Below are 54,841 nucleotides of genomic sequence, written 5' to 3'. Positions count from 1 at the left end.
GGGTGCGTCCCGAGATCATCGGGACGCACCCGCACGCCGGGGTGATGAGCCGGTGGGCTCAGCGGACGCTGACCATCGCCGTCCGCAGGGTCCGCTCACCGTGGCGGTAGCCCTTGCGCAGGACCGTCCCCAGCACGGGCTCGGATCCCTCGGATTCGTCCTGCACGGCCTCGTGGAGGGCCGGGTCGAACGGATCGCCCTCGTTGCCGAAGGACTCGACACCCTGGGATGCCAGTAGCGCGCGGACCTTGTCGGCGAAGACCTTGAGCGGCCCCTCGGCGAGGTCGCCGTGCGCCTCGGCCCGGTCGAGGTCGTCGACGATACCCAGCAGCTCGGTGAGGACCGAGCCCTTGGCGGTGTCGATGATCGATTGGCGGTCACGTTCGACGCGGCGCCGGTAGTTGGCGAACTCCGCCGACACCCGCTGCAGGTCCGCGGTCCGCTCGTCGAGCTGCGCCTGCAGCGCGGCGGCCGGATCGTCCGCGGGAACGTCCCCGGTCGGGGCGCCCCCCGCGTCAGCGGCATCGGCTGCGGTGCCGTCGGCATCGCTGTCGGTCAACGGCGGGGCGTCGTCGACGATCTCGGCCTCGACCGCCTCGGCGGCCTGCTCGGCCTCGTCGTCAGCGCCGGCCCACGCCGCCTTCTCGGAGGCGTCGGTCTGCTCGGGGCGGGTCACTTGGACTCACCCTTCGACTCGTCCTCGTCGACCACCTCGGCATCGACCACGTCGTCGTCGGCCGAGCCCGCACCCGACGCGTCGCCGGCCTCGGCACCCTCGGCCGCGGAGGCCTCGTAGATGGCCTGGCCGACGGCCTGCGCCTCGGTGTTGACCTTCTCGACCGCGGACTTGATGGCGTCGACGTCCGAGCCCTCGAGGGCGGTCTTGGCGTCGGCGATCGCGGCCTGGAGCGACTCCTTCTTGTCGGCCGGGATCTTGTCCTCGTTCTCCGAGACGAACTTCTCCGTCTGGTAGATCGTGGACTCGGCCTGGTTGCGGGCGTCCGCCTCCTCGCGACGCTTGTGGTCCTCGGCGGCGTGCTCCTCGGCGTCCTTGATCATCTGGTCGATCTCCTCCTTGGACAGGCCGGAGCCGTCCTGGATGATGATCGTGTTCTCCTTGCCGGTGCCCTTGTCCTTGGCGGTCACGTGGACGATGCCGTTGGCGTCGATGTCAAAGGTGACCTCGATCTGCGGCACGCCACGCGGCGCGGGGGCGATACCGGCGAGCTCGAACGAACCGAGCAGCTTGTTCTGCGCCGCCATCTCGCGCTCGCCCTGGAAGACCTGGATCTGCACGGACGGCTGGTTGTCGTCGGCGGTCGTGAAGGTCTCCGAACGCTTGGTCGGGATCGTGGTGTTGCGCTCGATGAGCTTGGTCATCACGCCACCCTTGGTCTCGATGCCCAGCGACAGCGGGGTCACGTCGAGCAGCAGGACGTCCTTGACCTCACCGCGGAGCACGCCGGCCTGCAGCGCGGCACCCACGGCCACGACCTCGTCCGGGTTGACGCCCTTGTTGGGCTCCTTGCCGCCGGTGAGCTCCTTGACCAGGTCGGTCACGGCGGGCATACGGGTCGAACCGCCGACCAGCACGACGTGGTCGATGGAGCCGACCGAGATGCCGGCGTCCTTGATCACGGCCTGGAACGGGTTGCGGCAGCGATCGAGCAGGTCCTGCGTGATCTTCTGGAACTCGGCGCGCGAGAGCGTCTCGTCCAGGAAGAGCGGGTTCTTGTCCGCGTCGACGGTGATGTACGGGAGGTTGATCGAGGTGGACTGCCCGCTGGACAGCTCGATCTTGGCCTTCTCGGCCGCCTCGCGCAGGCGCTGCAGGGCCATCTTGTCCTTGGTCAGGTCGATGCCGTTCTGCGCCTTGAACTTGTCGACGAGCCAGTTGACGATCCGCTGGTCCCAGTCGTCGCCACCGAGGTGGTTGTCGCCCGAGGTCGCACGGACCTCCACGACGCCGTCGCCGATGTCGAGCAGGGAGACGTCGAAGGTGCCGCCACCGAGGTCGAAGACCAGGATGGTCTGCTCCTTGTCGCCCTTGTCGAGGCCGTAGGCCAGGGCTGCCGCGGTGGGCTCGTTGACGATGCGCAGGACGTTGAGTCCCGCGATCTGACCGGCGTCCTTGGTGGCCTGACGCTGGGCGTCATTGAAGTAGGCCGGAACGGTGATGACGGCGTCGGTGACGTCCTCACCGAGGTAGGACTCGGCGTCGCGCTTGAGCTTCTGCAGCGTGCGGGCGCTGATCTCCTGCGGGGTGTAGGTCTTGCCGTCGATCGAGTCCGACTTCCAGTCCGTGCCGATGTGGCGCTTGACCGAGCGGATGGTGCGGTCGACGTTGGTGACCGCCTGGTTCTTCGCCGGCTGACCGACGAGGACCTCGCCGTTCTTGGCGAACGCGACGACCGACGGGGTCGTGCGCGCGCCCTCGGCGTTGGCGATGACCGTGGCGTCGCCGCCCTCGAGGACCGCGACGGCCGAGTTGGTGGTGCCGAGGTCGATGCCTACTGCACGTCCCATGATGTTCTCCTTCTACTGACGTGTACGGGTTCTCTCTAAGCGGACCCGGCTCAAGGCTCGGATCGATGGCTCCACCCTGCCTGCCGGTGGCCTGCCGCGTCAACCCGAGTTGAGCCTGGCCCGCTGAGGTTTGTCGCCCCGTATAACCCCCACTCTGTCGAATCCATTCCGGCGGTGGCGCAGCTCACACCATTGATTGAGCCCGCCGGGCTCAACAACGGGAAGAGCGCCCCGGCCGCCGCCTCTCGGCGGTGCGGCTCGGAGCGCTCTTCGTATGGGAAGGGGAAGGTGCGGGAAGGAGAAGGAGGTACGACGACGACGAGGTCCGCCGTCACCCGGATCAGATCAGATGACACCCTGCGCGAGCATGGCGTCGGCGACCTTGCGGAACGCGGCGATGTTCGCCCCGGCCACCAGGTCACCCGGGGCGCCGTACTCCTCGGCGGTCGCCGCCGCGGTGGCGTGGATGGAGGTCATGATGCGGTCGAGCTCGGAGTCCACCCGCTCGAAGTCCCACAGCAGCCGACCGGCGTTCTGCCGCATCTCGAGACCGCTGGTGGCCACGCCGCCGGCGTTGGCGGCCTTGGCGGGCCCGAAGAGGATGCCGGCCCGGTGGATGACCTCCACCGCCTGCTCCGTGCACGGCATGTTGGCGCCCTCGGCGATCACGCGGCACCCGTTCTTGGCGAGCGTGCGCGCCTCCTCGGCGTCGAGCTCGTTCTGGGTGGCACAGGGCAGCGCGATGTCGCACTCCACGTCCCACACGGAACCGGTCTCCAGGTAGGTGCAGTTGCCCCGCTCCCGGGCGTAGGCCGACAGCCGTTCGCGGCGGACCTCCTTGACGTCCAGGAGCAGGTCCAGGTCGAGACCGTCCTCGTCGTGGACGTAGCCCTGACTGTCCGAGCAGGCCACGACGGTCGCGCCGAGCTGGGCCGCCTTCTTGGCCGCGTAGATCGCGACGTTGCCGGAGCCGGAGACGACCACCCGGGAGCCCTCGAGGCTGTACTCGGTGTCGCGGAGCATCTCGCGGACGAAGTAGACGAGCCCGTAGCCGGTCGCCTCGGTGCGCGCCCACGAGCCGCCGTAGCCGACGCCTTTGCCCGTGATGACGCCCGCCTCGTTGCGGCCGGTCACCTTCCGGTACTGGCCGTACAGGTACCCGATCTCGCGCCCGCCCACGCCGATGTCACCGGCCGGGACGTCGAGGTCGGCACCGATGTGGTGCGCGAGCTCGGACATGAAGGACTGGCAGAAGCGCATCACTTCCGCGTCGCTGCGGCCGTGCGGGTCGAAGTCCGAACCGCCCTTGCCGCCGCCCAGGCCGAGACCGGTGAGGGCGTTCTTGAAGACCTGCTCGAACCCGAGGAACTTCAACGTGTCCTCGTCCACGGACTTGTGGAAGCGCAATCCGCCCTTATACGGGCCGAGATCGGAGCTGAACTGCACACGGAAGCCCCGGTTGACCTGGACCGCGCCGGCGTCGTCGACCCACGGCACCCGGAAGGACACCACGCGCTCGGGCTCGATGATCCGCTTGAGGATCCCGCCCTCGACATATTCCGGGTGCTGCTTGACCACGGGTGCGAGCGACTCCAGCACCTCGTGCACGGCCTGCCGGAAGAGGTGCTGTCCGGGATTGCGTCGCACCACGGTGTCAAGGGCGTCGTGAAGTGCGGCGTCAGCGTCGGACATGGGACCTCCGGGTAATAAGTCTTTGGTGATGACGCGTACGTCGTTGCCGAAGAGGCAGCCTAGCGGTAGGGCCCGCGATTCTCCGACTCAGCGTCGTCACATCAATCGACAATCGAATCCCACTAATCACACGTGTCACACTGGACTCACTAATCACATCTCCGTAATCTGAGCCGCGACAACCCGAGCCACTGCCGGTCGACGCGCCGTCGCCCAGCCGTGCATTCCGGAAGGCCATCATGCGTATCACCTCGAAGTTCGCCGCCGTCGCCGCCGCCGCGGCACTGGTGGTCACCGCGACCCCTGCCGGCGCGGCCCCCTCCCCCACACCCGGTAACCCGGCTCCGTCCGCCTCCCGACCCGCCGTCGCACAGCCCCTGCCGGCGTTGGCCGATGCCCTCGGTCCGGAGCTGACCTCACTCGTCGAGGCACTGCGACGTGATCTCGGGCTCACTCCCGAGCAGTTCCTCGCCCAGGCCGGCATCGGGGAACGTCTGGCCGAGGCCCGTCCCCGGTGGGAGCAGCAGTTCCGTCAGTCGTTCGGCGGCGTCTGGCTGGACGAGGAGGGCACCGGCCTGGTCGGCGTGGTGGCCGGCGCCGCCGGAGACGAGCTGCGCGACGAGGCCACCCGGTCTGGGTTCACGGTCAAGGATGTGGCGCTGACCACGATTGAACTCGAGGCGCGCGAGCGTCAGGTCATCAAGATCATCGAGGGCACCCCCGAGGACATGCAGGACCTCGTCACCGACGTCCGCGTCGATCCCACCCGCAACGCGGTCGTCGTCACGACCCGCGGCGGCGAGGCCGCGCAGCTCGGCAACCTCGACGCCCGACTGCGGGACCTCGCCGAGATCGACATGATCGAGGCCCCTGACCCGGCGTTCGACACGGCCCCGTTCGGCAGCGAGGGGGGCACCGGGTCCGACGGCGAGCCGACCGTCGACGGCATCGTGCCGGCCACCACCCGCGCGGACGACCCGGACGGGACCGGCGCGGCGCCCGGTAGCGGCGGCGACTCCGGCTCGCTCGGCAGCCTGGCCCTGCTCAATGACGCCGGCCTCGTCCCCGAGGGCCCCATGCGCACGGTCATCGACCTCCTCGCCGGCCTGACCCCCGGCACCGGGTCGATCATCGACGGGATGATGGCCCAGACCATGGTCGACCCCGGCACCCCCGTGCCCGAGGACCAGCCGCGGGCCATCGAATCGGTCCCCGCTCCGGCGGGGCCCGTCACGGGCGGTACCGGGTACCAGGTGGGCGTCCCGGGAGGAATCCTCGAGTGCTCGACCGGGTTCAACGGTGAACTGGACGGCAAGCCCGTCGTCATCACCGCCGCGCACTGTGCCGGCGCCGACGGCACCCGCGCGGCCCTCGCCGACGGCGAGGAGTTCGGCACCATGACCCGCAGCGAGCGGGAGGGCATCGACACCGCCCTCATCGCGGTCGACGACGACGTGGCGGACCGGTTCCGCACCAACCTGGTGGGAGACGGGCCGGACAGCACCCAGGGGATCATCGGCACCGCGGACCCGGTCGTCGGCCAGAAGGCCTGCAAGACGGGGTTCCGGACCGGCTTCTCCTGCGGCACGATCTCGCAGGTCGGCACGACAATCGACGTGGCGGGCACGCGCACCATCTCGAACGCCTTCACCGTGGACCTGTGCGCCCTGCCCGGCGACAGCGGCGGCGTCGTCTTCTCCGGCGACCGGGCCCTGGGTATCTCGAGCGCGTCCAACGTCGCGGACTCCGTCACCTGCGCCGACGCCGATGCCGTGGCCCGGACGGCCGGGTTCACCCCGCGCCTGTCGGCCGTCCCGATCGCCGACGTCCTCGCCGCACACCCCGGGCTGACGCTCCGGACCAACTGATCCTCCCCTTCCACGCGGGCCCCGCCTGCGAGTGGAGTCTGCTCCGGTAAGGGCAGCCTCAACTCGGCAGACGGGGCCCGCGTGGCTTACCTTTGACCTCGACACAGTCGACGGGCGCCCACAGGGTCCTATGAGTGCTCGTGCGTCGAGAAGTGCGACGAAAGGCCGCGAACCATGTCAGGCGTGACCATCACACTCGGGACGATCGGCGTCCTGCTCAGTCTGTTCTGCTGGGCATCCTTCATAGGCGGCGTCACCCGCATGGTGCGCAGCCTGTTCCTGGGACAGAAGGACGGATTCGACCGGCTGCGGCCGATCCTGCCCCGATTGAAGAACGTCATCGTCGAGGTGGGCGCCCACACCCGGATGGCCCGCAAACGTTCGGTGGGCTTCTTCCACTGGTTCGTCATGGTGGGCTTCCTGCTCGGCTCGATCGTCTGGTTCGAGGCCTACATCCAGACGTTCAACCCCCGCGGCGGCTGGCCCTGGCTGTCCGACCAGGTCTGGTGGCACGCGATTGACGAGTTCCTGGGCCTGGGCACCGTCATCGGCATCACTGTCCTGATCATCATCCGCCAGGTCAACCAGCGGAAGGGCCTCAACCGCTTCGAGGGCTCCGACCGTAAGGCCGCGTACTTCGTCGAGATCGTCGTGCTCCTCGAGGGCCTCGGCATGGTCTTCGTCAAGGCCGGCAAGCTCGCCCTGCAGGCCGAGGAGGGCCACCACTTCCACTGGGCCACCGACTGGGTCTCCGGTCCGCTCTCGACCCTCCTGCCCGCCAACGAGCTCATGGTCTCGATCTTCGCGCTGATCAAGCTGCTCTCGGGCATGGTCTGGCTGTACGTGGTGGGCCGCAACATCACCTGGGGCGTCGCCTGGCACCGCTTCGCGGCGTTCTTCAACATCTACTTCAAGCGTGAGGCCGACGGCCGCACCGCGCTCGGCCCGCTCAAGCCGATGACCATGGACGGCGTCCCGCTGACCATGGAGAAGGTCGAGGAGCTCACCGAGGCCGACGAGGACTTCGAGCCCAAGCTCGGCGCGGGCGCCATCGAGGACTTCTCGTGGAAGGGCTGGCTGGACTTCTCCACCTGCACCGAGTGCGGCCGCTGCCAGGAGCAGTGCCCCGCCTGGAACACCGGCAAGCCGCTGAGCCCCAAGCTCATGATCATGTCCCTGCGCGACCACGGTGCCGCGAAGGCGCCGTACCTGCTCGCCGGTGGGCAGACCACGATGGGCGAGGAGACCGGACTGGTCGACGCCGAGGGCAACCCCGACGAGGCCAAGCTCGCCAAGATCCCGGAGGCGGCCCGCCTCGAGGCCCAGCGCCCCCTCGTCGGTCACACCACAGCGGACCTCTCCGACGACCCGATGGCCGCCGGCATCATCGACCCCGAGGCCCTGTGGTCCTGCACCACGTGTGGCGCCTGCGTCGAGCAGTGCCCGGTGGACATCGAGCACGTCGACCACTTCATCGATATGCGCCGCTACCAGGTCCTCATCGAGTCCGAGTTCCCGACCGAGCTCGCGGGCCTGTTCAAGAACCTCGAGAACAAGGGCAACCCCTGGGGCCAGAACAACTCCGGTCGCGACGAGTGGATGAACTCCCTCGACTTCGAGATCCCCGTGATCGGCAAGGACATCGAGGACTTCGCCGACACCGAGTACCTGTTCTGGGTGGGCTGTGCCGGCGCCTTCGAGGACCGCGCCAAGAAGACCACCCAGGCCGTGGCCTCGCTGCTGCACACCGCCGGTGTGAAGTTCGCGGTGCTGGGCCAGGGCGAGACCTGTACCGGCGACTCGGCCCGCCGCGCGGGCAACGAGTTTCTGTTCCAGATGCTCGCCCAGCAGAACATCGAGGTCATGAACGACGCGTTCGACGGCGTGCCCGCCGCGCAGCGCAAGGTCGTCGTGACGTGTGCCCACTGCCTCAACGCGCTGAAGAACGAGTACGGCGACTTCGGCGGCGACTACCAGGTGGTCCACCACACGCAGCTGCTCAACCGTCTGGTGCGCGAGAAGCGCCTCGTGCCGGTGGCCCCGATCGACGGTGGCGTCACCTACCACGACCCGTGTTACCTCGGCCGCCACAACCAGGTCTACGAGGCCCCGCGTGAGCTCATGGACGGCTCGGGCGTGACCCTCACGGAGATGCCCCGTCACGGCCAGCGGTCCATGTGCTGTGGCGCCGGTGGCGCGCGCATGTGGATGGAGGAGACGGTCGGCAAGCGGATCAACATCGACCGTGTCGACGAGGCCCTGTCGACCAAGGCCACGAAGATCGCCACGGGCTGCCCGTTCTGTCGCGTGATGCTCTCGGACGGGGCCACCGCCCAGACCGACGGCACCGAGCAGGAGGGCCAGGTCGAGGTCGTGGACGTCGCCCAGCTGCTCCTGGAGTCCGTCTCCCGTGACGGCGGCCTGCCCGAGCCTCGCGAGGCCGCGTGGCTGGAGCAGCCCACGCGTGAGAAGACGAAGGCGGAGAAGGAGGCCGAGCAGGCCGAGCGCGACGCCGCCGAGGCGGAGTCCGCCACGGCCGCCGCCCCCGCTGCCCCGGCCGAGGCCGCGCCGGACAACGCCGTCGTCGACGAGGGCGAGGGCGCGGAGGTCGCCGCCGCCGGCACCGGTGGCGCGGCCAGCGCGGCCGAGGCCGGCCCGTCGGCCGCCGATTCGACGGGCGCACCCAAGTCGGGTGGCCTCAAGCTCGGTGGCGGCGGCAAGGCCCCCGGCGGCCCCAAGGCCCCCGGCGCTCCGAAGGCCCCCGGCGCCGCCGGGAGCGGCGAGTCCGCCACCGAGGCCCAGTCCGCGGTGAAGGACGCCGAGCGCACGGAGGAGACCCGCGAGGCCGCGCAGGGTTCCGCTCCGGCCACCACCGGCGCTCCCAAGCCGAGCGCCGGTGCGCCGAAGTCCGGCGGGCTCACCCTGGGTGGCGGGGCCAAGGCTCCGGGCGGCACGAAGGCCCCGGGCGGCGCGAAGGCCCCGGGCACGGCCAAGGCAGCGGCGTCCGAGCCGTCCGCGGGCGAGTCCGCCGCCGCGCAGACCGAGACCGCCGATGCCGGGTCCGCCACGGACACCGCACCGGCCGCGCCCGCGAAGCCGGCCGTCGGCCTGGGCCTCAAGGGTGGAGCTAAGGCGCCCGGCGCACCCAAGGCACCCGGTGCTCCGAAGGCACCCGGCGCTCCGAAGGCCGAGCCCGCCGCCCCGGCGACCGAGGCCCCGGCGAAAGCCGAGCCCGCCGACACTGCCGACACCGCCGAGTCCGCGACCGGTTCCGCCGACCAGGCTGAGTCGACGTCGACCGAGTCCACCCAGGCTGAGTCGACGCCGACCGATGCCCCGGCGAAGCCCGCGTCGGGTGGGGCGATCCCCCGCTCGAAGAAGTCCGGAGGTTACGGCCTCTCTCTGGGCTGACGCCCACCGGACGCCACCGCGGCCCGTGATCAGATCTCCTGATCACGGGCCGCGGCGCATGTGGACGTTCCCCGGGGGGAGGGCGTACGCGCGTCCGCTCGCGACGCCGCCCTCAACCGCTCCCGCGCCTGGCGCCCAGGGCGCTCCCGCAGATGTACTGCACGAAGGTCGCCGCTCCTGAACATGGCGTCTGGCCTGCCCTTCGGCGGGTGCGAGACGCCATGCCCGCGGGCGGCTGGAGCTCCAGCCGGCGAACGCGTAGAAACGTGCCACCGCCGGGCGACGTTCATGACATTTCCTGCGGGGCCACGGTGCTCTCCTTCGGCGCCGGGCATGGTGCCGCCATGCCCCACCGGACATACGCCCTCCGCGACGCGGGCCACAGCGACCCGAGTGGCACAATCGCAAGGTATGACGCCTGAGACCACGGGACGAACGCTCCACCAGCTGCGCACGCTCGACCAGTCCTCCAAGCTCAAGGACGTCCTCTACGAGATCCGCGGGCCGGTACTGGCCAGAGCCCATCAGCTCGAGGCCGAGGGTCACCGCATCCTCAAGCTGAACATCGGCAACCCCGCGCCGTTCGGGTTCGAGGCGCCGGACGTGATCATGCGGGACATGATCGCCGCGCTCCCCCACGCGCAGGGCTACTCGGAGTCCAAGGGCATCCTGTCGGCCCGCCGGGCGATCTTCACGCGCTACGAGCTGGTCCCGGACTTCCCTCGTCTCAGCGTCGACGACATCTACCTCGGCAACGGCGTGTCCGAGCTGATCACGATGACCATGCAGGCGCTGCTCGACGACGGCGACGAGGTCCTCATCCCGGCGCCCGACTATCCGCTGTGGACCGCCATGACCTCGCTCGCGGGCGGCAGGCCCGTCCACTACCTCGCTGACGAGGACGACGACTGGAACCCGTCGCTCGAGGACATCGCCTCCAAGATCACCCCGCGCACCAAGGCCATCGTGGTCATCAACCCCAACAACCCCACCGGCGCGGTCTACTCGCGTGAGGTCCTGCAGGGGATCGTCGACCTCGCCCGCGAACACAGCCTGCTCATCCTGGCGGACGAGATCTACGACCGGATCGTCTACGACGAGGCCGAGCACACCTCCATCGCCACCCTCGCCCACGACCTGCTCGTGCTGACCTTCAACGGACTGTCCAAGACCTACCGCGTGGCGGGCTACCGGGCGGGATGGCTGGCGATCACGGGCCCCAAGGCGCACGCGGCCGGCTTCCTCGAGGGGTTGGAGCTCCTCGCGTCCACCCGACTGTGCCCGAACGTCCCGGCGCAGCACGCCATCCAGGTGGCGCTCGGCGGCTATCAGTCGATCAACGAACTCATCGAGCCCGGCGGCCGGCTGCACGAGCAGCGGGGCATCGCGTGGGAGAAGCTCAACACGATCCCGGGCGTGAGCTGCGTCAAGCCCATGGGCGCGCTGTACGCCTTCCCCAAACTGGACCCGAACGTCCACGAGATCCACGACGACCGGCTGTTCGCCCTCGACCTGCTCGAGCAGGAGCGGATCCTCATCACCCAGGGCACGGGTTTCAACTGGCCGGACCCCGACCACTTCCGGGTGGTCACCCTGCCCGCCTCCCGCGACCTGGGCGTGGCGATCGAGCGGATCGGCAATTTCCTGGCCTCGTACCGGCAGTAGCCCGGGTGCCGCGTCGGCCGGTGTCAGGTCGGCCGGGGGTCAGGTCGACGGGTGTCCGGAGCGCATCGACGGGACGACCCCCGGCCCGGCGGGGGCCGTCCCCGTGCGGCGGGTGGCGCCCTCCACCGGCACCCCGCGTCCGAGTGCGCGGTAGGTCCAGCCGGCGGCGCGCCAGCGGTCGGCGGGCATGCAGTTGCGACCGTCCAGCAGGACCCGGCCGCGCGCCACCCCGGTGACCGCGGCCGGGTCCAGCTCGACGAACTCGGGCCACTCGGTGGCCACCAGCACCACGTCGGCGCCCTCACAGGCGGCCAGCGCCGACTCGGCGTACGTCAGCGTGGGGAACAACGCCCGGGCGTTGTCCAGGGCCTGCGGGTCGTACACCACGGTGCTCGCGCCCTTGAGCGAGAGCATCCCCGCCACGTTCAGCGCCGGCGAGTCCCGCACGTCGTCGGAGTTCGGCTTGAACGCCGCCCCCAGCACCGCGACGGTCTTGCCGATGACCGTCCCGCCGCACGCCTCGACGGTCAGGCCCACCATCCGCTCGCGTCGGCGCATGTTGATCGAGTCGACCTCCCGCAGGAACGTCATCGCCTCGTCCGCACCCAACTCGCCGGCGCGGGACATGAAGGCCCGGATGTCCTTGGGCAGACAGCCACCCCCGAACCCCAGGCCGGCATTGAGGAAGCGCCGCCCGATCCGCTTGTCCATGCCGATCGCATCGGCCAACACCGTCACATCGGCGCCGGCGGCCTCACACACCTCCGACACCGCGTTGATGAAGCTGATCTTGGTCGCGAGGAACGCGTTCGCGCTGACCTTGACCAGCTCGGCCGTGGCCAGATCCGTCACGATCACCGGGCACGGATCCGCCTTGAGGATCGGCGCGTACGCCTCGGACACCAGCTCCCGCGCCGGCCCCTGTGCACCCTCACCGCCGGCCAGGCCGATCACGATCCGATCCGGTGTCAACGTGTCGGCCACGGCGAAGCCCTCGCGCAGGAACTCCGGGTTCCACACCACCTCGACCCGCACCCCGTCCGGGGCGCGGGAATCGGCGATCTGTTGCAACCGCGCGGCCGTTCCCACCGGCACCGTCGACTTGCCCACCACCGCCGCGTCCGCGGACAGCAGCGGCGTCAGCCGCGCCACCACGTCCTCCACGTACGAGGTGTCGGCGGCGAACTCGCCCTTGCGCTGCGGGGTCCCGACCCCGATGAAGTGCAGGTCGGCGAACGCCGCGGCCTCGGCGTAGTCGGTGGTGAACCGCAGCCGCCCCGACTCCACGTGCCGCAGCAGGATCTCCGGCAGACCCGGCTCGTAGAACGGCACCTCGCCCCGACGCAAGCGTTCGATCTTGGCCTCGTCGACGTCCACCCCCAGCACCTCGTGGCCCAGCTCGGCCATGCAGGCGGCGTGGGTGGCGCCGAGGTACCCGGTCCCGAACACGGTCATACGCATGGCGCTGTTCTACCCCGTCGACGCGGCGCGGCGGGAACGGACTGGTGAACGAGGGGCGAGTAACAGTCGCCGGGCTGCCGTCGTCCGCCGGGTCACCGGAAGTTCAGGTACGCCTTGGAGGCGGTGGGGCCGCGCTGGCCCTGGTACTTCGAGCCCACGGAGGCACTGCCGTACGGGGTCTCGGCGGGACTGGAGAGCCGGAACAGGCACAGCTGGCCGATCTTCATCCCGGGCCACAGCGTGATGGGCAGGTTCGCCACGTTCGACAGCTCGAGGGTGATGTGGCCGTCGAACCCGGGGTCGATGAAGCCGGCGGTGGAGTGCGTGAGCAGCCCGAGTCGACCGAGCGACGACTTGCCCTCGAGCCGGCCGGCCAGGTCGTCGGGCAGGCGGAGTCGCTCGAGGGTGGCCCCCAGGACGAACTCGCCGGGGTGCAGGACGAACGGGTCCCCCTCGGCGGGCTCGACCAGTTCGGTGAGCTCGTCCTGCTGCTGCGCGGGGTCGATGTGGGTGTAGCGCGAGTTGTTGAAGACCCGGAACATCCGGTCGAGCCGGACGTCGATGCTCGACGGCTGGATCAGCGCGGGGTCGAGGGGGTCGATGCCCAGCCGCCCGTCGGCGAGCTCGGTACGGAGGTCACGGTCGGAGAGCAGCACGGTCCTGAGGGTACCGCGCGCCCCCGGCGAGCAACCGGAGCTGGGTCCCCAGCTCGGCGACGTCTGTGCAGGCCTCGGCGAACGGCAGCCGTTCGCGCCGCGCGCGGCCCTCGCGGTCCGTCAGCTCGAGGTCGACGCCGGCGCGGTCGATGCCGATCAGGAGGGGGCGCTCGGCGGGCAGGCACCGGCAGACACGCAGGGCCAGCCGCGGCACCACCTGGCAGCGCGGATCGTTGAGGTGGTCGAGCCAGTGCCCCTCGAGGTCGGTGAAGGGGTCGGGCCCGGAGGTGGCGAGGTCGTCGAGGGCGATGTCGGTGACGCCGGAGTCATCGGTGAGCAGGATCCGCTCCGTCCGGAGCCGGACGAGCGCCGACTCGGATCCGACCCCGAGCAGGGCCGAGTCGGGCAGGTCTCGCGCGATGCGGGTGGCGGCGTGGCGTTGGGCGCGCGCGTCGATCTGTTCGACCAGTCCGTCGACGACGACGAGGCGGCGACACCGGCCCCGGGCTGCCCCGCCGAGGATCTCGTCGAGCACCTCGAGACGGGCGTGCACTCCCCCGGACGGGATCGCCGCGGCGTCGGCCGTCGGGATGACGAGGCTGAGGTCGGCCGTTCCGGAAGTCCGGTGCGCGAGCGCGACCGCGGGAGTGGCGTTCACGCGGGAGCCGGCGGTGGGAGCGGGGAGACTCAGCGTGGCCCTCGCGCAGCGCCGCAGTGCCGAGCTCGCCCGTTCGGCCGGCTCGGGAACGGGTCCCACCAGTGATCGCATGCCTTCGCCCTCTCGTCATCGCGGTCCCGGCCTTTTCCGTTCCGGCGCCTCAGGGGTAGTGGCGCCGGAACGGAAAACACCGGAGCGGGGACGTGACTACCCGCAGCGAATAACTTAGGTAAGGCTTACCTGTAAAGACAAGGGCTTTCAGCGAATTCTTGTGAAGTGATTCACCGCGTCAGCGCGGAGAGTTGGGCGAGAACGTCGTCGGAATCGGCGCAGACCTGCGCGAACGGGAGTCTGACGAGGTCGCGGAACCCGCCACCGGTCGATCCGATGCGTAGGTCGACCCCGTACCGGTCGATCGCGACGATCCGCGGATCCGTGCCCGCGATCTGCCGCCCGGCACGCAACGCGAGACGGGAGGCGAGCCCGGTGTCGGCGGCGAGGCGGTGCAGCCAGACCTGCTCGTCGACGCCGATCGGGTCGACCGCCGCGGCGGCAAGGGACGCCCGGGGAACCACGTGGACGCCGTCCGCGGTGAGGTAGGTGATCTCCAGTGGCTGCAACTCGCTCAGGCGGAGCGACCCGCCCTCCGAGTTCGGGCCCGTCCCGCCCCCGTCGGCGGTGACCAACCTGCGCCGACGCGCCGGGGACGAGGCCGTCACGATCCCGGAGAGGGTGACAACTCCCCGGGCGACAGCGCAGTCGTCGTCGTCGCCCCCGGCAGCCCGCCCCCCACCACCGGCCCCTCCGCGTCCCGCACCACACGACGCGGGTCGGCCGTCGAGAGCGAACGACGGGCGCGGCTCGGAACCCCGGCACCGACCGGTACACACCGTGTCGACGATCTCGACGGTGGCGGTGGCCCCGGCGGCCGCGACCCGGTCGACGTCACCGGCCTCACGCGACATGCCCCCCACGTCGACCACCAGGACGATCACCCCGTCGTCCCGGACGCGCGCCGAGCGCAGCGGCCGCCTGAGCATGCCGGCCTCGATGGCCCCGGCCGCACCGCGGGCGAGCACCGTCCGTACCCGCTCGGCGATCGGCCGCTCCATGGCCTCGTGCACGTCCACCACGCACCTCCTGCAGGGCTGAGCCCGCGGACCGGCCATCCGGTCGCACAAATCGGACTGTCCTCCAGTTCAGCGCATGGCACGCCCCTTTCGTTCCCGAACCGACCCTCGAAACCACGTGAGACCTGCCACATCCCGGCGCCCTCCCGGCCCGGCGACCCCCCGGAAGCGCCTGGCGGATATGCACCGACCCCCGCTGACGTGGTGAAATAGGCGCATGGACGAGATCAGGGACGAGCCCTCGAGGTACTTCTGGCGCTGGACCCAGTGGTCGTGGGTGTGTGTCGGCGTCGCCGTACTCATCGTGCTGATGGGGATCACCGGCGGCGGATCGGTCACGCCGTGGATCATCGGCGCGATCGCGGTGGCGGTGATCGGGGGCGTGGCGTTCGGATTCGTCCCCCGCGCGTCGCTCAACCAGCCCAAGCGGCCGATGACCACGGGCGCGAAGCGCAAGTCCGCCCGGAAGTGACCCCACCGCGCCTGCGGCCACCGGGGCTCGTGCTAATCTGAAGCCGCCTCCAGCAGGCACTGCCGATGTAGTTCAATGGTAGAACTTCTGCTTCCCAAGCAGACAGCGCGGGTTCGATTCCCGTCATCGGCTCCCTCGCCCGAACCGGGCCATTCTGCGGGGCACCTCCACCAGCGAGGTGCCCCGCAGTTCGTTGTTCCGGCCCCGTCCGCACCGGCCGTCCGCACCGGCCGCCCGCTCCTGCCATCCCGCCCGGATGAGCACCCGACGCCCCCGGCGCCACCTCCCCCGCTTGTACATCGTGCACTAACGCAAACGTGAAGTTCGTCACATCTACCGATGTGCGGCCCGCCCGATCTCCGTAGTGTCCGAGATCACACAGGTCGCCGACGAGGAGTAGATGTGCAGCCCGGATACCTCCCCAGAACACTCGCGGAACGCTTCGGCGACGCCCCCAGCATCCGTGACGACGCGACCCGAATGTCCTTCCGCGAACTCGACCGGGCGGTGACCTCGGTGGCCGCGCAGTTCAGCGAACACGGCGTCACCAGCGGGGACGTGATCGCGGTGATGCTCCCCAACCGGAGCGAGCTGGTGATCTCCATCTTCGCGGCGTGGTACCTCGGCGCAGCGGCCACCCCGATCAACCCGAACTTCACGCACGACGAGGCCGATCACCAGATCAACGACGCCGACGCCGTGCTCGTCGTGAACTCCACCGCCGACTCCCCCTCCGGCGGGCGACCGGCGATTAGCGTCGATGACCTAAGGACGTCGGGGAACGGTGCGCAGCTCGACCCCGTCGACCTGGCGGACGACGACCTCGCCCTGGTGATCTACACCAGCGGATCCACCGGGCGTCCCAAGGGCGTCATGCTCACCCACGCCAACGCCACGGCGATGTCCCGGACCATGGCCGACACCATGCGGATGACCGCCGAGGACCACTGCCTGCTGGTCCTGCCGCTGTTCCACGTGAACGCGTTGATGGTCAGCCTCCTGGCTCCCCTCCAGGTCGGCGCGCAACTGACGATCATGGGCGGCTTCGACGCCCAGAAGTTCTACGACACCGTCGAGAACCTCCGGCCCACCTACTTCTCCGCCGTACCCACCATCTACGCACTGCTGCTCACCAGGGCGGAGGGCCGGCAACCGGACATGTCCTCGCTCCGGTTCGCCGTCTGCGGCGCTGCTCCGGCCACGCGGGAACTCCTCGCGGCGGCCGAGGAGTTCTTCGACGTGCCCATCCTGGAGGGCTACGGCCTGACCGAGGCCACCTGCGCCTCGGCGGTCAATCCGATCGACGGCCCGCGCAAGCCCGGGACCGTGGGGCCGGCACTGCCCGGCCAACGTATCCGGATCGTCGACGACCTCCTCCGCGACGTACCCACCGGACAGACCGGGGAGGTACTGATCACCGGGGCCGTCGTGATGGCGGGCTACCTCAACATGCCGGAGGCCACCGCTCAGACGATCGTCGACGGGTGGGTGCGCACCGGTGACGTGGGCCGGCTCGACGAGGACGGCTACCTCAGCATCGTCGACCGGCTCAAGGACATGATCATCCGCGGCGGGGAGAACCTGTACCCCAAGGAGATCGAGAACGCCATCGGCAGCCTGCCGGGTGCACTCGAGGTCACCGTGGTCGGCCGCCGGGATGACGTGCTCGGTGAGGTCCCCGTGGCCTTCGTCGTCCCGTACCCGGACGTGGAACTGACACCCGACGCCGTGATCGCGCACTGCCGTGACCGCCTCACCCGGGTGAAGGTGCCGGTCGAGGTGACGATCACCGCGGCACTGCCCAAGAACCCGGTCGGCAAGATCGACAAACCGCGCCTGCGCACCTCGCTCGTCGCCTGACCCCTCAACCCTCGTTCCCTGAACCCTCGTTCCCTCAACCCTCGTTCCCTCAACCCGACCCGAGAAGGAGTCCCCCATGGGGTTTCTACAAGCCGATGTCCCGGACGTCGATCCGGCCAAGTTCGAGTCCATCCCCACGATGGAACGGATGAAGTTGCTCGCTCACCACTGGGTGGAGTTCGGATTCGGTGCGCCGAAGATCATGCACTCTGTACCTCGTCAAGGGGCTGGTCTTCTTCCTCGGCGGCTGGCTCATCATCGGGCTCACCACGCCCGGACTCCCGCTGACCGACCTCGGTGCGTGGTGGGGCGAGGTGATCGTCTACCAGAAGGCGATGATCTGGGTGATCCTCTGGTCCGCCACCGGGTTCAACGAATCGTGGGGCCCGTTGGCGTTCAAGTTCAAGCCCAACACGGCAGGGTACCGCTACTGGATGCGAACCGGGACGCTGCGGCTCCCGCCCTGGCCGGACAAGATCCCCTTCACCAAGGGAGACGAGCGTAAGGCCATCGACGTCGCGCTGTACTTCGCGATGCTCGCCACCCTCGCGCTGGGCCTGGTCCTGCCCGGTCAGCAGACCGCCGCCGCCTACAGCGAGGCCGGACTCGTGCCGCTGTGGCCGTTCGTCACGTTCGTCGCGATCCAGCTGGTGATGGGTCTGCGGGACAGGGTCACGTTCCTGGCGTCGCGTCCCGAGCAGTACTCCGTCATCATGCTCGGTTTCGGTGTTCTCACCACCTTCGGCGCCGGCCACGTGGACATGATCATCGTCGCCAAGATCGCGATGTTCGCGGTCTGGTGGGGCGCGTTCATCTCCAAGCTCGGCGTCCACTTCACGCCCACCGTGCAGACGATGCTCACCAACGGCCCGCTGATCAAGTCCAAGGCGCTGCGCCGGTCGCTCTACCGCAACGCGCCCGAGGACCTCATGCCCACCAAGGTGGCGTTCTTCGCCGCGCACGTCATGGGCACGATCGTCGAGTTCGTCGTCCCGCTCGTCCTGCTCTTCACCACCAACTGGACGGTCGCGGTCCTGGCCGCCGCGTTCATGATGTGCTTCCACGTGTTCATCTACTCGATGTTCGCGCTGGCCATGCCGCAGGAATGGAACCTCTTCTACGTGTTCGCGACGCCGGTGGTCTTCCTCGGCTTCTTCGCCGGCGACGGGTACGCCCTGTGGGACGCCAGCAGCGTATGGGTCGTGGTGATCGCCGCGGTGCTCACCCTGACCGGCCCGATAGTCGGCAACTTCCGACCCGACAAGATCTCGTTCCTCATCGGAATGCGTCAGTACGCCGGCAACTGGGCCTCCTCCACGATGGCGTTCCGCAACAACGGGTGCGAGGCCAAGCTGGACAACCCGGCCTTCGTGACGTCCATGACGTCCCCGCACAACCAGCTGTCGGCACTGTTCGGCCCCGAGGGCGCCGAGATCTTCCTGCAGAAGACCACCGCGTTCCGGATGATGAACACCCAGGGCCGCGGCCACATGTCGATCATGCCGTCGGTCCTGGACAGCATGGAGAACTACCGGTTCCGCGAGGGCGAGGTGCTGTGCACCTTCTTCTCCGGGTGGCAGTTCGGAGACGGGCACCTGTTCGACGAGCGGACGATCTCGGCGGTGCAGAAGCGGTGCAACTTCGAGCCGGGCGAGTTCATCAGCGTCTGGACCGAGTCCCAGCCACTGCACAAGAAGACCATCGAGTACCGCGTGATCGACGCGGCGCTCGGGGTCCTCGAGCGTGGCCACTACGACGTCCGGGACGTGGTCACGGAGCAGCCATGGCTTCCGAACGGGCCCATCCCGTTCACCGTGACCTGGCGCCACCCGGAGTACCTGCCGGCCGATCAGCGGGCGTCCGCGAGCGTTCCCGCCTCCCCCGGCGCCGAGGGCCCGCTCACGGACACGTCCCCCGCGGGCGGTCGCGACGAGTCCACGGTCGGGATGAGCTGAGTTCATGCCCACAGCGATCATCGTCGGTAGCGGGCCCAACGGCCTGGCAGCCGCGTTGACACTGGCCGCCGATGGAGTCGATGTCACCGTTCTGGAGGCATCCGACTCCATCGGCGGCGGCACCAGGTCCGGCGAGATGACCTCGCCGGGCCTGCTGCACGACCAGTGTTCGGGATTCCACCCCCTCGCCGTCGACACCGCCTTCAGCCGCCGGTTCGACCTCGAGGCCCACGGCCTACGGTGGGCGCTCCCCGAGGTCCAGTACTCGCACCCGCTGGACGGTGGCAGGGGTGCGGCGGTCTGGAAGTCGGTGGACCACACGGCCTCCCGACTCGGCGACGACGGGGAGTCCTACCGACGGATGTTCGGAGCCCTCACCGCACGCTTCCCACAGATCGCCGAGGAGTTCCTCCAGCCCCTCCTGCACGTCCCGGACCATCCCCTCGTCCTCGCCCGCTTCGGGGCCTACGCCGCCATGCCTGCCAGCGTGTTGGCCCGCCGGTGGCACACCGACGAGGCGCGGGCCCTGTTCGGAGGCGTCGCCGCACACGCCTTCCGCCCGCTCGGCTCGGTAATGTCCTCGGCGATCGGCGTCGCCCTGGGTACGGCCGCACACCGGTTCGGCTGGCCGGTGGCCGTGGGGGGTTCGGCGACGATCGCCACCACGATGGCGTCGATGTTGACCTCGTACGGCGGCCGGATCGACACCGGGGTCACCGTCCGCGACCACCGCGAGCTGGGGAACCCGGACATCGTCATGCTCGACACCTCTCCTGCCGCCGCTGCCGGGATCCTCGCCGGCGTCATACCCCGCAGGGTCGACCGCGCCTTCCGCCGCTTCCGACACGGGCCCGCGGCGTTCCAGGTCGCCTTCGCGGTCGAGGGCGGCATCCCGTGGTCCCACGAGCCGTCCCGGTCGGCCGGCACGGTCCACGTGGGGGGCACCTTCGCGGAGATCGCCGCAGCCGAGCGGCAGGTCGTCCGAGGGGAGATGCCGCAGCGGCCCTTCGTCCTGGTCGGCCAGCAGTCCGTCGCCGACCCCGCCCGCGCGAGGAACGGGCTCCATCCCGTCGACGCCTACGCCCACGTACCCACGGGGTGGACGGGCGATGCCACCCAGACGATCATCGACCAGATCGAGCGATTCGCCCCCGGGTTCCGCGATCGCGTCCACGAGATCCACACGCGCTCGACCCGTGAACTCGAGGATCACAACGCCAACTACGTCGGCGGGGATATCTTGACGGGTGCCAACGACCCCCGCCAGTTGGTCTTCCGGCCGCGGGTCGCCCTCGACCCCTATTCGACCGGCGTGCCCGGCGTCTACATCTGCTCGGCGGCCGCCCCGCCCGGGGCGGGCGCCCACGGAATGGCTGGGTGGAACGCCGCGCGTTCCGCCCTGTCGTACCTGTCCGGACGGTGATCACGCAGGAAGGACACGGCGGGACCTGAGCCACCAGACGGACCCGACCCCGCCCGCACACATGCTCAGCACAACACCGCAGGATCCCGAGCGCCTCCGCGAACTGACCCGCCGCATAGGTCTGAGGCTCAGTTCGCGGACCGCGGCCATCTCCGACAGCATGACCGCGGCCATCGAGGACGCCATCGGCGAACTCACCGATGAGGACACACACTCGGCTCTGCACGCCAGCGTGACGAACAACGTCGAGGTCATCATCGACATGCTGTCGCACACCAAGGACGCACACGACCTCCCTCCCCTGCCCGACGCGGTGCACTACGCCGTCGCGCTCGCCCGCAGGGACGTCTCGAGCGCCGCACTGCGGCGGGCCTATCACGTCGGTTCCGACTGTCTCCTGGCCCATGTGTTCGACCAGGTGCAGGAGGTCGAGTGCGAGGACCACGAGAAGCTGCCGCTCTACCACCACCTCGCCGGATGGCTGTACCAGTACGTCGACGAGATCACCCGGACCGTCATCGCCGCACACGAGGAGGAGGTGCGCTCCTCCCACGACCGGGCGGCGCGGTCGATCAACTCGATCGTCAACCGGGTCCTCGACGGCGAGGGCATCGACCCCGCCGAGTTCGAGCGGGTGACGGGATACCGACTGAACCAGGTGCACGTCGGGTGCCGGGTGTGGATCGACGACTTCGGCGCGTTCACCGATCAGTCCCGATTGCTCGAGAGCGTCGTGGACAGTCTGGCCGGGCAACTCGGCGACCACCGCCCGCCGCTGATGATCGCCACCGGCCGCGCCACGGCCGAGGCCTGGTTCGGCATGGAGGGCCGTCGCCTCGCCGTCGACACGGGAGTCCTCGCGCCGATCGCCGCGGCGACCCCCGCGGCCCGGATATCCTTCGGCGCGCCCGGTGCCGGGGTCGAGGGGTTCCGCACCACCCGCACACAGGCAGCGCTCGTCGGCACGATCGCGCAGGTGTGCACCGGCGACGAGGCGCGTGTGGTCTCGTACGCGGACGACGGGATCCCCGTCATCGCCCGACTGGCCGAGGACCTCGCGTCCACCCGGCGATGGATCCGCGAAGTCCTCGGCGGCCTGGCGAGGGACACGGACGACGCGGCGAGACAGCGGGAGACCGTCCGGGTGTTCCTGGACTCGGCGGAGAACTACTCGGAGACGGCGTCCCGGCTGCTCCTGCACCGCAACACCGTGAGGTACCGACTGACCAAGGCCGAGCACGAACTGGGCCGGGAACCGGGGGCCAGGCGCCTGGACACCCACCTGGCTCTCACCCTCTGCCACGTGCTGGGCAGCGTGGTCCTGATCGCTGACGACGGCACGCCGGCGGGCTGAGCACACTCACCCGTGCCGGACCGGTCGGGCGCCGCTGGGAAGTCGGGCGCCGTCCGGAATCAGATGCGGTCCGGAGTCGCGGCTCCGGGACTCGGGCGCTCAGTCGGCCTTACCGTTGTCCCCACCGCGGCGGCGCAGGAGCTGGAATCCGGGGATGCCGGCGACCGCCTCGAGGCACTGTTGCGCCACCTCGAGGATCTGGTGGACCTCGGGGGCAACGGTGTCCAGTGAGGCCAGGACCGGCATGACGTCGTTCTCGAGGGTGTCGCCCAGCGCCGGCAGGTGGTCGATGAACTGGATGACCGCCTTGACCTCGTCGGGGTCGACCGACTCGAGGACGTCGTCGGCGATCGGCTCGAGCAGTCGGATCGTCTTGTCCGCCCACGCCAGGACCTCGGTCATCCGGGTCGCCACGACACGAGCGGTCTCCACGTCCAGGTCGGCGTCCACGAGCAGTGCCTCGATGACCGGCTTGACCTGCGCGAAGGTGGAGTCCGCGAAGTCGACGAGCGGGACGACCCGTTCGATGAGCCCGCCGGCGTCGAGGACCAGATCGTCGGCGGTGTCCACCGTCGTCCAGACTCGAGCCACCACGCCCTCGGCGGAATCGATGGTGCTTCCCACCCGCACGACAACGCCCTCGGCGGAATCGATGGTGCCGTCCACGCGCCGCACCACGCCCTCGGCGGAATCGATCGTGCCGTCCACGCGCCGCACCACGCCCTCGGCGGAATCGATCGTGCCGTCCACGCGCCGCACCACGCCCTCGGCGGAATCGATCGTGCCGTCCACGCGCCGCACCACGCCCTCGGCGGAGTCGACGGTCGAGCCCACCCGGCCCACGATCCCCTCGGCGGCGGAGACCGTGTCGGCGACCTCGTCGACGACCCGGTTGGCCCTGGCCACCGTGGTGCGGACACCGTCGACCGTGTCGACGGCGGTGGCCAAGATCCCGTCGATCTGGCGCACGGTGCGGTTGACCTCGTCGAGGAGGTCCTGGATCCGGACGACCACGTCCTCCACGTCCGCGAGCAGCACGAGGACGCGGGCGGGCAGCATCAGCAACTCCCTGGCCATTCTCAACTCCCACTCCACGACACGGAACGCCGTTCCCACCACGGAGGAAGCGGAGGGAACGCGGAGCTGGATGTCTGCCATGCGCTGATTGTGCCTGAACCACCCACACCGGGCAGCCGGTCCGCCCACCATGGAGACAGCGACGGTTCCGACCGGTCGGGCCGCGATCTCGAAGGAGCGAGCGATGGACGCACGATGGGTCGCCGATTTCGCCGAGCTGAGGCTCTCGGCCGCACCCGAGTACGGCGGGAAGTCCGCCAATCTCGGGGAGATGACGGGCGCGGGGTTCCCCGTCCCGCCGGGCTTCTCGGTGGGCCAGTCGGCCTACCTCACCGCGATGGAATCGGCCGGTGTCCGGTCCCGCCTCTACGACGGCCGGGTCCCGGAGGAGGGGATGAGCGAGGCGGAGCTGATGTCTCTCGCGGCGGAGTTGAGCAGCACCGTCGCCGGGGTGGAGATGCCGTCCCGGCTGCGCGAGGAGGTCGTGGCACACTACCGGTCGCTGGGGCCGGACGTCCCGGTGGCGGTCCGCAGCTCCGCGCCCGCGGAGGACGCCGGTGACACCTCCTTCGCGGGCATCCACGAGTCCTACACGGACGTCGTCGGCGAGGAGGCCGTGCTCAAGGCGGTTCAGGACTGCTGGTGCTCGTTGTGGACGCCGCGCGCCATGACCTACCGGGCCGTGTCGGGGTACGACGACGAACCGTCGATCGCGGTGGTGGTGCAGAAGATGGTCCGTTCCGACACGTCGGGCGTGGCCTTCACCGCCGACCCCCGCACCTCCCAGGTCGACCGCGTGGTGATCGAGGCCGCGTTCGGGCTCGGCGAGGTGGTGGTGGGCGGCAAGGTCGAGCCCGACACCTACGTGGTGTCCAAGTCCGACCTGCACATCCTCACCGTGCACGTGGGTCGGAAGGTCTCCCGGATCGTCGCGGGCCGCACCGCCGACGGGCTCGTCCCCGTCCCGGAGGCCGAGCAGTTGGACCGGGTGCTCGACGACGATCAGGTGCGCCGGGTCGCGCGCCTGGCCGTGATGTCCGAGCAACACTACGGCGAGCCACAGGACACCGAGTTCGCCTTCGAGGACGGTGAGCTGTACATCGTGCAGACCCGCCCGATCACCACGCTGGACGCCGACGCGGCACACGCGGAGGATGCCGCCGGAGCGGGGAGCGAGGTGGAACCGATCGTCTCCGGACTCGGCGCGGGGCCCGGCACGGCGATCGGGACAGCGCGCGTCCTCACCGAACTGGCGGACGGGGTGAACCTGGCCGCCGGCGAGATCCTGGTGGCCACGATGACCGACCCCGACTGGCTGCCGATCCTCCAGCGCGCCGCCGCGATCGTCACCGACGAGGGGGGCGTGACCTGTCACGCCGCCATCGTCGGGCGCGAACTGGGGCGTCCCGTGATCGTGGGCACGCGGTCGGCGACCGCCGACATCGCCGACGGGCAGACCATCACCGTCGACGGCACCGCCGGCGTCGTCTACCCGGGAGAGGTGCGCGCGGCCGAGGCGCCGCAGGCTCCCGCCGATGCCGGTGCGGCTCCCGAGGTGCGCACACGCGAGGTCACCGCCACCGCCGTCTACGTCAACCTCGCAACGCCCGACGCCGCGGCGCGGGTCGCGGCGATGGACGTCGACGGCGTCGGCCTGCTGCGGGCGGAGTTCCTCATCACCAGCGCTCTGCAGGGGTTGCACCCGCGCCGGCTCATCGCGGAAGGCAGGACGGAGGAGTACGTGGAGCGGATGGCCTCGGGGATCAGCACCATCGCCGCCGCCTTCGATCCGAGGCCCGTGGTGTACCGCGCCACCGACCTGCGGTCCAACGAGTTCCGGGGGCTGCTCGGAGGGGAGGTGGAGGCCGAGGAGCGCAATCCGATGATCGGCTACCGGGGCTGCTTCCGCTACACCCGGGAGCCTGACCTGTTCCGGTTGGAACTGGACGCGCTCGAGCGGGTGCGGCGGCGGCACCGGAACCTGCACCTGATGATCCCGTTCGTCCGGACCGGGTGGGAACTGCGTGCCTGTCTGGACATCATCGACGCCCATCCGATCGGTCGGGACACGGGGCTCAAGCGCTGGATCATGGCCGAGGTGCCCTCGGTGGTGCACTGGATCCCCGAGTACGCGACCATGGGCATCGACGGGGTGTCGATCGGCTCCAACGATCTCACCCAGCTGACGTTGGGGGTCGACCGCGACTCGGAGGTGTGTGCGGACCTGTTCGACTCCATGGACCCGGCGGTCCTGGCGTTCATCGACCAGATCATCGACCGCTGCCACGAGTCGGGCCTCACCGTGTCCCTGTGCGGACAGGCGGCGTCGACCGATCCCCGGATGGCCGAGCACCTCGTCCGGAAGGGGGTCACGTCGGTCTCTGTCACGCCGGACTACGCGGAGATGACCCGGCGCACCGTCGCGCGGGCCGAGAGGACGATCCTGCTCGACGCCGCCCGGGCCGCCTGCCGTCCGACACACGAGTGACCCCACGGCGCGCTCCCGCAGGTCCCCCGCGAAATCAGAGTCTTTCCTCACCTTGGACTGTTTGCTGACAACGCATTAGCATCTGTCTTGTTACCGGTGAGTAGGTTCCGGTGTGCCCGCGGCACCCCGCACCCACCCTTCCGGGCACCACCATTGCCACGACACCGCACTGTCGATCGGAGAAGACCGTCATGGGTCACTACAAGAGCAACGTCCGGGATCTCGAGTTCAACATGTTCGAGGTCCTGCGCATGAACGAGGCACTCGACGCCGGCGAGTTCGGCGACATGGACACCGAGACCGCCAAGGGAATCCTCTCCGAGGTCGCCACCCTCGCCGAGGGCCCGGTCGCCGAGTCCTTCGCGTCCGCCGACCGCAACCCGCCGGTGTTCGACCCCGAGACCCACTCGGTCTCGATCCCCGAGGACTTCAAGAAGTCCTTCAAGGCCTGGTTCGACGCCGGCTACTGGTCCATGGGCCTGCCCGAGGAGATCGGCGGCATGCCGGCCCCCCGCGCCATGGTGTGGGCCACCGGCGAGATGATGCTCGGCGCCAACGCGCCGGCGTTCATGTACTCGGCCGGGCCGTCCTTCGCGGCGGTGCTGTACGAGAACGGCACCGAGGAGCAGAAGAAGTGGGCCGCCACCTGCGCCGAGCGCGGCTGGGGCGCCACGATGGTGCTCACCGAGCCGGACGCCGGTTCCGACGTCGGCGCGGGCCGCACCAAGGCGATCCAGCAGGACGACGGCTCCTGGCACATCGAGGGCGTCAAGCGTTTCATCACCTCGGCCGACGCCGACGACATGTTCGAGAACATCTTCCACCTGGTCCTGGCCCGCCCGGAGGGCGCCGGCCCCGGCACCAAGGGCCTGTCGCTGTTCTTCGTGCCGAAGTTCCACTTCGACTTCGAGAAGAACGAGATGGGCGAGCGCAACGGCGTGTTCGTCACCGGCGTCGAGCACAAGATGGGCATCAAGGCGTCCACCACGTGTGAGGTCACCTTCGGCGGCCACGGTGTGCCCGCCAAGGGCTGGATGGTCGGCGGCGACGTGCTCAACCAGGGCATCCGGCAGATGTTCGATGTCATCGAGCACGCCCGCATGATGGTCGGCACCAAGGCCATCTCCACCCTGTCGACCGGGTACCTCAACGCCCTCGAGTTCGCCAAGGAGCGTGTCCAGGGCGGCGACCTGACCGAGATGGCCGACAAGACCGCCCCGCGCGTGACCATCACCCACCACCCGGACGTGCGTCGTGCACTGATCCGGCAGAAGGCGTTCGCCGAGGGCCTGCGCGCGGTGTATATGTACACGGCGGCCCACCAGGACGTCGAGACCGCCGCGCGCGTCTCCGGCGCCGACGGCGAGCTGGCACATCGGGTCAACGACCTGCTGCTGCCGATCGTCAAGGGTGTGGGTTCGGAGCGCGCCTACGAGTTGCTCACCGAGTCGCTGCAGACGTTCGGCGGGTCGGGCTTCCTGCAGGACTACCCGATCGAGCAATACATCCGCGACGCCAAGATCGACTCCCTCTACGAGGGCACCACCGCGATCCAGGCGCAGGACTTCTTCTTCCGCAAGATCGCCCGTGACCGCGGCACCGCCGTGGGCCACGTGTCGGCGCAGATCAAGCAGTTCCTGGACAGCGACGCGTGCGGCGGCCGGCTGGCCACCGAGCGCGAGCTGCTCGCGACCGCTCTCGCGGACGTCGAGGCCATGATCGGCACGTGCTTCGATCACCTCATGGGGTCGCAGGACGACCCCAAGCGCCTGTACACGGTCGGGTTCGCCTCGGTGCGCGTCCTCATGGCGTTCGGTGACCTCATGATGGGCTGGCGTCTCCTGGTCGGCGCGGAGGTCGCCCTCGGCGCGCTGGACGGGGCGTCCGACGACGACAAGGACTTCTACAACGGCAAGATCGCCGCCGCCCGGTGGTTCGCCAAGAACGAGCTGCCCCTGATCAGCGCCACCCGCGCGATCGTCGCAGACCTCGACAACGAGCTGATGGAGCTGGACGAGTCCGCGTTCTGATCCCCACCTGACGGGCCCTTCCGGGTCCCCACCGTCGATCCGCCGCCCCTGCCCGGGCGGCGGATCGACTCGTTTCGCCGGATGCGGGCGGCCCACCCCCACGAATCGGCTACCCGGATTCCGGAAACGCTATGCCTATGGGAGTAGCGGATCCGGAATCCGGGTAGCGGATTCGGCGCTCTAGTTGCCGGGCACGCCGGGAATGCGGAATTCGGGTAGGCCCGGGATCCGGATCGGGTCACCGGGTCCGGGGAGCGCGGGCGGCGGTGGTGGCGGCGACGAGGTGGGATCGTCGTCCTCCGGAGTCTCGGCCCGGCACACGATCCGGTCTCGCGGCGCGTAGCTCGACGACACGGTGTCGGTGCTCACGGTGTCGCCGCCGCGCAGGACGACCCGGGTCACGCGGGCGGTGTACCCGTCTGCGCCCGGACTCGGCGTACACCCGGCCGTGCTGACGACCCGGGTCTGGGCCCGCCGGATGTCGGTCCGGGGGGCCGTCGAGACCCTCACCGTGTACTCGGGCGTCCCCCACAGCCGGACCGTCACCGAGTTGCCGCTACCCGAGGCATCGATCACCAGGCCGGTGTCCTGGGCGTTTCGGAATCCGACGTCGGCCGAGGCGGTGGCATCGCGGCCCGCCGGGAACGCGTCGCCGTCGACACCGCGGGAGCTGCGGACGAGGTCCTGTGCGCCGGAGTCGAACGCCGCGTTGAACAGGGCGGTGGCGACGGCGTCGGCGGACACGTCTCCGGAGACCGTGCCGGCGACCTCCGCCATGGAGAAGCTCCCGCCCGCCGGGATGAAGTGCCCGGCCAGCGAGGCGATCATCGACTGGGCCTGTCCGCTCGCGCCGACGGCCACGGTGAACTGGCCGACGGGCTCGCGGATGCCGGCCCGCTCGGCCTCCGCGGTGGTCAGCTCGGGGTCGCGGCCCACGTAGCCGACGGGGAGCACACGCGGGCCGTCGACGTCGGTGAGTTGCCCGGGCAGCCGACCGAGCAGCGGGCCCCATTCGACGGTGCGTCCCTGGACCGCCGGCACGATGGTGGCGCTCGACCCGCTGAACTCGAAACTCGCGTCCCTGCCCACCTGCTCGGTCTCCTCCAGGAGCGGGTCCAGGATCCCCTTGGCGGCGTCGGCGTCGAAGCGGGGCTCGAGCACGTCGCCCTCGCGGACGAAGCTGAGGTACTCCCCGATCCGGTCGCGGGGGAACAGCACCGGCACCGCGCCCGGGTCGTCCGGGTCGACCATCTCGATCTCCCGCTCGGCGGGCTCGGGCCGCTCGCGCCCGGGGGCCGGTGGCGGGGCGGGGAGCCTGGTGGTGACGGTGGTGGTCGCCGGCTCGGTGCCGTCGTCGCGCATCCGCGAGGCCAGCAGCGTCAGGTCCCGGGAGGCGGCGGGCTCGGCCACGTCCCGGATCAGCGCCCGCACCTGCTCGGCGTCGGTCTCGGTGGGCGTGTAGTCGACGGGCAGGTCCACTCCGTCGTCGTCGAGCCAGTGCTCGAGCACCGCGTCGCGGGAGTTCTCGATCTGTAGGCGCTGCCCGTCGAGCGGGATGGCCGAGCGGACCTGATCCCGGTCGAACCAGATGGCGCCCTCGCGGGGTTCGAAGTCCGCCTGGAGGGCGAGGCGCTCGAGGAAATCGGTCAGCCGTGCGTCCGGGATGACGCTGGCGATACCGACCTCGGTCGACCACACCACGCTGATCAGCCGCTTCAGCGGGTTGAGGGGCTGTTCACCGCCCCGGTCGAGCGTGCCCTGCCAGTCCACCGACAGGCCGACCGAGTCGGGGTCCAGCGTGGTCGACACGGCCCCGGCGCGCAGATCCACCTCGTCGTCGACCCGCGGTCCGAGCTCGGCGATCAGTCGCCGTTCGGCGTCGGCGGTCCGCATCCCGCCCACCTGGATGCCGGCGACCTCCGTCCCGCGCGGGACCCGGCCGATGCTGTGCACGAGATCGAAGCCGTACAGGACCGCGAGTGCCATGAACAGGCCCACACCGGTGTAGATCCACCGCGACCGCACCCGGTACCGATGTCGGTCGGACGCAGCCGGGTGCGGGCCCGCGCCCTCGATCGCGACGGGGCGTGCCGGGGTGTCGTCATCGTGGGACTCGACCACGCGTCATCCACCTCCTCCCGAGCGGGGGACGGCGGAACCCCGCGGGCCGCCGGCCGGGGACGTCCCCGCCCGAACCACTGTGAACACCACTATGACGGACCGATACCGATGAGTGCAGCCCCCGCGCCGGACGCGGGGGCTGCGCTCATCGGACTCACGGGACGAGCCCGCGGCGAGATGGACGAGGTGCGGGGGTCAGCGCTCCACGATCGCGGTGACGCCCTGGCCGCCCGCGGCGCAGACGGAGATGAGCGCCCGGCCGGAGCCCTTCTGCTCGAGCAGCTTGGCCGCGGCGGCCAGGATGCGGCCGCCGGTGGCGGCGAACGGGTGACCAGCCGCCAGCGACGAGCCGTTGACGTTGAGCTTGGAGCGGTCGATCGACCCCAGGGCCTTGTCCAGGCCCAGGCGCTCGGTGCAGTACTCCTCGGACTCCCACGCGGCCAGGGTGGCCAGCACCTGCGAGGCGAACGCCTCGTGGATCTCGTAGTAGTCGAAGTCCTGCAGGGTCAGGCCGTTGCGGGCCAGCAGCCGCGGCACCGCGTAGGTGGGGGCCATGAGCAGCCCGTCGGGCGTGCGACCGTCGTGGCCGTGGACGAAGTCCACCGAGGCGGTCTCCGAGTCCACCAGGTAGGCGCGGACCGGCAGTTTGTTCTCCTTCGCCCACTCCTCGCTGGCCAGCAGCACGGTGGAGGCGCCGTCGGTCAGCGGGGTGGAGTTGCCGGCCGTCATGGTGGCCTCGGTGCCGTGGGCCTCGGCGTCGCGCTTGCCGAAGACCGGCTTGAGCTTGCCCAGCTTCTCTTCGGAGGAGTCGGGCCGCATGTTGTCGTCGCGGGCCACGCCGAGGTAGGGCGTCACGAGGTCGTCCTGGAAACCGGACTCGTAGGAGGCGGCGAGGTTGTGGTGGCTGGCGACGGCCAGCGCGTCCTGGTCGGCGCGCGTCACCCCCATCTCGCGGGCGGTGATGGCGGCGTGCTCACCCATCGACAGCCCGGTACGCGGCTCGGCGTTCTGCGGCTGCTCGGGCACGAGGCCCTGCGGGCGGATCTCGCCGAGGAGCTTCAGGCGGTCGACGGTGGACTTGGCGGAGCTGACCTTGATGAGGGTCTTGCGCAGGTCGTCGTTCACCGAGAGCGGCGCATCCGAGGTGGTGTCGGTGCCTCCGGCGATGCCGGACTCGATACGCCCGAGGGCGATCGCGTCGGCCACCTGGATCGCGGCGGCCAGGCCGGTGCCGCAGGCCTGCTGGACGTCGTAGGCCGGGCTGGCCGAGTCGAGCACCGAGCCGATCACCGACTCGCGGGTGAGGTTGAAGTCGCGGGAGTGCTTGAGCACGGCGCCGGCGACGACCGACCCGACGCGCTTGCCCTGGAGGTTGTAGCGGCTGGCCAGTCCGTCGATCGCGGCGGTGAGCATGTCCTGGTTGGAGGCGTCCGCGTACTTGCCGTTCGAGCGGGCGAAGGGGATTCGGTTGCCGCCGACGATGGCGACCTTGCGGGGGCTGGTGGTCACGTGTGTCACTCCCGTTGTGTTCTCGGTGTCCGGTGGCCCGAAACGCGGCCCTGCACGTATTGTTACTCAGCAGTAAGTTACTTGTCGACCCGTAGTACCGCACCTCTCCAGGAGATGATCGCCATGGCACAGGGCAACCTCGACCTCTACTCGCAGTTCGTGACCTCGGCCCCGGGGTCGTTCATCGCCGGCAAGGTCGGCCTCCCGCAGCCGGAGCAGCTGCGTCGGTACGAGGCCGGACAGCCCGCCCTGCACGGTCCCGTCCTCATCGGCGGCGAGGGCCGCCTGGCCGAGCCCGTCCGGGAGATGCTGGTCGGCGACTACGAGCTGGCCGCCGCGGGCGCCGAGGGCAAGTTCGCCGGCCTCGTCTTCGACGCCACCTCGCTGCGTCGCCCGGAGGACCTCAAGGCCCTGTTCGAGTTCTTCAACCCGGTCGTCCGCAACGTCGCCGCCAGCGGCCGCATCGTCGTGCTGGGCACCACCCCGGAGGAGACGGGCTCGGTCGAGGAGCGCATCGCCCAGCGCGCGCTCGAGGGCTTCACCCGCTCGCTCGGCAAGGAGATGAAGCGCGGCTCCACCGTCCAGCTCGTGTACGTCTCCCCCGACGCCGACGCGGGAGCCTCCGGGCTCGAGTCCACCCTGCGGTTCATCCTGTCCGGCAAGTCGGCGTACGTCGACGCGCAGGTGTTCCGCGTGGGGGCCGGCTCGGCCACCGCCCCGGCATCGTGGGACCGCCCGCTCGAGGGCAAGCTCGCCGTCGTCACCGGCGCCGCCCGCGGTATCGGCGCCGAGATCGCGGCCGTGCTCTCCCGCGACGGCGCGCACGTGATCTGCTGCGACATCCCGGCCGCCGGAGAGTCGCTGTCCGCCACCGCCAACAAGGTCGGCGGCACCTCGCTGCCGCTGGACGTCACCGCCGCCGACGCCGCCGAGGTCCTGGCCAAGCACGTGACAGAGCGTCACGACGGCCGCGTCGACGTGCTCGTCCACAACGCCGGCATCACCCGTGACAAGACGCTGGCCGGCATGGACAGCGCCCGCTGGGACTCCGTCATGGCCGTCAACCTCATCGCCCCCGAGCGCATCACCGCCGAGCTCGCCGAGAAGGGCGTGCTGGGCGAGGGCTCGCGCGTCGTGGGTGTGTCCTCGATGGCCGGCATCGCCGGTAACCGCGGCCAGACCAACTACGCGGCTTCGAAGGCCGGTGTCATCGGGTTCGTCAACGGCGCCTCGGCCGAGCTGGCCTCGAAGAACGTCACCGTCAACGCCGTGGCGCCGGGCTTCATCGAGACGCAGATGACGGCCGCCATCCCGTTCGCCACCCGCGAGGCCGGCCGTCGCATGAACTCCATGCAGCAGGGCGGTCTGCCGGTCGACGTGGCCGAGACGATCGCCTACTTCGCCAACCCCGCCTCGTCCACGGTCACCAACAACGTGATCCGCGTGTGCGGCCAGTCCCTGCTGGGTGCGTGATCTGACGTGGAGTACACCCGCCTTCCCGCCATCCCCAACCTGCTCGCCCAGTACGGCAAGGCCGCGGTGGGAGCCCTGCCCGTCGTGGGCGGCTCCCGCGACGGCAAGGCCATGCCGTCGAAGGGCGTCGAGGTCGCCGGCGTGCGCGTGGACGTGGCCAACTTGGCCGCCTACGCCCGCGTCTGTGGCCTGCGGCTGACCGACGAGCTGCCGCTGACCTACCCGTTCACCCTGGCGTTCCCGCTGAGCATGCAGCTCATGCTGGATCCGGACTACCCGGTGCCGGCGATGGGGTCGGTGCACCTGACCAACGAGATCGAATCGCGCCGCCCGCTGCGGGTCGGCGACGAGCTCAACATCCGGGCGCACGCCGAGAACCTGCGTGAGCACCCCGCCGGGTTGCTGCTGGACGTGGTCACCGAGATCCGTACCGGTGACGACGACGAGCCCGCCTGGGTGCAACGGTCGGGCCTGCTCTCGAAGCGGCGGACCTCGCTGACCCCGGCCAAGGACGCCCCGCGCCCGCCGAGGCCCGAGCCGCCGACCGCGGCCGAGATCGGCGACCCCACCGTGGTGAAGTCGGTGTCCGAGGCGCAGATCGCGGAGTACGCGGCCGTGTCCGGGGACCGCAATCCCATCCACGTGTCCAAGGTGGGCGCGAAGGCGTTCGGCTTCCCGAACGTCATCGCCCACGGCATGTGGACGGCCGCCACGCTGCTCGGCACGGTCGAGGGCGGGATCCCCGAGCGGGCCCGCTACTCGGTCGAGTTCGGCAAGCCCGTGATCCTGCCGGCCAGGCTGGGCATCTACGCCCGTCGCGGCGGCGCCGGGGATCCCGCCTGGTCGCTGACCGTGCGCAATCCCAAGAAGCTGGGCACCGTGCACGCGACCGCGAGCATCGAGGAGCTCTAGGCCCCACCCGGCACGCGGCCCGACCGGGCTCCGTCGTCGAGAAGAGCGTCCCGCACACCTGCCTCTCGGGCGACGTGTGCGGGACGCTCTTCTCGTCGCCGGGCCGGACCCGCCGGGCCGAGATCCGGTGTCGCGCGGCCCGCGCGTCGAATAGGTTCGGCCGCAGGGAGGGAGCCCTTCCGGATCCCCTCACCCCGGCCCAGGAGTAGCTGTGCACCGCACCGAGTTCCCCCGCCTCCTCGCCCGGCCGGCCGCCCTCGTGGCGGTGGCCGTGGTCGTCACGCTCACCGCCTGCTCGACGACGAGCGACCCGGATGGCACCGACTCCGGTGGCGCCCCGGGCGCCGGCCCAGTCGGGTCGCAGCCCCCCGGGCAACCTGCCACACAGGGCCCCGTCGTCGAGGTGGAGACGGTCGCCGACGGGCTGACGATCCCCTGGGACGTCGTCCGCGACCCCGAGGGCGTCATCGTCACCGGCGAGCGGGGTTCGGGCACCCTGTACGCGATCCGCGGGAGCGGGGAGCGGACCGTTGTCGACGCGGACCTCGGCGAGCTGTACGACCGGGGCGAGAGCGGCCTGATGGGGATGGCACTGTCCGGGGACTTCGCCACCAGCCGCGAGGTGTACACCTGCCATTCCTCGGCCGAGGCGGACGACAACCGCGTCACTTCCTGGACCGCCACCGAGGACTGGTCCGCCCTCGAGTCGCCCCGGGTTCTCGTGGACGGCATCCTGCTGGCCGACCGGGGCCTGCACTCGGGCTGCCGCATCCTGGTCCATCCGGACGGCACTCTGTACATCGGCACGGGCGATGCGTTCACCGGCCCGGCGCCCCAGAACCCCGAGTCGCTCTCGGGCAAGATCCTGCACATCACCCGCGACGGCGAGCCGGCCGACGACACCATCGGCGACTCCCCCGTCCTGACGTACGGCCACCGCAACGTGCAGGGGCTGGCCCTGCGGCCGGACTCCGACCAGATCGTCGCCGCGGAGCACGGGCCGGACGTCGACGACGAGGTGAATCTCGTGCTCGCCGGGTCCAACTACGGATGGGACCCGAACTCCGGCGGCCGGTACGACCAGAACGTACCGATGACCGACACCGGCGACTTCCCCGATGCGGTGGAGGCGGCGTGGCGTTCCGGGGACCCGACCCTCGCTCCGGGCGGGATCGCGTTCCTCGACGACCCCGCGTGGGGCGAGTGGGACGGAGCCCTGGCGGTGGCGATGCTCAAGACCAGCCAGATCGTCCTCATGACGCTGTCCGAGGACGGCACCTCCGTCACCACGACCGCAGCGATCCTGCGAGGAGAACACGGCCGCCTGCGATCGATCACCCCGGAGCCCGGCGGGTCGCTGCTCGTCACCACCTCCAACGGTGGCGGCACGGACAAGGTCCTGCGCGTCCGGCCCGCAGCGGGCTGAGTCACCCGGCCCCGGCCGCGGCCCCGGACCGGTACCGCTGCCCGCTCGTGACCCCTAGCCTGTGGCTCGCATCACTTCTCACACCACAGCAGGGAGCTCTTGGGAGCTCTCCGTGCACGACCGCGCTATATCCCGTTCGTCCCGCACCCGCACCCGCTCCCTCGCAGGGGCCGCCGCCGCTGCCGCCGTCGTCGTCGTCATGCCCGCCGTGGCGTTCGCAAAGAGCAGCCTGCCCGGTGGCTCCTCCGGGTCGCTCGACACCAGTCTGATCCCGCCGGGCGTCCTGTTCCCGCCCGAGGTGGGCAACGGTGCGGGGGACGGCGTCGAGGTGGTGGAGGGTCCGGCGGTCCGCGCCACCACCGTCATGGAGGGGCTCAACATCCCCTGGGACGTGGTCCGCACGCCGGACGGCACCCTCCTCACCGGCGAGCGCGGCGGCCGGATGGTCGTGCAGGAGCCCGGCGCGGAGCAGCGCACGGTGCAGATCGACCTGCCCGGCCTCGTCCGCCAGTCCGAGAGCGGCCTCATGGGCATGGCCGTGGATGCCGGTTTCGAGCAGAACCGTCAGATCCACGTGTGCTGGTCGCGATCGGCCGACGGTGAGAGCGACAACCGGATCACGACGTTCGAGGTCGACGAGAACTGGACCACCATGACCAGGGTCCGTGACACCCTCACCGGGATTCCCCTCGGCGCCGACGGCATCCACAGCGGCTGCCGTCTGCTCGCCGCCCCCGACGGGTCGATCTACGTGGGCGCCGGAGACACCTACGGCCCGACCGGCCCACAGTCCCTCGACTCGCTGGCCGGAAAGACCCTGCACATCGACCCCGACGGCACCCCGGCCGGAGATTCCGACTCGGTGATCCACACGATCGGCCACCGCAACGTGCAGGGCCTGGCGATCGACCCGGACTCCGGGCGCGTCTACTCCGCCGAGCACGGGCCGGACGCCCACGACGAGGTCAACCTCCTCCAGCCGGGCGCGAACTACGGCTGGAACCCGAACGTCGACGGACGCTACAACCAGAACGTCCCCATGACCGACACCGAGGAGTTCCCGGACGCGGTCGAGGCCGTCTGGTCCTCCGGGGCCCCGACCCTCGCGCCCGCCGACATCGAGTTCCTGCGGGGATCCGAGTGGGGCGAGTGGGAGGGGGCGCTCGCGATGGCCAACCTCAGGAGCCAGAAGCTCGTCCTCCTCCGACTCAGCGAGGACGGGCGGTCCGTCGTCGACTCCGCGGTGCTCCTCGAGGGCGAGTTCGGTCGCCTGCGGTCCCTGGCGCCCGAGCCCGACGGCTCGCTGCTGGTGACGACCTCCGACGCCGACAATCGCGACTCCGTGTTCAGCATCAGCCCGGCGGCGGGCTGACCGGCCTAGAGCCGTAGGACCTGCCGGGCGGCGTCGGCCAGTGCGATCGCGTAGCCGGCGCCGTGCCCGGCGGAGTGGGTGGCCAGCGGGTGCAGCTGATGCAGCGGGACCCTGTCGCGCCATCCCTCCCGAAGCGGGTGCGCCTCGTCGTACCCGCGGAGGATCTCGTCCGGGTGCGGCGAGCCGAACAGCGCGAGCATCGCGAGGTCGGTCTCGCGGTGGCCGCCGTGCGCGGCGGGGTCGATGAGCACGGCCTCGACGTCGTTCTCTCCGCCGCCCTCCCCGTCGGCCCGCGCCGGGGTCCACAGCACGTTGCCGGTCCACAGGTCGCCGTGGAGGCGCGCGGGGACGTCGCCGGGGTCGTCGAGTTCGCCGGACGCCACGCGGTCGCAGGCCCGCTCCACCACGGCCAGGTCGGCGCCGCCGAGGACACCGAGGTCCACCGCTATCCGGACGAACGGGCGGACCCGCTGCTCGGCGTAGAACTCGCCCCACGACGCGGTGGGCGCACACTCCTGGGGCCGGTTGCCGATGAAGCACCGGCCCGCCCAGCCGTCCGCGGGTGCGCCCCAGGCGGCCGCGCCCGCATCGTGCATCGCCGCCAGCGACCGACCGAACCGCAGAGCCGCCCGCGTCGTCGCGCGACCCGCGGGAATTCTCTCGAGGGTGATCTCGTCGTCGTCGACCTCCTCCACCCGGACCACCCTCGGCCCGCCGGGGGCCGCGGCGAGCCAGGCCAGACCCGCGGCCTCGTGGCGGAAGAAGTCGGGGCCGTGGCGGGAGCCCCTCTTGACGAACACCCGGTCATCCACGTCGATCTCCCCTCGTGTGGCGGCCGAGCAGCGGCCCCGCGAGCGCGGCGATGAGCACGCCGCCCACCAGCATCGGCACGACCGTCCAGCGCATCCCGACATGCTCCGCGATGAGACCGACGAGCGGCGGGGAGGCCAGGAAGCCCAGTCGCAGGACCCAGTTGAGCACCGCCAGGCCCGCGCCGGGAGCCAGGCCGGGCACGGAGTCGGCGGCGACCATCGCACCCGGGATCACGGTGGCGATGCCCCACCCGGCCAGCGCGAATCCCGCGAGCAGGACCATCAGCAGGGCGGGGCCGTCGAGCAGCGACGACGCGACCAGCGCAGCACCCGAGCCCAGCACCACGCACGCTCCGCCCATCCGGCCGACGTGCGCCGGGCCGAACCCCTCGACCAGGCGGTCACCGGTGACGCGACCGACGAGCTGCGTGCCCTGCACCGCGACGAACCCGAGACCCGCCAGGCCGGCGCCCGCTGCCGCGACCTCGCGCAGGTAGAGCGCGGACCAGGTCTGGGCGAAGTCCTCGACGAGGGTGGCGCATCCGGCGAGCACCCCCAGCGCGAGCAGGAGCAGCAGCGCGCGACCGACCGGCACGCGGCGGGAGACGCGCCGCTCGGCGGGAGACGACGCGGCGGACGGGGGCATGGTGTCGAGGTCGCGCCCGGAGTCGTCCTCGGCGACCGGCGGACCCAGCCGGAGGGGAAGTGCGGCCAGCGCGGCGAGCGCACAGACGACTCCCGCCACGATCATCTGCCCCACCACCGGCGTGCCGGTGCCCGCGGCCACCGATCCCCCGGCCGCCCCGAGCGCCGCGCCGAGCGACCACACCGCGTGGAACCGGTTGATCAGCGACCTGCCGTGACGCGACTGCACGCGGATCCCGTGGGCGTTCATCGCCACGTCGGTGATCGCGTCAGTCAGCCCGAACAGCAGCAGCAATCCCGCGAACACGGCCACGACGGGCGAGAAGCCGACGAGTGCCGCGATACCCGACGCCACGACCATCGCCGCGACCGCGACCGCCCCGTCCGAATGCCGCCGCATCAACGCGGGGGTGAGCAGGCCGCCGACCAGCGCGCCGGCCGGATAGCAGGCCATGGCCAGGCCGAATCCGGCCGGGCCCAGGTCGAGCGCGTTCTTCAGGTCGGGCAGGCGGGGCACGATGGCGCCGAAGATCGCACCGTTGGCGGCGAAGAGCAGGGCGGTCGCTGCGATCGGTCCGCGGGTGGTACCGGTCCGGGCACTACCGCCACCCACTCGCCTCCCGGTCGTCGCACTCACGACCGCCACACTACGTCCGGCCGGCGCGCCGGTAGCGTTACGCGGCAAGAGCAGCGGACCGGTGAGGGGAGTACGCCCGTGTACGACGTGACGGCGGGGATCGAGACCGAGGACGGCGGTCGGCGCGTGGCGTGCCGGGTGCCGCTCCCCGTGGCGCCCGCGGTGGTGTGGGACGCGGTCGCCACCGGCGAGGGCATCTCCTCCTGGTTCGTGCCGTGCGCGATGGAACCCCAGGTCGGGGGCCGGATCGTGCAGTTCGCCGACCCCGGCGCCCCCGATCCCACGACCGGCCCGGAGGCCGCGGCCGAGGCGATGCTCACCGCGACGGTCGGCGAGATCACCGTCTACGCGCCGCCCGCCGGGAGTGTGCCCGGACTGTTCTCCTACGCCGAGCGGGACTGGATGGGCGAGGGCGTCCCGGTGCCGCCGTGGGAGACGTCGTGTGAGGTGGTCGACGACGGCGAGGGCGGCAGCGTGCTCACCCTGCGGTCGGGGTTCGGCTCCGGCGGGCAACTGGCGGAGGAGTCTGTGGATGGCAGTCTCGACGGGTGGGTGCAGGCGCTGACGGTGCTGGCCCACCGGCTGACCCATCGCCCGGCCGACGGAGTGGTGACCGTGGACGCGGCCACCGATCCGGTCGAGGCCACGGTGCCGGAGCTGTGGGCCCGGGTCACGGCAGCGCTCATCGCCCCGGCGTCCGGTGTGGGCGGGAACCCGGGTGACGGCGGCGTGGTCGCCAGGTCCGGTGAGGTGGGCGGCATCGTGGCGACCGGGTCCGAAGCCTCGCGGACGCTCATCCTCTCGGCGCCGGCCGACGGCATGCTCGAGCTGTTCGCCTTCCCCGCCGGCGAGACCCACGAGGACGCCGTCGGCCGGGCCGCGCTGGCGGTGCGGGTGTTCGAGTACGTCGACGCCCCCGGTAGCGACGGCCGACCGCTCGGGGCCGCCGCAGTGGACGTCCCTCCTACCTGGGACGCGCCGCGCTGGCGGGAGTGGCTCGAGGGGCTCGCCCGCGGGTGAGCCGGGTGCCCACGCGCGTGGACGCTGTCGGCGGTGGGCATCGCCGGGGGTGGGCGCTGTCGGGGGCGAAACGTCGCGGTCGTATGCGCCGATGTTCCCACCGACCCCAGTACTGTTGCGGGGAAGTAACGTCACGGGCCGCGTGAGCACGGCCCGATCCCGAACCGCACACCGACGAGGAGCTACATCCGTATGGCGGATTCCAACGAGACCGTGACCATCGCGACCAGCGGGGGCGCCACCGGCACCACCCTGCTGGGTATCGGCGCGTACCGCCCCGGGCGCGTCGTCAGCAACGAGGAGATCTGCGAGACGATCGACTCGACCAGTGAGTGGATCTACGAGCGGTCCGGGATCCTCAACCGTCGTTTCGCGAGCGCCGACGAGTCGATCGTCATGATGTCCACCGAGGCGGCGAAGAAGGCCGTGGTCTCCGCCGGGATCGACCCCGAGTTCGTCGACGCGGTCATCCTGTGCACGTCGACCAACTGGACGCAGGTGCCCCACGCCGCGCCCCAGGTGGCCACGAACCTCGGACGTAACGGCATCGCCGCGTTCGACCTCACCGCCGGCTGCGCCGGGTTCGGGTACGGCCTGGCGGTCGCGACGAACATGATCCGTGGCGGCGCCTCCCGGTACGTCGTGGTGATCGGTGTGGAGAAGATGAGCGACGGCATCGACTTCACCGACCGCAACACGGCGTTCATCTTCGGCGACGGCGCCGGTGCCGCGGTGGTGGGCCCCTCCGAAACCAACGACATCAGCCCGGTGGTGTGGGGTTCCGACGGCGAGCAGGGCAGCGCCATCAGCCAGACCAAGGACTTCAAGGCCTACATCGACGAGGTCGACTCCGGCGCCGAGGACGTACTGCAGCCCTACCTGACCATGGACGGGTCCAAGGTGTTCCGCTGGGCCGCGGTGCAGGTCTCGAAGGTGTGCGCCGAGACGCTGGAGACGGCGGGCGTGACCGCGGAGCAGATCCAGGCATTCGTCCCGCACCAGGCCAACGGCCGTATCAACTCGGCGATGGCCAAGCACCTCGGTCTGCCCGACACCGTGGCGATCGCGAACGACATCGAGCAGACCGGCAACACCTCGGCCGCCTCGATCCCGCTGGCCATGGAGACCATGCTGCGCGAGGGCCAGTCCAAGCAGGGCGACGTCGCACTGTGCATCGGGTTCGGCGCCGGCCTCTCCTACGCCGGCCAGGTCGTCCGACTCCCCGCGGCCCCGCCCGTCGACTGACGGGCCGGGCGTCCCTCCCGGGGCCTCCCGAGGCCTCCCCGCGTGCCCCGGAAGGCCTCGGGAGGGACGCCAACTAGACATGTGTTGATGAGACAGTGATCCCATGCACACGTCTCCTCCCCGCCGCGCCGCGAGCCGCCTGGTCGCCGGTGCCGTCGCGGCCACCGCCGCCCTGCTGTCCCCGCTGCTGGCGGCCCCCGCCGGGGCCGCTCCCGCCATCCCAGGCCCCATCGCCCCGCAGGCCTCCCCGCTCGAGCTCGCCGCCGGGTCGGCGCAGACCCTGGGCGGCACCATCGCCGGTCAGGTGACCGGTACCGGGATGGGCCCGACCGTCCTGTCGGGTGCGGGCACCGGCCCGTCCAAGTATGTGGCTCTCGGCGACTCCTACGCGGCCGTCGGGAAGATCGCACCCGGCGCGTGGGGGGCCGGCCCCGTCGCCTGCGTCCGCACGGACGACGCCTATCCCACCGTGGTGGCCCGCGAGCTGGGGGTGGGCACGTTCGTCAACGCCAGCTGCGGTGGCGCGGTGGCCGACGACTTCCTCGCGGTCGGCCGGACCGGGGCTCCTCCCCAGTTCGACGCCCTCGACGCCGATACCGACCTGGTGACCATGACGATCGGCGGTAATGACGTGGGCTTCGCCGCCGTGATCGTGGCGTGCGCCCTGCGGCCCAACACCGCACCCGAGCTGTTGCCGCTCGTCGACGGCGCGACGGCGAGCCTGTCGAAGGGCTTCGATCCCACCGCCGGGTGCTCGGACGTCATCGACAGGCAGGCCGCCCGCGCGCTCGAGACTCTCGACCAGCGCATGGACGCGGTGTACGCCGGGATCGCCGAGCGCGCACCGCAGGCCCGCGTGGTGACGGTCGGGTACCTGGCCGCGGTGCCCGCGGACGACCGGATCATCGAGCAATCCCCGGCCTGCGCTCCGTTCATGGCGATCAGCCGGGAGCAGCGGGCCAAGGTCCGCGGCTTCCAGGACAGCATCAACCGCGTCGTCCGCGACGCCGCCGAGCGCAACGGCGCCACCGTCGTGATCCCCGATGAACCGGGCCACTCGATGTGCACCCCGCCCGAGAACCGCTGGGTGGACTTCACCGGGCTGGACACGGGCGCGGTGCCGGTCCATCCGACCACCGCCGGCCATGCGCACGTCGCGGATCGGGTGCTCGCCGCGCTGGGCGATGCCTGAGTCCGGTCACGTCACCTGACGACTGTCCAGTTGGGCCCAATTCGGTAACGAAACGGCGTCGATGAGAGAACATAGAGCTCATGCTCACCACTCCTCGGCGCCGCTTCGCCGGTTCCCGCACCCTCACCACCTCCCTCGCCCTGGCCGCGTCTGTCGCGCTCGCAGGCTCTCCCCTGGCCAGCGCCCAGTCCACCACTCAGGCCGACGGAGCGATCGCCGTCAGTTCGCTCGGTTCGTCAATCGACGCCCCCGGTAGCGTGACCGGCCCCCTCGGATCGCTCGCCTCCCCGGCGTACGCCGAGTACGTGGCGCTCGGCGACTCCTACGCTGCGTTCGGGAACCAGACGGACCCCGTGGTCACGGACGGCCCCGCCGCCCGGTGCGGCCGCAGTCTGACCAACTATCCCAACGAGCTCGACAGGAACCCGGCGGTCGTCGAGCTGACCGACGTCACGTGTGGCGGGGCGATCATCCCCAGCCTTACGGGATTCCAGTACGACGGTGTCCCCGCCCAGCTCGACGCCCTCGACGCCGACACCGATCTGATCACCCTGTCGATCGGCGGCAACGACGTCGGCTTCGGCGAGATCGTCAACTGCATCACCAAGCAGGACGACTACGCCACCGTCCCCAGTTGCCGGGAGGAACTCGACGGCGAGATCTCCGCCGCCATCGACTCGGTCTTCGGCGCGGGTACCGAGGGAGATGTTCCGGTCGCGACGAAGGTCGACACGATCTACGCCCTGATCGAGGAGAAGGCGCCGGACGCGACGGTCGTCGCGACCCAGTACCTGCCGCTCATGCCAGCCGAAGGTGAGGACTGCGCGTTCACCGAGCGGCTCGTCCCGGACGACGTGAAGTGGGCCCGCGAGGTGACCGCGAAGATCAACGCCGCCGTCGACGCCGCCGTCGACGCCGCCGCCGTCCGCAACGGTCACGTCTCAGTCCTGCCCGTCGACGCGAGTGTCGACCGCAGTGCGTGCGGCGACGCCGATGAGCGCTGGACCGACTTCCTCGGCGGCGCCCCGACCGGCGCCTACCCGATGCACCCCACTGCCTTGGGCCAGCAGGCCATGGCCGACGCGATCGCTGCAGCCATCTGACCGCCGCCACACCGATACCGCCACAGCCGCCCGCCGGCATGGCGTCTCGCGCGCACCGCGGCGCAGGCGAGACACCGTCGCGGCGGGCGGCTGCCGCGTGAGCGGGCGGCTGCGTCGTGAGGCGGGCGCCCGTCACCCCTCGAACAGCCCCTGCCCCACGTACCCGCCCTCCGGCGCGCCGGGCGGCAGCGCGAACACGGCGGACCCGATCGGGATGGTCCACGTGTTGAGCGCGTCCTGCTCCGCGAGCCGCCGCTGAACCGGCACGTATGTCCGCACGGGGTCGGCCTGGTAGGCGGTGAACAGCAGACCGGAGTTGCTGATCTCGCCGCCCTCCGGCGGGTCGTCGTAGTTGTACGGCCGCCGCAGCATCGCCTCACTCCGCTCGAGCTGCCTCGCTCGCGCGATGTGGGACTCCGCCGGGATCACCGGAAGGCCCACCTCGTCGATCGCCTCGAAGTCGGCCGGATCGTGCTCGCGCACCCCGGTCAGCGGGGCGCCGGTGTCGAGCCGCCGGCCGACGCTCAGCTCGCGTGAGGTGCGGTCGATCTCCTCCCACGTGTCCATCGTCATGCGGATCCGCCGCAACACGAGCGAGGACCCGCCCCGCATCCACCGCTGGACCTGCCCGTCAGAAGAGGTGCCGTCGGAGAACAGGATCTGATCGAAGTCCACGTCCTGCTCGGTGGGGTTGACGGTGCCGTCGATCTGCCCGAACAGATTGCGCTGGGTCCGCCCGGTCGGGTCGGTGCCGACGGCTTTGCGGAAGCCCCGCTGCACCCACTTCTGCCGGGCGACCCCCCGCACGCCGGAGGCCAACACCCGCGCGACGTGGGAGACGATCACCGGGTCGTCGGCGCAGATCTGGAGCAGCAGGTCCCCCTCGGACCACCGGTCCTCGAGCTGGTCGATCTGTGGGAACGCCGGCAGCTGCGCCAGCCACGTGGGCCGCTTCTCCGGCATCCCGATCGCGTCGAACAGCCCGGGCCCGAACCCGATGGTCACCGTGAGCCGCGCCGGATCCTCGGCGAGCTCGGGTTCGAGGTCCGCGAGTCCGCCTCGCCCCCGGGTGAGCCGTGCGGCGTCCTGGGACCACGCCCGCAGGACGCCCTGGATCTCCGTGCGGGTCGCCCCCGGGACGATGTCGAACGCCACGAACGCGGCATGCGATTGCGGTCGCGTGGTGATGCCGGCCTGGTGCGGGCCGTGGAACGGTTCGGTGGCCGCCCCGACGACTCGTGAGTCGGCGACGGCTTTCCAGTCTCCGATCACCTCGTCGTCGTCGACGACACCTCGCCCCACGTACCCGGCGGCACCCCCCACGGCAGCACCTCCGACGACGCCGGCGCCCACAGCCGCCGCGACGCCGCCGCTGAGCACCGACCGCCGGGACAGACCGCGACGGGCCTGGTCAGCCATCGTTGCTCATGCCTCCGTCCGCGCCGCCGTGATCGCCGCCGACGTACTCCTCCTCGCCGCCCCGAAAGTCGCGGGCGGAGACGGTGACGTCCTGCTCGGTGCCATCGAACTCGAGGGTGAGGGTGATCTGCTGGCCGGTGGTGATGGGCTCGTCCAGCTCCATGAGCATGATGTGGTTGCCGCCGGGGGCCAGGACGAGCTCGCCGCCGGCGGGGATGACGAAGCCGTCCTCGCGTTCCTGCATCATCATCCCGCTGCCTCCGGGGACGGTCTCGTGCAGTTCGGCGCTGCCGCCGAGATCACTGTCGACGCCGGTCAGGTGCAGGTCGGTGTCGCCCGGGTTGGTGATGGTGCCGAAGACACCGGTCATCCCCGTGCCGGTGGCCTTGGCCCAGCCGTCCTCGAAGGCGATGGTCGTGGAGGCGGGGGTGACGGCCGCGGTGTCGGTCGCGGCGGCGGTCGTGGTGTCGGTGTCGTCGGTCGCGCAGGCGGCGGTGAGGGCGAGCGCGAGTGCGGAGGCCGCGACGAAGGCGGCACGGGTGTGGGTGGACATGGTGTGGGTACGCATGGTGTGGGAGTCCTCGGTGTGGTGTGTGTGATCGCCCGGCAGCGCGGGGCGCGTACCGGTGCGGGTGTTGGTCACACGGCCACGGGCGGCGCGCGGGTTCCCCCGCGGGCCAGGAGGAACCGTCCGCGGGGGGTGTCGGCGTCGTAGGAGGCCAGGAGTCGGGCGACGACGACGAGGTGGGCCGTCTCCACCATGGGCGGTATCCGAGCCGCCAGCCAGGACAGGGTCCCGGAGAGGACCGCGACGAGCGCGAGCGTGACGGCGATCGCAGCCACGTGGGCGCCCAGCATTCCCGGGGTGAGTAGTGCGGCCGCGGAGGAAGCGGGGGCGAAGCCGGCGCCGTCCATCGCGGCCCGGAGCGCTACGGGGTCGGTGGTGTGGTGGCCGAGTGCCCCGGTCGTGCCGGCTGTGCCGTGCGTGTGCCCGCTGGCCAGCACGAGGTGGACGAGCCCCTGTCCCGCGATCAGGCCGGCCGCGGCGGTGAGGACGGGGGCCCGGCGGCGGGCGACGGCGGCGGTCACCACTCCGACCCCGGCGCTCGCGGACGCGACGGAGAGAATCTGGCCAACCGTGGGAGGGCCCGCGAGCGCGCCGGCGGCGAGTCCGTGGGCGCTGATGCCGAACACTCCGCTGACCAGCGCCACCACGATGCCCACGATCGCGGTCACCGCGGGCGGGACCTCGGCGCGGAGGCGGTCGGCGGACATGGCTCGATTCTATGCCCCGGGGGGTGTGGCGGGCTATCCGGAGGTGGCGCCCTCGGTGGTGGTGACGATGCGGGCGCGTTCCTCGTCGGCGAGCCCGGCGTCGATCCGGGCGAGCATGTGGGGTCGCATCTCTGGCAGGTCGTCGACGGCAAACCAACGGACGTCGGTGTTCTCGCCGTCGGCCGGGTGGGGGTCGCCGCCGAGGTAGGTGCAGGCGAAGGTGTGGTCGATGTACTGGGCTTGGTCGCCGTTGTCGTAGGTGACCATGCGGGAGACGCCGATGGAGGCGACGCGGTCGACGCGGATGGTCACGGCGGCTTCTTCGTGGGCTTCGCGGACGGCGGCGTCGGCGGGGTGTTCGCCGGGGTCGACGATGCCGGTGACTGGGGTCCACCAGCCGTTGTCGCTGCGCCGGACCAGCAGTACGCGGGCGCCCTCGGGGTCCCGGATGACCGCGGTCGCTCCGGCCAGCCACAGCGGGGCGGAGCCCACGTGCTTGCGGAGTTCGAGGACGAAGTCGGGGGTGGCCATGTCCGAGAGCGTATCCGGAGGTCGAAATGGCGGATCCCCCGCCGACCGTGTGGTCGACGGGGGATCGCCGGGGAGCTATCCGGTCGCTGACTCAGTCAGCGTGGATGGGGCAGAACCTCAGTTCTGCTCCTCCACGGGCTCGCACTCATCCTGCTCCATGGAGCCGTTGTACTTGAGGAAGTCGATACCCTCCTGCGGCAGGTTGCAGACGAGCCCCACGTTGATCTCGGGAAGCGGCGGGAGGTTGACGCCGCCGGAGACGGCGAGGCCGATGCCGATGCCAGCTACCGCCAGCGAGCCGATGGTCGCGAGGCCTGCGGCATCGGAGCCGAGGAAGATATCAGTATCAGAGCCATTGGAGCCAAGGTTCGATGAACCCGCCTCAAGCGCTTCGACCGAGCCGGCGACGACCGTGTTAAGCAAACCGGTCTCCGGATCCAACGAACCACCCGGCTCAGTCAACTCCGTCAGCGAGCCGGTCAGCGTGGTGAGCGAGCCACCCGGCTCAGTCAATTCCGCGAGCGAACCGGTCTCCGGATCCAACGAACCACCCGGCTCAGTCAACTCCGTCAGCGAGCCGGTCAGCGTGGTGAGCGAGCCACCCGACTCAGTCAATTCCGCGAGCGAACCGGTCTCCGGATCCAACGAACCACCCGGCTCAGTCAACTCCGCGAGCGAACCGGTCTCCGGATCCAACGAACCACCCGGCTCAGTCAACTCCGCGAGCGAACCGGTCTCCGGATCCAACGAACCACCCGGCTCAGTCAGCTCATCCGATCCCGTACCGGCCAACATCGTGTCCGAGCCGGACCCGCCCGCCGAACCGGCCTCGAGGGCCTCCTCGAGCGCCGGGCCGAAGTCGTCCGAACCAGCAGCCAGGTCATCGGAGCCGGCTCCGTCGAGGTCGTCCAGCGAACCGGTCAGAGCCGGGAACTCGCCGGCAGTCAGCTCGGCGGGGTCCACGCCGAGCGAACCGAGGCCCAGGTTGACGCCCAGGTCAACAGACTGGCCCACGACCAGGTCGAGGTTGAGATCGAGCAAGCCCTCGCTGCCCTGCGCGTTGGCGATGCCCGGCATGGAGCCGAGCGCGAGGCCGGAGGCCGCGATGACGGCCATCATTCGCTTTGCGTTCTTCATAGGAATTGCCTTCCTTTCGAGGTTGACGACGCGGCGACTCGGAATCTCCCCCTGCTCGCCGGCCCGGCATGTGGTGTTGACCACCCGCCGTTCGATCGTGTCATCACCTTATCGAGACAATCCTCAGGGCTGTTACATCACGCTCGCAGATGACACAGCAACACGCCCACGGCGGACGGTTGGCCAATGCCGCAGCTAGACGCGATAACCGACGTCCCGCATGCGTTCTCGCCGTCCGACCTCGGTATATGCAAAAGTTAAGAAATAAACGTGCACTGATTAAAGGGTAACGAATATGCCGTCGGTGAATTTAATCACATATTCGGGTAGCACCGTTACGTACTCGGGCGAGAGTGGGCGAAGCGAACACAATCCGGCCGAAGTTGAGGTTAACCTCGAATTATTCCCGACCATCAGGAGCGTCATGGCATCGAGCACCACCGGAGTCCTCTTCCCCACCGATTCCTCCGGGAGCCGCTCGACAGGACGGCTGGCCAAGGACGTCGTCGCGGACGCACTCTCCACCGTGGACCCGGCCGCCTCCGAGCGAGTCCACGGCATCAAGGACTGGCGCAAGGGCTACATCGAACCCTTCACCGAGGTCGTCAGCGCCGGAGTATCCGACCCGGCAGCCTGGGACGGGGTCGCGCGGACCGCCCTCGAGTCGCTGCAGTCCCGCATGGTCGGCGTCCACGACGTCGACGGACACCCCGTGGAGACCCCGATGACGGACTACCTCGCCGTCGTCGCCCCCGCCGCCGCCCCGGGCACCGACACGATGCAGGGCACGGCGACCCCCGTCCGCGAACTCTCCATCCCCTTCCGCGGCGAGGAACTGACCGGCGAGCTCCTGCGCGCCCGCCTGGACAAGTGGGTCGCGGCCGGCGTGATCGAACCCAGCTGCGCCGACGCACTGAAACTCGTCCAGGACAACCCGCAGTGGCTCTCCCTGCCCGGCCGCGCCGTGCTCGTCCTGGGCCTCGGCTCGGAGATGGGGCCCGCCCGGCGCCTCCTGCAGTGGGGCGCCGACGTGATGGGCGTCGACCTCCCGTCGAGCCCCGCGTGGGAACGCTTCCGCAGCCAGGCCTCTACGTTCGCCGGCCGCCTGCACATGCCCACCGGACCGGACGGCCGCCCCGGCATCGACCTGCTGACCCAGCTCCCCGAACTCGCGGCATGGGCCAGGTCCACAGCCCCCGCACCGCTCACCGTCGGCAGCTACTTCTACGCGGACGGCGGAACCCACGTCCAGCTCTCCTCCGCCGCGGACGCCCTCGTCGTCGAGCTCCTCCGCGACAACACCGCCAACGCACTCGCCTACCTCGCCACCCCGATGGACACCTTCGTCGTCCCCTCCGGCGTGCGGGAGGCCGCCAACGCGGCACTGGCGTCGCGCAGGATCACCGACGTCAAGCGACTCGTCGGTTCCGTCGCCCGCGGGAAGGTCTTCGCCCGCAACTACCCCGCCGGCCACGGCCCGGCGGTGCACGACGCCCTCGTCCCCCAGCAGGGGCCCAACTACACCCTGGCCAAGCGCGTGCAGCGTTGGCGCGCCACCACGGCGTTCGCCGACGGTCACACAGTCTCGATCAACGTCGCCCCCGCCACCGACACCCACTCGGTGACCAAGAACAAGATCCTCGCCGCCACCTACAAGGGCGCCCACGCCTTCGGCATCGAGATCTTCGCGCCCGACACCTCCGCCGCCCTGCTCGCCGCGCTGATGGTCCACGACCTCAACGTGGGCCGGCCGCAGGTGGACGTGCAATGGCAGCACGAGTCGTCGGGAGCGGCATCCGGCGGATTGTGGCGTCAGCCGTACCTGCCACGGACCGCCCTGCCGGTGGCCGCGCTGATCGGTACCGTCAAGAGGTAGGAGCACGAACCGCACCGCCGCCGGGACACCTGACACCGACCCCTGACACCGAGACATCTAAGGACGCCGCCATGCCGAACCCCTTCGCCAAGGGCTGGAACTACCTCAAGGCCTCGCTGGACAAGTCGGTCGACGACAACGCGGACCCCAAGATCCTCGTGCGCCAGGCGATGAACCACGCGCGCGACCAGCACAAGTCGGTATCCGACCAGGCGGCCGCCGTGATCGGCAACGCCAAGCAGCTCGAGATCGCCATGGGCACCAAGACGCGGCAGCTCGACGAGGTGCAGGGACAGATCCGACAGACCCTGCAGGTGGCCGAGCAGGCGCGCGCCGAGGGTGACACCGCCCGCGCCCAGCAGTTCGACTCCCAGGCCGAGCAGCTCGCCGGGCGGCTGGTGGCGCTGGAGCAGGACCTGGACCACACCAAGCAGCTGCACGGCCAGGCGGTGCAGGCCGCCGAGCAGGCCAAGCAGGCGGTGAAGGAGTCCGAACAGCGGCTGCGCGAGACGCTGGCGCAGGAGGATCAGCTGCTCCTGCAGGCCACCCAGGCCGAGATGCAGCACCGGACCACCGAGTCCATGAGCTCCCTGCAGGGCGCCGGCGGCGGCAACTCCCCGACCTTCGACGAGATCCGCGCCAAGATCGAGGGCCGCTACACCACCGCACTGGGCAAGCAGGAGCTCGCCGAGGCGACCGGCGCAACATCGACCGCACAGCTCGACGCCGCCGCGTTCACGCGCGAATCCGAGGGCAAGAGCAAGCTCGAGCAGATCCGCGCCTCGATGGGGCTCGACTCGGGCTCCGACTCCGGTGCCGACCGCCAGCTCACCGGAGGCGAGGGGCAGTCCGGGTCGTCGGCGGGGTCGCCGGCGGGGTCGCCGGCGGCGTCGTCCACCGGCCAGGCCGGGGCGCCCGGCCAGGCGGACCCGGAGGCCCCGAGAGACCCCGACGAGGCGACCGACCAGCCGAGCCCCGAGGACCTCTCCGGCCCCACGCTCCCCCGGGACACCAGGGAGTAGATTCCTGCTCGCGACGCGGGCGACATATCGTGTCACGGTGACCACTCACCGCACGCCCCGTGTCCTACCGCTGCTCGCTTCCGCGCTGGCCGCGGCGCTGCTCGGCGGGACGGCGGCCCCGGCCCTCGCGCAATCCCTGCCCGGCGGTTCCTCACCGGGTATCGGATCACTGACGACGGTCGGCGGGAGCGTCGACCCGTCGAGCGCGGCCGCGGGCGCGGCGACGGTCGGCTCCACCGGCTCCACCGGTACGGAGTCGCTGACCGGCTCGGGCACCCTCCCGCCCCTGGGCACCGGCTCGCAGAACACCGCCGCCACCCCGCCGATCGGCATGGAGTCCGAGCCCGTCACCGTCAGCGAGGTGCGGCGCGTGGAGATCGGCGACCCTCTGGTGGCCGGCGGCGATCCCCGCTTCGAACGCTGGTGGGTGGCGTCGAAGTCGATGAACCGCGTCCTGCCGGTGGAGATCTGGCGCCCGGCCACCGACGCCCCGGCACCGTTGCTGTACCTCCTCGACGGGGTGGACTCCCCCTCCCCGAGCGGGTGGCTCCTGCCCGGCGGGGTCGAGCGCACCTTCGCCGGTGAGCACGTCACGCTCGTCATGCCCGCTCGGGCGGACGGGTCACTGCACGCCGACTGGCAGCGCGATGACCCCGTCCTGAGCCGCAACAAGTGGCAGACCTTCCTTACCGACGAGCTCCGACCGCTGCTCGAGGCCGGCGACATCCCGTTCAACGGCAAGCGCGGTATAGCGGGACTGTCGATGGGCGCGGCGAGCGCCGTCACCATCGCCGAGCTGCGCCCCGACCTGTACGACGCAGTGGGCGCGATCGCCGGCTGCTACACGGCGCGCGACGACCTCGGGTTCATCCTCGCCAAGATCGTCACGGAGACGCGCGGCGGCGACATCGCCAACATGTGGGGCCCGCGCACCGACCCCGCCTACCGGGACAACGACGGCCTCCTCCACGCCGAGAAGCTCAGGGGCAAGGCCCTCTACTTCGCCACCGCGACCGGCCGACCCGATGCCGGCGAATGGGATCGCAACGGCCGCGACCTGCTGCGGTTCACCCAGGGTGCGGGGCTCGAGGTCGCCACACACGCCTGCACCGTGGAGATGGACCAGCGGCTCGATGAACTGGGCATCGACGCCCGGGTCGACTACCTGCCCACCGGCCTGCACAACTGGGACAACTTCGGCCGTTTCGTCGCCCCGATGCGCGATACGCTGATGCCAGCGCTGCGCTGACCACCGCGGTGCCCCTCACGTGAGGAGTCGCCATGGCCACCACACCCCAGGCCTCCGGATACCTCGCCCCGTCGGGCGCCGTGGTGTTCCCCCGCCAACTGCCACTGTCCCGGGAGGAGGCGTGGGCGGCCGTCACCGATCCGGCCCGCACCGCGCGCTGGATCGGGTCGTGGTCGGGCGACCCGGCGTCGGGCACCGTCGAGATGACGATGTCCGCCGAGGAGGGCTCGCCCGCCGAGACCGTCGGAGTACTGCGGTGTGAGGCGCCGGACCTCCTCGTCGTCAGGATCGGTCCCGACGGCTGGGTGGTCACCGTGCGGATCGAGGGTGACGACGACGAGGTCACCATCTCCCTGGAACAGGACATCGCGGACTCCGAGTCCGCGTCCGACATCGGTCCCGGGTGGGACTTCTATCTGGACCGGTTGGTCGAGGCCGAGGCGGGCCGCGATCCGGAGACCCTGCGCTTCTCCCCCGACTACCACCCCGCGCTGGCCGACCACTACCGGGCGTTGCTGGGCGGCTGAGACAGCTGGTCGCCGCTGCGGTCTTCGACTGCGCGCCCTCCACCTGTTTTCGCAGGTGAGAGCCTCATGTCGGACCCCCTTGCTAGTGTTCCCCCAATCGAACACACAGGCGAAGCAGGGTCGTGGCGGTCAACCGCCGGCAAGGGGGTGCACATGCGGGAGACAACCACCGGGGATGATGCCGGCGCCGTGGCCGACAGTCCCGCCGTCACCGCCGCCAGCTCCGCGGCCCTGGCCGCGTTGCACGCCGAGAACCGCGCGGCCGCCGCCCGCCTGCGCGCCTGCCACGACCTGTGGGCCACCTGCCGCGAGGAACAGGAACTGCGCGACATCGCCGCCGGCTACGGCCCAGGCCTGGACCAACGCCCCGAACACGCCGTCATCGACCCCCTGTCCATCGCCACAAGTGAGATCGTCGCCGCCTACGGCGTGCACCACAACCGCGCCCGCAGCCTGCTCACCCTGGCCATCACCCTGGTCACCAAGTTCCCCTCCCTCGTCGAGGCCATGGACACCGGCCGCCTCGACGAAGCCACCGCCACCCTGCTCGCACGCCACATGCGCACCGTGGACTCCCTGCACCGCGACGACGTCCACCGCGAGGTCATCGACTGGCTCCTGGCCGCCCTCGCCGCCGGCAGACGCCCCGGACGCGACGCGATCCTGGCCCACACCGACCGCATCATCGCCGCCCACGACCCCGCAGGCGTACGCCTGCGCCGCACCGCCGCGGTCCGCGAACGCCGCGTCACCCTGCGCCGCGGCCTCGACGGCATGGCCGACCTGACCGCCCACCTCACCGCCACCGAAGCCTTCGCCATCCACACTCTCCTGCAGACGATGGCCACCGACCAACGCCACCGCGACACCCGAACCCGCGTTGAGAACACCCGCCGCCACGGCGCCGACGCCCTCGACACCGACAACATCCGCAGCATGGACGAACTACGCGCCGACGCCCTCGTCACCGCCCTCCTCGACCACCCCAACACCGACACCAGCACAGGCGAAGGCACGGGTGCGGGCGGGGGCGCCAGCACTGCCGCGGGCGCCGGGGCGGGCACGGGTGCGGGTCACCGCCCGCCGGCCACCCAGATCCGCCCCACCATCACCGTGCTCGCACCCCCGGGACCCGACGGCGAACCCGAGGTCTACCTCCCCCGCGGCGGCCCGGCCACCATCGACGCCCTCATCGAACTGCTCACCCGCAGCACCGGCGCCACCATCACCGTGCCCGACACCGCACCCGGCGCCGCAGACAACCCCCACAACGCCCACCGCTACCGCATCAGCGACCAACTGGCCCACCGCATCCGCCTACGCGACGGCACCTGGAGTGTTCCCGCTAAAGTGGCCACTGCAATTAAGCGGCGAGTTCGTATATGTCTCTGAATCCTAGTTCAAACTCGGCTGGTGTCAAATAGCCCAGTGTGGAATGTCGTCGGGCCCTATTGTAGTACTCCTCAATCCAGGTGAATGTGCTCTTTTTGAGTGCTTTTAGAGTGGGCCACGGGCGCGTGTGAATGAGTTCCTTCTTGTAGCTCGCGAAGAATGATTCTGCGACCGCGTTGTCGAAACAAATGCCAGTGCGCCCCAATGATCGTCGGATATTGTTTTTCGTGCAGTACTTATCGAAGTCGGTGGACGTGTATTGAGTTCCGCGATCGCTGTGGAATATGACTTTTCCGGGTGGTCGACGACGAGCGATGGCCATGTCCAGTGCGTCGGTGACCAGCTCGGTTCGCATGTGGTCGGCCACGGCCCATCCGACGACCATCCGGGAGTGCAGATCGATGACGGTGGCCAGGTACGCCCAGCCGTTCCAGGTCCGTACGTAAGTAATATCGCCGCACCATTTGGTGTTCGCCTCGGCCGCCGTGAAGTCGCGGCCGATGAGGTCAGGTGCCCCAACGGGGCTGTCTCCGGCGACGGTGGTGCGTTTCCACGCCTTCGGGTGGCGGCCTTCCAGACCTGCGACCTTCATGAGCCGCCACACCCGCTTGTGCGAGACCCGGTGGCCGCCGGCGGCGAGTTCCGCACGCATGCGCCGAACGCCGGGACGGCCGTTGAGGTGCTCGTAGTGGTACTCGATCAGCGCTGTTAACTCGTCGTCTCGGAGGTCTCGAGCTGAGCGCGACTTGCCGCGCCACTTGTAGTAGCCAGAAGTCGATACGCCGAGTTGAGCACACATGAACGTGACCGGATATGAATCGGATTCAGCCCAGTCCGCGATAGCCGCGAATTTCACCGCGGGTCTTTCGCGAACCAGGTCGCTACTTTTTTTGCGAACTCCACCTCCATCCGGGCGTGCTTCACTTCTTCGCGAAGGCGCTCGAGTTCCGCCCGCTCGTCCTCATTCAACGGGCGGTCAGACTCACCGTTTCCCTCGTCTCGAGTCTTCTTCACCCATTTCCCCAACGTCATCTCGTGAACGCCGATACTGCGTGCAACTTCGGCGATCGCACGGCCATCATCGATGACCAAACTTACCGCGTTGGCCTTGTACTCGGCAGTGAAGCTCCGACGAGTAGATCCCATAATCCGCTCCCTCTATCTTGGGGGAACTCACCGCTCATCTCCGGGTGTCCACCAGAGCGGGAACGGTCCAACCT

The 54,841-nt window shown here is 70.5% G+C and carries 41 protein-coding genes, 1 tRNA gene and 1 pseudogene; 24 read left to right on the top strand and 19 right to left on the bottom strand.

Annotated elements, in window-relative coordinates; all coding sequences use genetic code 11:
• Positions 1-58: 58 nt before the first annotated feature.
• From grpE to gdhA, 3 genes are all read right to left on the bottom strand, one after another.
• Entirely contained in the window at positions 59-676 is a 618-nt protein-coding gene (gene grpE, locus Q2K20_RS01510; RefSeq protein ID WP_096906701.1) for a nucleotide exchange factor GrpE, read from the bottom strand.
• Positions 673-2,526: a molecular chaperone DnaK gene (dnaK, locus tag Q2K20_RS01505; RefSeq protein ID WP_069388613.1), complete on the bottom strand. Its 1,854-nt coding sequence runs from the start codon at positions 2,524-2,526 to the stop codon at positions 673-675. Before dnaK ends, grpE begins: the two co-directional genes overlap by 4 nt.
• A 345-nt stretch (positions 2,527-2,871) precedes the next feature.
• Positions 2,872-4,218: an NADP-specific glutamate dehydrogenase gene (gdhA, locus tag Q2K20_RS01500; protein WP_069388614.1), complete on the bottom strand. Its 1,347-nt coding sequence runs from the start codon at positions 4,216-4,218 to the stop codon at positions 2,872-2,874.
• 239 nt (positions 4,219-4,457) lie between these two features.
• Here gdhA and Q2K20_RS01495 point away from each other — a divergent pair, with 239 nt between their 5' ends.
• The 3 genes from Q2K20_RS01495 to Q2K20_RS01485 all read left to right on the top strand — a co-directional run bounded on the left by Q2K20_RS01495 (position 4,458) and on the right by Q2K20_RS01485 (position 11,162).
• Positions 4,458-6,086, top strand: a complete 1,629-nt coding sequence (locus tag Q2K20_RS01495) for a S1 family peptidase (RefSeq protein ID WP_096906700.1) — start codon at positions 4,458-4,460, stop codon at positions 6,084-6,086.
• A 174-nt stretch (positions 6,087-6,260) separates the two neighbouring features.
• The gene (locus Q2K20_RS01490) at positions 6,261-9,497 is read left to right on the top strand and encodes a heterodisulfide reductase-related iron-sulfur binding cluster (protein ID WP_317176552.1); all 3,237 of its coding nucleotides are present in this window, start codon (positions 6,261-6,263) and stop codon (positions 9,495-9,497) included.
• A gap of 411 nt (positions 9,498-9,908) precedes the next feature.
• Positions 9,909-11,162, top strand: coding sequence for a pyridoxal phosphate-dependent aminotransferase (locus Q2K20_RS01485; RefSeq protein WP_317176551.1), 1,254 nt, complete (start codon positions 9,909-9,911; stop codon positions 11,160-11,162).
• Positions 11,163-11,201: 39 nt separating this feature from the next.
• Here the strand turns inward: Q2K20_RS01485 and Q2K20_RS01480 are convergent, their stop codons facing one another.
• The 4 genes from Q2K20_RS01480 to Q2K20_RS01465 all read right to left on the bottom strand — a co-directional run bounded on the left by Q2K20_RS01480 (position 11,202) and on the right by Q2K20_RS01465 (position 15,070).
• Positions 11,202-12,623 (bottom strand): UDP-glucose/GDP-mannose dehydrogenase family protein, encoded by a 1,422-nt coding sequence (locus Q2K20_RS01480; protein ID WP_317176550.1) that lies wholly within the window; start codon positions 12,621-12,623, stop codon positions 11,202-11,204.
• 92 nt (positions 12,624-12,715) lie between these two features.
• Positions 12,716-13,279, bottom strand: a complete 564-nt coding sequence (gene dcd, locus Q2K20_RS01475; protein WP_067719486.1) for a dCTP deaminase — start codon at positions 13,277-13,279, stop codon at positions 12,716-12,718.
• On the bottom strand, positions 13,260-14,048 hold the full coding sequence (locus Q2K20_RS01470) for a hypothetical protein (RefSeq protein WP_119192918.1): 789 nt from the start codon (positions 14,046-14,048) through the stop codon (positions 13,260-13,262). Before Q2K20_RS01470 ends, dcd begins: the two co-directional genes overlap by 20 nt.
• 170 nt (positions 14,049-14,218) lie before the next feature.
• Positions 14,219-15,070, bottom strand: a complete 852-nt coding sequence (locus tag Q2K20_RS01465) for a DUF2470 domain-containing protein (RefSeq protein WP_283466916.1) — start codon at positions 15,068-15,070, stop codon at positions 14,219-14,221.
• Positions 15,071-15,284: 214 nt separating this feature from the next.
• On the opposite strand from Q2K20_RS01465, the gene Q2K20_RS01460 reads away from it, so the two are divergent.
• From Q2K20_RS01460 to Q2K20_RS01430, 6 genes and pseudogenes are all read left to right on the top strand, one after another.
• Positions 15,285-15,539, top strand: a complete 255-nt coding sequence (locus Q2K20_RS01460) for a hypothetical protein (RefSeq protein ID WP_067719492.1) — start codon at positions 15,285-15,287, stop codon at positions 15,537-15,539.
• A gap of 61 nt (positions 15,540-15,600) precedes the next feature.
• Positions 15,601-15,671 (top strand) — tRNA-Gly (locus Q2K20_RS01455).
• Between the two features lie 270 nt (positions 15,672-15,941).
• Positions 15,942-17,399, top strand: a complete 1,458-nt coding sequence (locus tag Q2K20_RS01450; RefSeq protein WP_241504613.1) for a class I adenylate-forming enzyme family protein — start codon at positions 15,942-15,944, stop codon at positions 17,397-17,399.
• A 76-nt stretch (positions 17,400-17,475) separates the two neighbouring features.
• Positions 17,476-19,354 (top strand): annotated as a pseudogene (locus tag Q2K20_RS01440) (DUF3556 domain-containing protein).
• Between the two features lie 4 nt (positions 19,355-19,358).
• Positions 19,359-20,777, top strand: a complete 1,419-nt coding sequence (locus Q2K20_RS01435) for a phytoene desaturase family protein (RefSeq protein WP_269503724.1) — start codon at positions 19,359-19,361, stop codon at positions 20,775-20,777.
• A 61-nt stretch (positions 20,778-20,838) separates the two neighbouring features.
• Complete coding sequence (locus tag Q2K20_RS01430) at positions 20,839-22,131, top strand: PucR family transcriptional regulator (protein ID WP_096906695.1); 1,293 nt, start codon at positions 20,839-20,841, stop codon at positions 22,129-22,131.
• A gap of 99 nt (positions 22,132-22,230) precedes the next feature.
• Here Q2K20_RS01430 and Q2K20_RS01425 read toward each other — a convergent pair whose 3' ends face one another.
• Positions 22,231-23,289: a methyl-accepting chemotaxis protein gene (locus Q2K20_RS01425; RefSeq protein ID WP_317176549.1), complete on the bottom strand. Its 1,059-nt coding sequence runs from the start codon at positions 23,287-23,289 to the stop codon at positions 22,231-22,233.
• Positions 23,290-23,392: 103 nt separating this feature from the next.
• Between Q2K20_RS01425 and ppsA the strand changes: the two genes are divergently transcribed.
• Together ppsA and Q2K20_RS01415 are read left to right on the top strand one after the other, a co-directional pair.
• Positions 23,393-25,696: a phosphoenolpyruvate synthase gene (gene ppsA, locus Q2K20_RS01420; RefSeq protein WP_119192916.1), complete on the top strand. Its 2,304-nt coding sequence runs from the start codon at positions 23,393-23,395 to the stop codon at positions 25,694-25,696.
• A gap of 191 nt (positions 25,697-25,887) precedes the next feature.
• Positions 25,888-27,726 carry an acyl-CoA dehydrogenase gene (locus Q2K20_RS01415; RefSeq protein ID WP_119192915.1) on the top strand — a complete coding sequence of 613 codons (1,839 nt, stop codon included), beginning with the start codon at positions 25,888-25,890 and terminating at the stop codon, positions 27,724-27,726.
• A 180-nt stretch (positions 27,727-27,906) separates the two neighbouring features.
• On the opposite strand, the gene Q2K20_RS01410 is transcribed toward Q2K20_RS01415, so the two are convergent.
• Together Q2K20_RS01410 and Q2K20_RS01405 are read right to left on the bottom strand one after the other, a co-directional pair.
• On the bottom strand, positions 27,907-29,847 hold the full coding sequence (locus Q2K20_RS01410; protein ID WP_269503729.1) for a VanW family protein: 1,941 nt from the start codon (positions 29,845-29,847) through the stop codon (positions 27,907-27,909).
• Positions 29,848-30,042: 195 nt separating this feature from the next.
• Entirely contained in the window at positions 30,043-31,356 is a 1,314-nt protein-coding gene (locus tag Q2K20_RS01405; RefSeq protein WP_067717232.1) for an acetyl-CoA C-acetyltransferase, read from the bottom strand.
• Positions 31,357-31,479: 123 nt separating this feature from the next.
• On the opposite strand from Q2K20_RS01405, the gene Q2K20_RS01400 reads away from it, so the two are divergent.
• From Q2K20_RS01400 to Q2K20_RS01385, 4 genes are all read left to right on the top strand, one after another.
• A complete protein-coding gene (locus Q2K20_RS01400) occupies positions 31,480-32,829 on the top strand; it encodes a 3-oxoacyl-ACP reductase (RefSeq protein WP_067717281.1) in 1,350 nt (449 codons plus the stop codon).
• Between the two features lie 6 nt (positions 32,830-32,835).
• On the top strand, positions 32,836-33,741 hold the full coding sequence (locus Q2K20_RS01395) for a MaoC/PaaZ C-terminal domain-containing protein (protein ID WP_067717235.1): 906 nt from the start codon (positions 32,836-32,838) through the stop codon (positions 33,739-33,741).
• Between the two features lie 211 nt (positions 33,742-33,952).
• The gene (locus Q2K20_RS01390; RefSeq protein ID WP_119192914.1) at positions 33,953-35,167 is read left to right on the top strand and encodes a PQQ-dependent sugar dehydrogenase; all 1,215 of its coding nucleotides are present in this window, start codon (positions 33,953-33,955) and stop codon (positions 35,165-35,167) included.
• A 112-nt stretch (positions 35,168-35,279) separates the two neighbouring features.
• The gene (locus Q2K20_RS01385) at positions 35,280-36,539 is read left to right on the top strand and encodes a PQQ-dependent sugar dehydrogenase (RefSeq protein WP_313312175.1); all 1,260 of its coding nucleotides are present in this window, start codon (positions 35,280-35,282) and stop codon (positions 36,537-36,539) included.
• Between the two features lie 5 nt (positions 36,540-36,544).
• On the opposite strand, the gene Q2K20_RS01380 is transcribed toward Q2K20_RS01385, so the two are convergent.
• Together Q2K20_RS01380 and Q2K20_RS01375 are read right to left on the bottom strand one after the other, a co-directional pair.
• Positions 36,545-37,351: a fructosamine kinase family protein gene (locus Q2K20_RS01380; RefSeq protein ID WP_313312173.1), complete on the bottom strand. Its 807-nt coding sequence runs from the start codon at positions 37,349-37,351 to the stop codon at positions 36,545-36,547.
• Positions 37,344-38,633 carry an MFS transporter gene (locus tag Q2K20_RS01375; protein ID WP_313312170.1) on the bottom strand — a complete coding sequence of 430 codons (1,290 nt, stop codon included), beginning with the start codon at positions 38,631-38,633 and terminating at the stop codon, positions 37,344-37,346. Before Q2K20_RS01375 ends, Q2K20_RS01380 begins: the two co-directional genes overlap by 8 nt.
• 78 nt (positions 38,634-38,711) lie before the next feature.
• On the opposite strand from Q2K20_RS01375, the gene Q2K20_RS01370 reads away from it, so the two are divergent.
• The 4 genes from Q2K20_RS01370 to Q2K20_RS01355 all read left to right on the top strand — a co-directional run bounded on the left by Q2K20_RS01370 (position 38,712) and on the right by Q2K20_RS01355 (position 43,193).
• On the top strand, positions 38,712-39,653 hold the full coding sequence (locus tag Q2K20_RS01370) for an SRPBCC family protein (protein ID WP_132062556.1): 942 nt from the start codon (positions 38,712-38,714) through the stop codon (positions 39,651-39,653).
• Between the two features lie 192 nt (positions 39,654-39,845).
• Positions 39,846-40,898, top strand: a complete 1,053-nt coding sequence (locus tag Q2K20_RS01365; RefSeq protein WP_069389488.1) for a beta-ketoacyl-ACP synthase III — start codon at positions 39,846-39,848, stop codon at positions 40,896-40,898.
• Positions 40,899-41,001: 103 nt separating this feature from the next.
• Positions 41,002-42,090, top strand: a complete 1,089-nt coding sequence (locus Q2K20_RS01360) for an SGNH/GDSL hydrolase family protein (RefSeq protein WP_132062400.1) — start codon at positions 41,002-41,004, stop codon at positions 42,088-42,090.
• An 80-nt stretch (positions 42,091-42,170) separates the two neighbouring features.
• A complete protein-coding gene (locus Q2K20_RS01355; protein WP_317176548.1) occupies positions 42,171-43,193 on the top strand; it encodes an SGNH/GDSL hydrolase family protein in 1,023 nt (340 codons plus the stop codon).
• 132 nt (positions 43,194-43,325) lie between these two features.
• Here the strand turns inward: Q2K20_RS01355 and Q2K20_RS01350 are convergent, their stop codons facing one another.
• From Q2K20_RS01350 to Q2K20_RS01330, 5 genes are all read right to left on the bottom strand, one after another.
• Complete coding sequence (locus tag Q2K20_RS01350; protein WP_313312165.1) at positions 43,326-44,612, bottom strand: Dyp-type peroxidase; 1,287 nt, start codon at positions 44,610-44,612, stop codon at positions 43,326-43,328.
• The gene (locus Q2K20_RS01345; RefSeq protein WP_317176547.1) at positions 44,605-45,255 is read right to left on the bottom strand and encodes a copper chaperone PCu(A)C; all 651 of its coding nucleotides are present in this window, start codon (positions 45,253-45,255) and stop codon (positions 44,605-44,607) included. The genes Q2K20_RS01350 and Q2K20_RS01345 overlap by 8 nt, the downstream gene beginning before the upstream one ends.
• Positions 45,252-45,887, bottom strand: coding sequence for a hypothetical protein (locus tag Q2K20_RS01340; protein WP_313312161.1), 636 nt, complete (start codon positions 45,885-45,887; stop codon positions 45,252-45,254). Before Q2K20_RS01340 ends, Q2K20_RS01345 begins: the two co-directional genes overlap by 4 nt.
• A gap of 33 nt (positions 45,888-45,920) precedes the next feature.
• Positions 45,921-46,418 (bottom strand): NUDIX domain-containing protein, encoded by a 498-nt coding sequence (locus tag Q2K20_RS01335; protein WP_313312159.1) that lies wholly within the window; start codon positions 46,416-46,418, stop codon positions 45,921-45,923.
• A 117-nt stretch (positions 46,419-46,535) separates the two neighbouring features.
• The gene (locus tag Q2K20_RS01330; RefSeq protein ID WP_317176546.1) at positions 46,536-47,555 is read right to left on the bottom strand and encodes a hypothetical protein; all 1,020 of its coding nucleotides are present in this window, start codon (positions 47,553-47,555) and stop codon (positions 46,536-46,538) included.
• A gap of 424 nt (positions 47,556-47,979) precedes the next feature.
• Between Q2K20_RS01330 and Q2K20_RS01325 the strand changes: the two genes are divergently transcribed.
• From Q2K20_RS01325 to Q2K20_RS01305, 5 genes are all read left to right on the top strand, one after another.
• Complete coding sequence (locus tag Q2K20_RS01325) at positions 47,980-49,431, top strand: hypothetical protein (protein WP_317176545.1); 1,452 nt, start codon at positions 47,980-47,982, stop codon at positions 49,429-49,431.
• A 71-nt stretch (positions 49,432-49,502) separates the two neighbouring features.
• On the top strand, positions 49,503-50,453 hold the full coding sequence (locus Q2K20_RS01320; protein WP_317176544.1) for a PspA/IM30 family protein: 951 nt from the start codon (positions 49,503-49,505) through the stop codon (positions 50,451-50,453).
• A gap of 37 nt (positions 50,454-50,490) precedes the next feature.
• Positions 50,491-51,702, top strand: a complete 1,212-nt coding sequence (locus Q2K20_RS01315; RefSeq protein WP_317176543.1) for an alpha/beta hydrolase family protein — start codon at positions 50,491-50,493, stop codon at positions 51,700-51,702.
• Positions 51,703-51,734: 32 nt separating this feature from the next.
• Positions 51,735-52,229 carry an SRPBCC domain-containing protein gene (locus Q2K20_RS01310; protein ID WP_317176542.1) on the top strand — a complete coding sequence of 165 codons (495 nt, stop codon included), beginning with the start codon at positions 51,735-51,737 and terminating at the stop codon, positions 52,227-52,229.
• A 153-nt stretch (positions 52,230-52,382) separates the two neighbouring features.
• Positions 52,383-53,621: a DUF222 domain-containing protein gene (locus Q2K20_RS01305; protein WP_317176541.1), complete on the top strand. Its 1,239-nt coding sequence runs from the start codon at positions 52,383-52,385 to the stop codon at positions 53,619-53,621.
• On the opposite strand, the gene Q2K20_RS01300 is transcribed toward Q2K20_RS01305, so the two are convergent.
• A complete protein-coding gene (locus Q2K20_RS01300; RefSeq protein ID WP_204650704.1) occupies positions 53,593-54,477 on the bottom strand; it encodes an IS3 family transposase in 885 nt (294 codons plus the stop codon). The genes Q2K20_RS01305 and Q2K20_RS01300 overlap by 29 nt on opposite strands.
• Positions 54,474-54,767, bottom strand: a complete 294-nt coding sequence (locus Q2K20_RS01295; RefSeq protein ID WP_006898371.1) for a transposase — start codon at positions 54,765-54,767, stop codon at positions 54,474-54,476. Before Q2K20_RS01295 ends, Q2K20_RS01300 begins: the two co-directional genes overlap by 4 nt.
• Positions 54,768-54,841: the final 74 nt, after the last annotated feature.

It is taken from the genome of Dietzia sp. IN118 (assembly GCF_032905965.1).
Classification (GTDB): domain Bacteria; phylum Actinomycetota; class Actinomycetes; order Mycobacteriales; family Mycobacteriaceae; genus Dietzia; species Dietzia kunjamensis.
Note: the sequence above shows the minus strand (reverse complement) of the source record. Positions and strands in the feature narration are given on the sequence as shown.

Excerpts from the sequence above, each read along its gene's own strand:
- dnaK (WP_069388613.1), bottom strand. The coding sequence starts at position 2,526 with ATGGGACGTGCAGTAGGCATCGACCTCGGCACCACCAACTCGGCCGTC.
- gdhA (WP_069388614.1), bottom strand. The coding sequence starts at position 4,218 with ATGTCCGACGCTGACGCCGCACTTCACGACGCCCTTGACACCGTGGTG.
- Q2K20_RS01495 (WP_096906700.1), top strand. The coding sequence starts at position 4,458 with ATGCGTATCACCTCGAAGTTCGCCGCCGTCGCCGCCGCCGCGGCACTG.
- Q2K20_RS01490 (WP_317176552.1), top strand. The coding sequence starts at position 6,261 with ATGTCAGGCGTGACCATCACACTCGGGACGATCGGCGTCCTGCTCAGT.
- Q2K20_RS01485 (WP_317176551.1), top strand. The coding sequence starts at position 9,909 with ATGACGCCTGAGACCACGGGACGAACGCTCCACCAGCTGCGCACGCTC.
- Q2K20_RS01480 (WP_317176550.1), bottom strand. The coding sequence starts at position 12,623 with ATGCGTATGACCGTGTTCGGGACCGGGTACCTCGGCGCCACCCACGCC.
- Q2K20_RS01470 (WP_119192918.1), bottom strand. The coding sequence starts at position 14,048 with ATGCGATCACTGGTGGGACCCGTTCCCGAGCCGGCCGAACGGGCGAGC.
- Q2K20_RS01460 (WP_067719492.1), top strand. The coding sequence starts at position 15,285 with ATGGACGAGATCAGGGACGAGCCCTCGAGGTACTTCTGGCGCTGGACC.
- Q2K20_RS01435 (WP_269503724.1), top strand. The coding sequence starts at position 19,359 with ATGCCCACAGCGATCATCGTCGGTAGCGGGCCCAACGGCCTGGCAGCC.
- Q2K20_RS01430 (WP_096906695.1), top strand. The coding sequence starts at position 20,839 with ATGCTCAGCACAACACCGCAGGATCCCGAGCGCCTCCGCGAACTGACC.
- Q2K20_RS01425 (WP_317176549.1), bottom strand. The coding sequence starts at position 23,289 with ATGGCAGACATCCAGCTCCGCGTTCCCTCCGCTTCCTCCGTGGTGGGA.
- ppsA (WP_119192916.1), top strand. The coding sequence starts at position 23,393 with ATGGACGCACGATGGGTCGCCGATTTCGCCGAGCTGAGGCTCTCGGCC.
- Q2K20_RS01415 (WP_119192915.1), top strand. The coding sequence starts at position 25,888 with ATGGGTCACTACAAGAGCAACGTCCGGGATCTCGAGTTCAACATGTTC.
- Q2K20_RS01400 (WP_067717281.1), top strand. The coding sequence starts at position 31,480 with ATGGCACAGGGCAACCTCGACCTCTACTCGCAGTTCGTGACCTCGGCC.
- Q2K20_RS01365 (WP_069389488.1), top strand. The coding sequence starts at position 39,846 with ATGGCGGATTCCAACGAGACCGTGACCATCGCGACCAGCGGGGGCGCC.
- Q2K20_RS01360 (WP_132062400.1), top strand. The coding sequence starts at position 41,002 with ATGCACACGTCTCCTCCCCGCCGCGCCGCGAGCCGCCTGGTCGCCGGT.
- Q2K20_RS01355 (WP_317176548.1), top strand. The coding sequence starts at position 42,171 with ATGCTCACCACTCCTCGGCGCCGCTTCGCCGGTTCCCGCACCCTCACC.
- Q2K20_RS01350 (WP_313312165.1), bottom strand. The coding sequence starts at position 44,612 with ATGGCTGACCAGGCCCGTCGCGGTCTGTCCCGGCGGTCGGTGCTCAGC.
- Q2K20_RS01340 (WP_313312161.1), bottom strand. The coding sequence starts at position 45,887 with ATGTCCGCCGACCGCCTCCGCGCCGAGGTCCCGCCCGCGGTGACCGCG.
- Q2K20_RS01335 (WP_313312159.1), bottom strand. The coding sequence starts at position 46,418 with ATGGCCACCCCCGACTTCGTCCTCGAACTCCGCAAGCACGTGGGCTCC.
- Q2K20_RS01330 (WP_317176546.1), bottom strand. The coding sequence starts at position 47,555 with ATGAAGAACGCAAAGCGAATGATGGCCGTCATCGCGGCCTCCGGCCTC.
- Q2K20_RS01325 (WP_317176545.1), top strand. The coding sequence starts at position 47,980 with ATGGCATCGAGCACCACCGGAGTCCTCTTCCCCACCGATTCCTCCGGG.
- Q2K20_RS01320 (WP_317176544.1), top strand. The coding sequence starts at position 49,503 with ATGCCGAACCCCTTCGCCAAGGGCTGGAACTACCTCAAGGCCTCGCTG.
- Q2K20_RS01310 (WP_317176542.1), top strand. The coding sequence starts at position 51,735 with ATGGCCACCACACCCCAGGCCTCCGGATACCTCGCCCCGTCGGGCGCC.
- Q2K20_RS01305 (WP_317176541.1), top strand. The coding sequence starts at position 52,383 with ATGCGGGAGACAACCACCGGGGATGATGCCGGCGCCGTGGCCGACAGT.
- Q2K20_RS01295 (WP_006898371.1), bottom strand. The coding sequence starts at position 54,767 with ATGGGATCTACTCGTCGGAGCTTCACTGCCGAGTACAAGGCCAACGCG.